Source organism: Paenibacillus sp. O199, assembly GCF_001636635.1.
GTDB lineage: Bacteria > Bacillota > Bacilli > Paenibacillales > Paenibacillaceae > Paenibacillus > Paenibacillus marchantiae.
In genome coordinates this window covers 1-57,671 of the sequence record NZ_LGRP01000013.1, presented here as the reverse complement: position 1 = coordinate 57,671, position 57,671 = coordinate 1, and the positions used below count along the sequence as shown (strand labels likewise).

General features: G+C 48.2%; 51 protein-coding genes, 1 pseudogene and 2 riboswitches (1 of these 54 running past the window's edge). Of the genes and pseudogenes, 44 read left to right on the top strand and 8 right to left on the bottom strand.

The annotated features are described in order from the left end of the window. From A6049_RS19290 to A6049_RS19195, 20 genes are all read left to right on the top strand, one after another. On the top strand, positions 1–516 hold the 3' portion of the coding sequence (locus tag A6049_RS19290) for a DUF2785 domain-containing protein (protein ID WP_095206158.1). Its footprint begins 315 nt before the window's first position; only the last 516 of its 831 coding nucleotides appear in the window; the start codon falls outside the window, past its left edge; it ends in the stop codon at positions 514–516. A gap of 39 nt (positions 517–555) precedes the next feature. Further along, on the top strand, positions 556–1,266 hold the full coding sequence (pxpB, locus tag A6049_RS19285; RefSeq protein WP_063566227.1) for a 5-oxoprolinase subunit PxpB: 711 nt from the start codon (positions 556–558) through the stop codon (positions 1,264–1,266). Further along, positions 1,263–2,297, top strand: coding sequence for a 5-oxoprolinase subunit C family protein (locus tag A6049_RS19280; RefSeq protein ID WP_063566226.1), 1,035 nt, complete (start codon positions 1,263–1,265; stop codon positions 2,295–2,297). The genes pxpB and A6049_RS19280 overlap by 4 nt, the downstream gene beginning before the upstream one ends. Then, the gene (locus tag A6049_RS19275) at positions 2,294–3,061 is read left to right on the top strand and encodes a LamB/YcsF family protein (RefSeq protein ID WP_063566225.1); all 768 of its coding nucleotides are present in this window, start codon (positions 2,294–2,296) and stop codon (positions 3,059–3,061) included. The genes A6049_RS19280 and A6049_RS19275 overlap by 4 nt, the downstream gene beginning before the upstream one ends. 64 nt (positions 3,062–3,125) lie before the next feature. Then, on the top strand, positions 3,126–3,584 hold the full coding sequence (locus tag A6049_RS19270; protein ID WP_063566224.1) for an NUDIX domain-containing protein: 459 nt from the start codon (positions 3,126–3,128) through the stop codon (positions 3,582–3,584). Positions 3,585–4,094: 510 nt separating this feature from the next. Continuing rightward, the gene (locus A6049_RS19265; RefSeq protein WP_063566223.1) at positions 4,095–4,511 is read left to right on the top strand and encodes a pyridoxamine 5'-phosphate oxidase family protein; all 417 of its coding nucleotides are present in this window, start codon (positions 4,095–4,097) and stop codon (positions 4,509–4,511) included. Positions 4,512–4,989: 478 nt separating this feature from the next. Further along, positions 4,990–7,248 (top strand): bifunctional 2',3'-cyclic-nucleotide 2'-phosphodiesterase/3'-nucleotidase, encoded by a 2,259-nt coding sequence (locus tag A6049_RS19260; RefSeq protein WP_063566222.1) that lies wholly within the window; start codon positions 4,990–4,992, stop codon positions 7,246–7,248. 213 nt (positions 7,249–7,461) lie between these two features. Further along, the gene (locus A6049_RS19255; protein ID WP_063566221.1) at positions 7,462–8,505 is read left to right on the top strand and encodes an EAL domain-containing protein; all 1,044 of its coding nucleotides are present in this window, start codon (positions 7,462–7,464) and stop codon (positions 8,503–8,505) included. Positions 8,506–8,721: 216 nt separating this feature from the next. Then, the gene (locus tag A6049_RS19250) at positions 8,722–10,818 is read left to right on the top strand and encodes a methyl-accepting chemotaxis protein (RefSeq protein WP_095206157.1); all 2,097 of its coding nucleotides are present in this window, start codon (positions 8,722–8,724) and stop codon (positions 10,816–10,818) included. Between the two features lie 189 nt (positions 10,819–11,007). Beyond that, a complete protein-coding gene (locus tag A6049_RS19245; RefSeq protein ID WP_063566220.1) occupies positions 11,008–12,300 on the top strand; it encodes an arsenic transporter in 1,293 nt (430 codons plus the stop codon). Between the two features lie 548 nt (positions 12,301–12,848). Beyond that, complete coding sequence (locus A6049_RS19240) at positions 12,849–13,772, top strand: phosphate ABC transporter substrate-binding protein (protein WP_063566219.1); 924 nt, start codon at positions 12,849–12,851, stop codon at positions 13,770–13,772. Between the two features lie 142 nt (positions 13,773–13,914). Beyond that, positions 13,915–14,823, top strand: coding sequence for a phosphate ABC transporter permease subunit PstC (gene pstC / locus A6049_RS19235; protein WP_090810399.1), 909 nt, complete (start codon positions 13,915–13,917; stop codon positions 14,821–14,823). 2 nt (positions 14,824–14,825) lie between these two features. Then, positions 14,826–15,713 carry a phosphate ABC transporter permease PstA gene (gene pstA / locus A6049_RS19230; RefSeq protein WP_063566305.1) on the top strand — a complete coding sequence of 296 codons (888 nt, stop codon included), beginning with the start codon at positions 14,826–14,828 and terminating at the stop codon, positions 15,711–15,713. A gap of 12 nt (positions 15,714–15,725) precedes the next feature. After that, entirely contained in the window at positions 15,726–16,481 is a 756-nt protein-coding gene (gene pstB / locus A6049_RS19225; protein WP_063566217.1) for a phosphate ABC transporter ATP-binding protein PstB, read from the top strand. 188 nt (positions 16,482–16,669) lie between these two features. Beyond that, the gene (locus A6049_RS19220; RefSeq protein WP_063566216.1) at positions 16,670–17,806 is read left to right on the top strand and encodes a phosphotransferase enzyme family protein; all 1,137 of its coding nucleotides are present in this window, start codon (positions 16,670–16,672) and stop codon (positions 17,804–17,806) included. Positions 17,807–17,835: 29 nt separating this feature from the next. Continuing rightward, positions 17,836–19,113, top strand: coding sequence for an MFS transporter (locus A6049_RS19215; RefSeq protein ID WP_063566215.1), 1,278 nt, complete (start codon positions 17,836–17,838; stop codon positions 19,111–19,113). A gap of 339 nt (positions 19,114–19,452) precedes the next feature. Then, a riboswitch (glycine riboswitch) is annotated at positions 19,453–19,576 on the top strand. 4 nt (positions 19,577–19,580) lie between these two features. After that, a riboswitch (glycine riboswitch) is annotated at positions 19,581–19,722 on the top strand. Between the two features lie 111 nt (positions 19,723–19,833). Beyond that, positions 19,834–20,523: an L-serine ammonia-lyase, iron-sulfur-dependent subunit beta gene (sdaAB, locus tag A6049_RS19210; RefSeq protein ID WP_063566214.1), complete on the top strand. Its 690-nt coding sequence runs from the start codon at positions 19,834–19,836 to the stop codon at positions 20,521–20,523. Then, entirely contained in the window at positions 20,513–21,457 is a 945-nt protein-coding gene (gene sdaAA, locus A6049_RS19205; protein ID WP_063566213.1) for an L-serine ammonia-lyase, iron-sulfur-dependent, subunit alpha, read from the top strand. The genes sdaAB and sdaAA overlap by 11 nt, the downstream gene beginning before the upstream one ends. A 256-nt stretch (positions 21,458–21,713) precedes the next feature. Next, a complete protein-coding gene (locus tag A6049_RS19200) occupies positions 21,714–22,931 on the top strand; it encodes a YhgE/Pip domain-containing protein (RefSeq protein WP_063566212.1) in 1,218 nt (405 codons plus the stop codon). Positions 22,932–23,039: 108 nt separating this feature from the next. Further along, on the top strand, positions 23,040–23,552 hold the full coding sequence (locus tag A6049_RS19195; RefSeq protein WP_063566211.1) for a PadR family transcriptional regulator: 513 nt from the start codon (positions 23,040–23,042) through the stop codon (positions 23,550–23,552). Between the two features lie 147 nt (positions 23,553–23,699). Here A6049_RS19195 and A6049_RS19190 read toward each other — a convergent pair whose 3' ends face one another. Beyond that, positions 23,700–25,454, bottom strand: coding sequence for an alpha-glycosidase (locus tag A6049_RS19190; protein ID WP_063566210.1), 1,755 nt, complete (start codon positions 25,452–25,454; stop codon positions 23,700–23,702). 279 nt (positions 25,455–25,733) lie between these two features. Here A6049_RS19190 and A6049_RS19185 point away from each other — a divergent pair, with 279 nt between their 5' ends. The 6 genes from A6049_RS19185 (at position 25,734) to A6049_RS19160 (ending at position 33,395) form a co-directional block, all read left to right on the top strand. After that, on the top strand, positions 25,734–26,417 hold the full coding sequence (locus A6049_RS19185; RefSeq protein WP_063566209.1) for a response regulator transcription factor: 684 nt from the start codon (positions 25,734–25,736) through the stop codon (positions 26,415–26,417). Next, positions 26,414–27,979: a HAMP domain-containing sensor histidine kinase gene (locus A6049_RS19180; protein ID WP_205412030.1), complete on the top strand. Its 1,566-nt coding sequence runs from the start codon at positions 26,414–26,416 to the stop codon at positions 27,977–27,979. Before A6049_RS19185 ends, A6049_RS19180 begins: the two co-directional genes overlap by 4 nt. 61 nt (positions 27,980–28,040) lie before the next feature. After that, positions 28,041–28,955 carry an ABC transporter ATP-binding protein gene (locus tag A6049_RS19175; protein WP_063566207.1) on the top strand — a complete coding sequence of 305 codons (915 nt, stop codon included), beginning with the start codon at positions 28,041–28,043 and terminating at the stop codon, positions 28,953–28,955. Next, the gene (locus A6049_RS19170; RefSeq protein ID WP_063566206.1) at positions 28,952–29,668 is read left to right on the top strand and encodes an ABC transporter permease; all 717 of its coding nucleotides are present in this window, start codon (positions 28,952–28,954) and stop codon (positions 29,666–29,668) included. Before A6049_RS19175 ends, A6049_RS19170 begins: the two co-directional genes overlap by 4 nt. 1 nt (position 29,669) lies before the next feature. Further along, positions 29,670–30,404, top strand: a complete 735-nt coding sequence (locus A6049_RS19165; RefSeq protein WP_063566205.1) for an ABC transporter permease — start codon at positions 29,670–29,672, stop codon at positions 30,402–30,404. A 276-nt stretch (positions 30,405–30,680) separates the two neighbouring features. Next, the gene (locus A6049_RS19160) at positions 30,681–33,395 is read left to right on the top strand and encodes a PAS domain S-box protein (protein ID WP_063566204.1); all 2,715 of its coding nucleotides are present in this window, start codon (positions 30,681–30,683) and stop codon (positions 33,393–33,395) included. 132 nt (positions 33,396–33,527) lie between these two features. Here the strand turns inward: A6049_RS19160 and A6049_RS19155 are convergent, their stop codons facing one another. Beyond that, positions 33,528–34,481, bottom strand: coding sequence for an L-lactate dehydrogenase (locus tag A6049_RS19155; protein WP_063566203.1), 954 nt, complete (start codon positions 34,479–34,481; stop codon positions 33,528–33,530). 501 nt (positions 34,482–34,982) lie between these two features. On the opposite strand from A6049_RS19155, the gene A6049_RS19150 reads away from it, so the two are divergent. From A6049_RS19150 to A6049_RS19135, 4 genes are all read left to right on the top strand, one after another. Next, complete coding sequence (locus A6049_RS19150) at positions 34,983–35,636, top strand: MerR family transcriptional regulator (RefSeq protein ID WP_079695818.1); 654 nt, start codon at positions 34,983–34,985, stop codon at positions 35,634–35,636. A gap of 113 nt (positions 35,637–35,749) precedes the next feature. Beyond that, on the top strand, positions 35,750–36,592 hold the full coding sequence (locus A6049_RS19145; protein ID WP_063566202.1) for a serine/threonine protein kinase: 843 nt from the start codon (positions 35,750–35,752) through the stop codon (positions 36,590–36,592). Between the two features lie 503 nt (positions 36,593–37,095). Beyond that, positions 37,096–37,842 (top strand): type I methionyl aminopeptidase, encoded by a 747-nt coding sequence (map, locus tag A6049_RS19140; RefSeq protein WP_063566201.1) that lies wholly within the window; start codon positions 37,096–37,098, stop codon positions 37,840–37,842. Positions 37,843–38,016: 174 nt separating this feature from the next. Beyond that, on the top strand, positions 38,017–39,030 hold the full coding sequence (locus A6049_RS19135; protein WP_063566200.1) for an NADP-dependent oxidoreductase: 1,014 nt from the start codon (positions 38,017–38,019) through the stop codon (positions 39,028–39,030). A gap of 102 nt (positions 39,031–39,132) precedes the next feature. Here the strand turns inward: A6049_RS19135 and A6049_RS19130 are convergent, their stop codons facing one another. Next, a complete protein-coding gene (locus A6049_RS19130; RefSeq protein WP_170867906.1) occupies positions 39,133–39,618 on the bottom strand; it encodes a CcdC family protein in 486 nt (161 codons plus the stop codon). A gap of 462 nt (positions 39,619–40,080) precedes the next feature. Here A6049_RS19130 and A6049_RS19125 point away from each other — a divergent pair, with 462 nt between their 5' ends. Further along, complete coding sequence (locus A6049_RS19125) at positions 40,081–41,211, top strand: hypothetical protein (protein WP_063566199.1); 1,131 nt, start codon at positions 40,081–40,083, stop codon at positions 41,209–41,211. A gap of 97 nt (positions 41,212–41,308) precedes the next feature. On the opposite strand, the gene A6049_RS19120 is transcribed toward A6049_RS19125, so the two are convergent. From A6049_RS19120 to A6049_RS19115, 3 genes and pseudogenes are all read right to left on the bottom strand, one after another. Beyond that, the gene (locus A6049_RS19120; protein WP_240321495.1) at positions 41,309–41,698 is read right to left on the bottom strand and encodes a TetR-like C-terminal domain-containing protein; all 390 of its coding nucleotides are present in this window, start codon (positions 41,696–41,698) and stop codon (positions 41,309–41,311) included. Positions 41,699–41,749: 51 nt separating this feature from the next. Then, positions 41,750–41,878, bottom strand: a pseudogene (locus A6049_RS34160) (TetR family transcriptional regulator); the annotation flags it as partial. Beyond that, on the bottom strand, positions 41,875–42,600 hold the full coding sequence (locus A6049_RS19115; protein ID WP_176854719.1) for an MBL fold metallo-hydrolase: 726 nt from the start codon (positions 42,598–42,600) through the stop codon (positions 41,875–41,877). The gene A6049_RS19115 and the pseudogene A6049_RS34160, both read right to left, overlap by 4 nt. A 435-nt stretch (positions 42,601–43,035) precedes the next feature. Between A6049_RS19115 and A6049_RS19110 the strand changes: the two genes are divergently transcribed. Both A6049_RS19110 and A6049_RS19105 read left to right on the top strand, forming a co-directional pair. Beyond that, complete coding sequence (locus tag A6049_RS19110) at positions 43,036–43,500, top strand: Rrf2 family transcriptional regulator (RefSeq protein WP_063566196.1); 465 nt, start codon at positions 43,036–43,038, stop codon at positions 43,498–43,500. A 249-nt stretch (positions 43,501–43,749) separates the two neighbouring features. Beyond that, positions 43,750–44,376, top strand: a complete 627-nt coding sequence (locus tag A6049_RS19105) for a nitroreductase family protein (RefSeq protein WP_063566195.1) — start codon at positions 43,750–43,752, stop codon at positions 44,374–44,376. A gap of 115 nt (positions 44,377–44,491) precedes the next feature. Here A6049_RS19105 and A6049_RS19100 read toward each other — a convergent pair whose 3' ends face one another. After that, positions 44,492–45,175 carry an S-layer homology domain-containing protein gene (locus A6049_RS19100; RefSeq protein WP_063566194.1) on the bottom strand — a complete coding sequence of 228 codons (684 nt, stop codon included), beginning with the start codon at positions 45,173–45,175 and terminating at the stop codon, positions 44,492–44,494. Between the two features lie 325 nt (positions 45,176–45,500). Between A6049_RS19100 and A6049_RS19095 the strand changes: the two genes are divergently transcribed. The 6 genes from A6049_RS19095 to A6049_RS19070 all read left to right on the top strand — a co-directional run bounded on the left by A6049_RS19095 (position 45,501) and on the right by A6049_RS19070 (position 52,540). Next, the gene (locus tag A6049_RS19095) at positions 45,501–46,556 is read left to right on the top strand and encodes a lactonase family protein (protein WP_063566193.1); all 1,056 of its coding nucleotides are present in this window, start codon (positions 45,501–45,503) and stop codon (positions 46,554–46,556) included. Positions 46,557–46,804: 248 nt separating this feature from the next. Further along, complete coding sequence (locus A6049_RS19090) at positions 46,805–48,679, top strand: rhamnogalacturonan lyase (protein WP_095206155.1); 1,875 nt, start codon at positions 46,805–46,807, stop codon at positions 48,677–48,679. Between the two features lie 480 nt (positions 48,680–49,159). Then, on the top strand, positions 49,160–50,239 hold the full coding sequence (locus A6049_RS19085; RefSeq protein ID WP_063566192.1) for a sulfate ABC transporter substrate-binding protein: 1,080 nt from the start codon (positions 49,160–49,162) through the stop codon (positions 50,237–50,239). An 82-nt stretch (positions 50,240–50,321) separates the two neighbouring features. Next, the gene (gene cysT / locus A6049_RS19080; protein ID WP_063566191.1) at positions 50,322–51,158 is read left to right on the top strand and encodes a sulfate ABC transporter permease subunit CysT; all 837 of its coding nucleotides are present in this window, start codon (positions 50,322–50,324) and stop codon (positions 51,156–51,158) included. Between the two features lie 40 nt (positions 51,159–51,198). Further along, positions 51,199–52,074, top strand: coding sequence for a sulfate ABC transporter permease subunit CysW (gene cysW / locus A6049_RS19075; RefSeq protein ID WP_063566190.1), 876 nt, complete (start codon positions 51,199–51,201; stop codon positions 52,072–52,074). Positions 52,075–52,300: 226 nt separating this feature from the next. Then, positions 52,301–52,540: a YezD family protein gene (locus A6049_RS19070; protein WP_062322628.1), complete on the top strand. Its 240-nt coding sequence runs from the start codon at positions 52,301–52,303 to the stop codon at positions 52,538–52,540. A gap of 146 nt (positions 52,541–52,686) precedes the next feature. Here A6049_RS19070 and A6049_RS19065 read toward each other — a convergent pair whose 3' ends face one another. Next, positions 52,687–53,607 carry a hypothetical protein gene (locus A6049_RS19065; RefSeq protein WP_063566189.1) on the bottom strand — a complete coding sequence of 307 codons (921 nt, stop codon included), beginning with the start codon at positions 53,605–53,607 and terminating at the stop codon, positions 52,687–52,689. Between the two features lie 217 nt (positions 53,608–53,824). Between A6049_RS19065 and A6049_RS19060 the strand changes: the two genes are divergently transcribed. From A6049_RS19060 to A6049_RS19040, 5 genes are all read left to right on the top strand, one after another. After that, positions 53,825–54,238 (top strand): GNAT family N-acetyltransferase, encoded by a 414-nt coding sequence (locus A6049_RS19060; protein ID WP_063566188.1) that lies wholly within the window; start codon positions 53,825–53,827, stop codon positions 54,236–54,238. A 222-nt stretch (positions 54,239–54,460) separates the two neighbouring features. Continuing rightward, positions 54,461–54,838, top strand: a complete 378-nt coding sequence (locus A6049_RS19055) for a ribbon-helix-helix domain-containing protein (protein WP_063566187.1) — start codon at positions 54,461–54,463, stop codon at positions 54,836–54,838. Then, positions 54,819–56,099 carry an MFS transporter gene (locus tag A6049_RS19050; protein ID WP_063566186.1) on the top strand — a complete coding sequence of 427 codons (1,281 nt, stop codon included), beginning with the start codon at positions 54,819–54,821 and terminating at the stop codon, positions 56,097–56,099. Before A6049_RS19055 ends, A6049_RS19050 begins: the two co-directional genes overlap by 20 nt. 324 nt (positions 56,100–56,423) lie before the next feature. After that, positions 56,424–57,056, top strand: a complete 633-nt coding sequence (locus tag A6049_RS19045; protein ID WP_063566185.1) for an NAD(P)-dependent oxidoreductase — start codon at positions 56,424–56,426, stop codon at positions 57,054–57,056. A gap of 65 nt (positions 57,057–57,121) precedes the next feature. Beyond that, positions 57,122–57,671: NAD(P)H-hydrate epimerase (locus tag A6049_RS19040; protein WP_275078648.1), on the top strand; the 550-nt coding region annotated here is incomplete at its 3' end.

The window sequence follows — 57,671 nt, the reverse complement described above, 5'->3', positions numbered from 1 at the left end:
CTGAGTGTAGATCGTCAGAGGCCTTTTCTGAAAAAGGAAGATATCGAGGTTATTCATCATCGGTTGACCACGTATCTGGAGCATGAAAAAGATGTTCGTGGCTATGCCGATGAAAAGGGCTGGGCGCACGCTCCGGCACACGCGGCAGATGCGGTTGAAGATCTTGCACAGTCACCTTATATGGAGCGGGCAGCCTTGCTGGAGCTTTTGCATGCGCTCACTGTGAAAATTACCGAATCAAGTGTAGTCTACATCCATGATGAGGATCAGCGGATTGCTCATGCAGTGGTCACCATCCTTCGTCGCAATTTGCTGGAGCAAAACGATATTTCGTCTTGGTTCGATTCACTGAATCCAAGCGATAAGACGGAGGGGAAATCTCTTCTGGAGATCAGCCAGTTGAGCTTGAATGTGCGCGTCTTTCTACAGACGCTCTATCTTGCCATACGGACAGAAGAAGCAGAGCCCTTTCCGGCTGTCCGTTCACTTATTTTGCAGGCTTTGGAGAAAAAATGATCAAGGGATTATAAACTTGTGCACAAGGAGGGTGATAGCATGACTGGACTGTCGTATTCATGGACTGAGGATGTGCTGTCTCCTCTGGGCGAAACAGGGGTTATGATTCGTTGTGGGGATACCATATCCGAAGCGGTGCACCGGAGGGTGATGTCGGTATGTGCTTTGCTGGAAAAGAGCCAACTGCCGGGCATCTTGGAGTGGCTACCTTCGTTTGCATCGGTCACACTGTTCTATGATCCGTTGATTTCCCCGTACCACGAGATATGTGGAATGCTGCTTCATGAGTTGAGCAAGATGGAAGAGGCAACGTTGGATGAACCCACAACGATTATTATTCCCGTATGTTATGGTGGTGAACTGGGTCCCGATCTGGAATATGTCGCTACTGAACATGGGCTTACGCCAGATGAGGTCATAGCTATTCACACATCCGGCGATTACCTGGTTCACATGATTGGATTCGCACCGGGTTTTCCTTATCTGGGCGGGTTATCGGATAAGATCGCTACGCCCAGACGACCTACACCTCGGCTTCGAGTTGAGGCGGGAACGGTGGGCATTGGTGGCAAACAAACGGGAGTTTATCCGGTGACGACTCCCGGCGGATGGCAATGTATCGGCCGCACACCGCTGGCGCTATTTCGTCCGACGGAAAATCCACCAAGCCTGTTGGCAGCAGGGGATCGAGTTCGTTTTGCATCGATATCACTTCAGGAGTATCTGGAACAAAAGGAGGGCGAACGATGAGTATTGAAGTCATTCGCCCAGGTTTGTTATCCACCGTTCAGGACGAAGGAAGAATGGGATTTCGCCGGTATGGAATTCATCCGGGTGGGGTTATGGATACCTTTGCAGCCAGAGCAGCCAATGCACTGGTTGGGAATTCCCGTGATGCAGCTGTGCTGGAGATGACGATGACAGGACCGGAGCTTCGTTTTCATGACAATCTGCTGATCTCTTTATGTGGTGCCGATCTTACGGCAACGGTGGATGGCCTGCCTGTTCCGCTATGGCGTCCGGTCGCGTTGCTTGCTGGAAGTGTGCTGAGATTTGGGCGATGCCGTTCCGGTTTGCGATCTTATCTGGCGATTGCTGGTGGAATTGCAGTACCTGAGATCATGGGCAGTAGAAGCACGGATCTTAAGACAGGGTTTGGTGGGTTTGAAGGCCGTGCCCTGAAAGGGGGAGACAGGTTGTTTGCGGGAGAAGCCTCTCGGGAAGCGCAAGCGGCGTTGCATGGATGGAGTGTAGAAGCCGAGAAGAGCAACCGGCGGATGCATGCATCTGCCTGGTACTTGTCCAGCAGGGAATGGCCCGCTTACCATGCTGAACCTGTTATTCGTGTCATGCCAGGCAAAGACAGGGCAGCGTTTAATGAAGATAGCCTTGAACGATTCCATAAAGAACGATATGTGATCTCTCCTCAATCGGATCGGATGGGGTATCGATTGGAGGGTGCAAAGCTGAAGCTGGAACTCGGTCAACCAATGGATCGGCTGTCTGAAGCCGTCACCTATGGTACAGTTCAGGTGCCAGCAGATGGTCAGCCCATCATATTGATGGCCGATCATCAGACCATTGGGGGCTATCCTGTGATTGCACAGGTGGCCCGGGTAGATTTGCCGATACTGGCACAGGCTAGGCCGGGGACACGGGTTGCTTTTGAACGGATTACATATGAAGAAGCACAGCAACTATTTATAGAGCAGGAGTTGGAGTGGCGGCTAACCGATCAGTTGATTCGTAGGAGATTGGCAGAAATGGGGGACCATCAATGAACACGGTGGATATCAACTGTGACCTTGGCGAAAGTTACGGGGTGTACCGGATGGAGTCGGATGAGTCGATTCTGCCGCTAATCACTTCAGCCAACATCGCTTGTGGGTTTCATGCGGGTGACCCGGCAACGATGCGACAAACGGTGCAGCAAGCATTGGAGCATCAAGTCGCTATAGGCGCCCATCCCGGTCTGCCTGATTTGCAGGGTTTTGGCAGAAGACGTATGGACATTACACCAAGGGAAGCCTATGACATGGTTGTGTATCAAATGGGTGCGCTGGATGCTTTTGTCCGTTCATACGGGGGGCGTATGCATCATGTGAAACCTCATGGAGCCTTGTATAATATGGCTGCTGAAGATGATCGGCTTGCTGAGGGGATCGCTGAGGCAATCTATAAAGTACAACCGGAACTGTATCTCTATGGCCTGGCCGGCAGTGCAATGATAGAAGCAGCGGATCGAATTGGACTGCGCAGCGTCAGTGAAGTTTTTGCAGATCGAACCTACGGCCCGTATGGGAAGCTAACCCCACGCAGTCAGCCAGGAGCTGTCATTCAGCAGACGGAACAAGCTCTTGCTCAAGTGCTGCGTATGGTGAAAGAGGGCATTGTTGTGTCGACGGAAGGTTCACCTGTAACCATAAAGGCAGAGACGATTTGCATCCACGGTGACGGAGCTTATGCACTAGCATTTGCTCAAGAGATATGCACGTTGCTTGAATCTGAAGGAGTTAACCTGTCTGCACCTGGAGTTACTAGATGAGTGCTAACAGTAACCGAGGGCCAGAGGTCGATCTATAAGAGTTTGTAAGGAGTGAAATTAGAGCATGAAACCGATACGTAATTCGGCAAAGGCCGTTATTGTACAGGATGGACGTTTGCTGGTGATCCGGCTGGAGGATCAATATGGTGACGCTTATGTTTTCCCCGGCGGAGGACAGGAGAAAGGCGAAGAACTTAAGGATGCCGTTGCCCGTGAATGTCTGGAGGAGATTGGACAGGCGGTGGACGTGGGAGAATTGCTGCATATCCGGGAGTATATCGGAAAAAACCATGAATTTGCCGAGTGGGATGCCGATGTCCACCAGGTTGAATTTTATTTTGAATGCAGATTGATTGATCCGAAAGCAACAATCTTCGAAGGCTCTAATCCAGACGACCATCAGGTAGCCGTAGAATGGATTTCGCTTGAAGAGCTGTCCAAGGTTCGCCTATATCCGAAAACAATTGGTGAGTTGCTCCAGAATAAGAATTCATCACGCATTTATCTTGGAGATTTGAATTAAAACTGTCACGTTTACGAACGAGTTCATGGATTCACCATAGATGAGGTGGGTACACTATAAGTACAGGCTTATATACAACAATGTGATATAAGCGAAGAGATCAGAGATAGGCAATCAAGTATGCTTATCTTTGAGATTTTAGCTTATCTACCCTAATGTTGAAGAACAATGGAAGTAGTGAAGGGGACGGAATCGATTCTGAAGAAGCGAAGCGTTCGCTTGCATCCTAGATTTTCACTTATATATCCGTTGAATTAAACATTTACACGATAACGGAGAGGACAGAAGAAACCTGGAAAAGCAAAGCGTTCGCCTTTATCACCGGATTTTCCCTTGAGAAAAGGGAATCAAAAAAATCTGGGGATAACAGCGATTGGAAGGTTGTTCTGTCTTCGTAGTGTCAGTGTAAATCGTCTGCGAGACAACAGCGATCGAAAGAACGATCCGTACCCGTAACGGCCGCCTACAACGTTCTTCAAATATTCCCCCAAATCGAAAGGAGCATGTCCCATGAACCAGACTGAATTGGAACAAAACATTGTAAAAGCATTGGAAAACAACCCTTTTTGCAGTTTCTCCACGGTGGAGAACGGTAAACCGAAATCCCGCTATATGGCGCTTTTCAACGATGGAATGAACATTCATCTGGCGACAAACCGCCGTACGCACAAGGTAGAGGAGCTGGAGAATAATCCGAACGTCAGCCTTTTGCTAGGTTATGAAGCGGGCGGCTCCAAGGAAGTGGTTGAGATTGAAGGAACATGCGAAGTGACGAAAAATGAAGGTTTACGCGAACAGGTATGGAATGATGAACTAAAAGCTTGGTTTGACGGCCCGAACGATCCCAATTATGTCATTCTGGACATTACCCCAAAACGGATTGAATACATCGGCAAAGATCATGAGCATCAGGTGTGGGAGCAATAATTTTAGATATTGAAAATCACCTTTTCTAAGTGGAAGGCCGTGCCGACTATTTGGAAAAGACATAGCAAACCGTGAACGCCAGAAGGCTTCACGGTTTTTTGATATGGGTCGATTCAGCTAATATGGATATAGATGTAAGCCACATGTAATATACGTTTTTAACAGCGTGAGTAAACTATTTTCATCCAAAAACATGCAAAATATGTCGAAATCACGCATGTTATTGTAAACTGGGGTAAGTATGTGCGGATAACGTAAAAAATAATGCTTTTCAATGGCTGAACATTGCGTTATGATTTGGAATGTAAACGGTACGCACAGATATGAATAGATGTTCATGTGAGATAAACTAACCTGGAATTCTGAACCATACGATCAGAAAATCAGTACGCACAACCCATGAGATCTTTCGCATTTCTGCGCTTATTCGTTTGCTCACTAATACATGATTCAATGTACATAACCGGGAGGGGTTATTTTGAGAAAGAGTAAAAAAGTATTATCAAGCCTGACTGCCGCTTTGGTTGCATTAAACGTGCTTGCGGTATTTCCGGTACCTGTATCGGCTGCGGACGCTACCAAGGTTAAATTGCGGATCATGGAAACAACGGACATTCACGACAACCTGATTAACTATGACTACTATTCCGACAAAGAGACAGACCAGTATGGTCTGGCGAAGACAGCTACGCTGATCAAAAAAGCCCGTGACGAAGCGAAGAACAGCTTGCTGTTCGACAACGGTGACCTGATCCAGGGTAACCCACTCGGGGATTATGTAGCGAAGATTGATCCACTCAAAAAGGGTGAGACTCACCCTGTATATAAAGCGATGAACCTGCTCGATTATGATGCAGGAAACATCGGTAACCATGAGTTTAACTATGGTTTGGATTTCCTTGACATGACGCTGGAAGGTGCGAACTTCCCTTACATCAATGCCAACGTATATGTAGATGACGGTGACGACGATGAGACGAATGACAAGAACTATTTTACCCCGTATAAAATTTTAGACAAAAAAGTTACCGATGAGAGTGGCAAAGAGCACACCATCAAGGTGGGTGTCATCGGATTTGTACCACCACAAGTCATGCAGTGGGACAGCGCTAATCTGGAAGGCAAAGTCATTGCCAAAGACATTATCGCTACTGCGAAAAAATTCATTCCTAAAATGAAGGCTGAAGGTGCCGACATTATTGTAGCTATTCCTCACTCCGGTTTTGAAGATATTCCGCAAACGGATCTGATGGAAAACTCAGTATTGTATCTGAGCCAGGTTGAAGGCATTAATGCCATTCTGTTCGGACATGCCCATAAAGTATTCCCAAGCGCTGATTTTGCCGGTAAAAAAGGTGTAGACCTTGAAAAAGGTACAATCAATGGCGTTCCTGCTGTAGAGCCAGGCTTCTGGGGTGACCACCTTGGAATTATCGATCTGGATCTGGAACTGGTAGACGGCAAATGGAAAGTGGCAGACTCCAAAGTGGAGGCACGCCCAATCTATGACACAGCCAACAAAAAGGCTCTGGTAGATGCTGATCAAGAGATCGTTGATGCTGTTCATGACGAACATGAAGGTACGCTTGAGTATGTGCGTGGTCCAGTCGGCGAAACGACAGCTCCAATCAACAGCTTCTTTGCACTGGTTCAGGATGATCCATCCATTCAGATCGTAACCAATGCACAGAAATGGTATGTTGAAAAACATATGCAAGGAACAGAATACGAAGATATTCCTGTATTGTCTGCAGGCGCTCCGTTCAAAGCAGGCGGACGTTCAGGCGCATCGTATTACACGAATATCCCTAAAGGCACCATTGCGATTAAAAACGTAGCTGACTTGTACGTGTATCCAAATACGGTACATGCCGTATTGGTGAATGGCGCTGAGCTGAAAGAATGGTTGGAATGGTCTGCTGGCCAATTTAACCAGATCGATCCGGCAAAAGGTGGACAGCAACAATTGGTCAATATGGACTTCCCAACGTATAACTTCGACGTTATCGATGGTGTTACGTACCAAATTGATGTAACACAACCAGCGAAATACGATGGCAAAGCAACGATTGTAAATGCATCTGCCAACCGGATTAAAGACCTGAGCTTCAATGGTAAACCGGTTGATCCAGCACAAAAATTCATCGTGGCAACGAATAACTATCGTGCTTCTTCGTCCAAACTGGCTAACCCAGACGGTAAACGTATCGTCTTGGCTGCACCGGATGAGAACCGTCAAGTGATCATTGATTACATCCGTGAGAACAAAACGATTAACCCGGCAGCAGATGGCAACTGGTCGCTTGCGCCAATTAAGCCTTCTGCAGGTGTAACAGCAGCTGCACTTAACGATCTTGAAGTGGTGTTCGCGTCTTCCCCAGATGCCAAAGCATTGGTTGAAGCGAACCCGGCGATGTCCTTCATTGGGACAAACAAAGACGGTTTTGCTGAGTATGGCTTGAAATTGACAGGAGAAGCAACAACGACTCCAGAAACAGGTGTGGAACCTGCTCCAACGCCTACGAAGCCAGACCCAACTCCAACTAAACCTACAACCAAGCCACAACCTGAGAAACCAGCAGGCGGCAAAGTGGTTCATGTGGTGAAAAAAGGAGATAACCTCTACCGCATCGGCTTGAAATATGGTGTGGACTGGCGCAAGCTGGTTTCCGTAAATAAAATTACAAATGTGCACAATCTTAAAGTTGGACAGAAAATTGTAATTCCCGCTTCTTAAGATTAATTAGCGGTAAATGAAGACCGACAGTCATCAGACTGTCGGTCTTTTTCATGCTATGCTGATTCGTTAACTCATCAGTAACCGTCATAGTTGAAGTCATCAAAACAGTAGAGATAAATTTCAAGACCCATGCTATAATATTTACAAACTTTGGGTATATACCAGTAAACATTAATGAGATAGAATCACAAACTGGCAAGGGGGTTCTACATGAATTGCAGTGGCTGCAGTCCAATTCATCCTATAGAGGATCAAGGTACCCTGTATATGCGTCCCATCTCCCCCGCTTTGCTGGAAGCACTGCAAAAGCAGGGAAGACATATCGAACATTCGGATGAACTCATCTGGATGCATTTTTTGAATCTTGAATCTGTACAACGTTGTATTGAGGATATTCTCAAGATTGAAGCGACCCTGCCAGATATGTTAACGGTTCAGGTCACTCCACTGTATGGCCAGGCCGATGCTGATAGCTGGATTAGTCTATCCATGCAGGAAGCTCGCCTCAAACATGCTGATCTGGTTTCTGTTATTCTGGAACATCAATTCAGCAGTCATATGCAGCCAATCGTAGATGCATCGGAGCAGATTATCGGATTTGAATTTTTACTTCGTCCTGCTGAACAGGGTAGACCCTTCAGTGCATATGAATTATTTGAAGTTGCAAGGGATACCGGATTGCATTCTTTTCTGGATCGGACAGCCCGTGTTGCTGCCATCGAGACGAGTGCCGTTCTTTTACCGCATGGTGTCAAACGTTTTGTAAATTTCCTGCCTTCCTCCATCTATAACCCCGAATACTGCCTGACGCACACATTTGAGACGATTGAACGCCTTTCGCTAGACCCTAAGGATTTTGTGTTTGAAGTGGTGGAAACGGAACAGATTCAGCATATGTCCATCTTGCAGCATATTTTTGAGGTGTATCGTTCTCATGGAATGTCGGTTGCCTTGGATGACGTGGGGGCCGGATTCTCGACGATCGAAGTAATGAATCGGCTGAAGCCGGATTTTGTCAAAATAGATCGGAGCCTCATTGATCATTGTGATCATGATTTGAACAAACAGCAGCAAATTATCAATATTGTTGAGATGTCGCGTCGATTTGAGGGGCGGGTACTTGCCGAAGGCATTGAACGAATCGAGGAATTTGATTTCTGTCGATCTGTGGGTATTGATTTGGCACAAGGGTATTATTTTGGTAAACCAACCGCATATCCGCCACAAGGTCCCTACGGAAAAACATCTGCATAAACAATAAAATACGGATGTACCAACAAGTCACTTCGCATGATCGGAGTGGCTTGTTTGTCATGCTATGTAAATTTATAAATACGCTCATCCAACCGATATATAGGATAGGCCTTTAGATTAGATGGGCGTCTATGTGACACCTTATTTAATTAGGTTGGAGAGGTCTTACATAAAAAAGAAAAAGGGTAGATTTATATTTGGAGGGGGAGAAGCAAAATGGGGAACATTCGGGGGAATGAGCAAGTTAAGGCAGCAACCAAGCCAGCCAAGCCAAAAGATAATAAACCGAAAAAGAAAAACAAAAAGAAAAAAGGCTTCGTCTGGAGCATAAGGAACAAATTATTGGTATCCTTCCTGGCGGTTCTGCTCTTGCCGAGTCTAACCATTGGGATCGTTACGCTGATTATCGCTGATCATACGGTGGAAGACCAACTGATGGACAGTGCCAAACAAAGTGTAGACACAACGAATTCAATCATTGGGACACATGTGGATGCGAAGGTTCATGATATCAATTATTTTGCTAGTTTGATTGTAACTGACATGATTAAAGGACAAAATGAAAGCCCTGAGCTTGAGCTGAAATTGAAACAGTATCTTGGACTGCATCCGGATGCTTTAAATATCTTTGTGGGGACCAAAGAGGGAGTCATGGTCCGTGGCAAGGAATCTGCGGGAAGTTCACAAGGGTCACCTTATGATCCCCGGGAACGAGAATGGTACAAACTTGCAATGGAGAAGCCAGGTACTCCAGTAGTTTCACCTGTATCCAAGAACACGGATGGCATTGCAGTTGTTTTTGTCTCCAAAACGCTTGATGATCAATCGGGTGTTATTGGTTTGTCCATGGATCTAACAGAGCTTCAAAAACAGGCATCCATTAAGGTTGGCAAGGAAGGGTATGTCGTCATCTTGGATGCAGACAAAAATTATGTCGTATCCCCAGTCGTGGAAGCTGGTACACAAGAACAAACAACAACGCTGGATCCAATGTTCGAGAGCAAGGAAGGCGAGTTCAGCTATATCTATAATGATGATCCCAAAACCATGATTTTCTCTACGAATGAGAAAACTGGATGGAAAATTGGCGGTACAATGTTCAAAAGTGAAGTATCCAATGCAAGTAAAGACATTCGAATGGCTACACTCATCGTTATCCTGGCTGCCACATTACTTACTCTGATCTTCATTATCTGGTTTACACGTTCGATGCTGCGTCCGATTAAACGTCTGCAGGAATCCGCCAGATCCGTAAGTAAAGGCGACCTGACGGTAAAATTGGACACAGGACGCAAAGATGAGGTAGGCGATCTGGCGAAGTACTTTGAACGGATGGTCGACAATCTGCGCATGATGATTCTGGGTGTGCAGGAAACGGCAGAGCAGGTATCTGCCTCCTCACAGGAATTGTCCGCTAGTGCGGATCAAACAACCAAAGCTATTGAGCATTCAACGATGGCAATTCAGGAACTTGCCGAGGGTGCCGAGCAGCAAGTGAAGAGTGTAACGGATGGATCGGGACAAATGAGCCAAATGGCGGAAGATGTTCGCATGATGTCTGAGCGAGTACAATCCATTACAACGAATATGCGGCATACATCTGGAGCGGCTTATTCAGGTAATGAGGCTGCAGGTCAGGCAGTAGAGCAGATGAATAGCATTCAAGAAACGGTGGAACAGCTGGCGACGGTGGTTCAGTCACTGAATGCACGCTCCGTTGAGATCGGCAGTATGGTAGATGTGATTGCCACAATTTCGAAACAGACCAATCTGCTGGCTCTGAATGCTTCCATTGAAGCGGCAAGAGCGGGAGATGCTGGCCGTGGCTTCGCAGTTGTAGCGGGAGAGGTACGGAAGCTCGCAGAGGAATCGGGAAGCTCGGCTGCGCAGATTGGTCAACTCGTTCATAATATCCGTCAGGATATGGATGCTGCCCTGAACGCTATGAATGCAGCTCAGACTCGGGTTGGAGACGGAATTCAGGCCGTGAATACGTCCGGACAATCCTTTGCACAGATTCGGGAGGCTGTAGAGGATGCTGTTCATACGCTGGATGACTTGTCCGAAACAACGAAGCAATTGGAGAGTGGTGCTTCCCACGTTGCCAAAGCAATGAACGATATTTCGATTGTGACCCAAGAATCTGCTGCGAATACGGAATCCGTCTCGGCATCTTCACAGGAACAGCTGGCATCTGTGGAGGAGATCGCTTCGTCTTCAGCACATCTGAACAGTATGGCGGAGCAACTACAAGGATTGTTGGGTATGTTCAAAATGGTGGAGGACACGCCGAAGGATGGGGACAAGTCCTGACCATTAGGCGATATCTTTTATCTCAGTTTCTATAGAAATTAGAAGGAAATAAAGATAGACATTTCTCCTGCAGCCCTGTATAACTATAGCGTCTGGTTTATCCGCAATAATTGCAGTGTAATCATATCTGGCAGGCCATTCTCATATCATGCTCCAAAACATGATGAATACAGCGGCGCAGGAGGCTTTATGACATATGTAGCAATTCTGATTTTTGTCCTGACCATCACATTGGTTATCTGGCAACCACGCGGATTAGGTATTGGTTGGTCCGCCATGGGTGGGGCTCTGCTAGCATTGATGTGTGGTGTCGTCAGTCTGAACGATGCATCTGATGTGGCATCCATTGTATGGAATGCAACGCTCGCTTTTGTCGGCATTATCATGATTTCATTAATACTCGATGAGACAGGTTTCTTCGAATGGGCCGCTCTTCATATGGCAAGGTTGGCAGGAGGAAATGGACGTAGGCTCTTTATCTATTCCATTTTGCTCGGCGCGGCGGTGTCGGCGCTCTTCGCCAATGATGGTGCAGCGCTAATCCTCACCCCGATTGTGCTCGCGATGGTACGTGCATTGAAGTTCGATGAGCGCATGGTACTTGCCTTTGTTATGGCTAGTGGATTTATCGCGGATACAACGTCGTTGCCGCTGGTCGTCAGCAACCTGGTGAATATCGTATCTGCGGATTATTTCGGTATTACATTTGTGGAATATGCGGTGCGGATGATTGTGCCTAATCTCTTTTCCATCGTGGCGAGTACCGGGATGCTGTTCTTGTTTTATCGCAAAAGCATCCCGCTTCGCTACGATATTTCTGCAGCACGTGATCCACGGGAAGCTATTCGTGATCCGCGGATGTTCCGCATCGCTTGGTTCATGCTGGTGCTGCTGCTCGTGGCCTATGCCTCCAGTGAGTTTTTGCCGATTCCCGTATCGGTTATTGTCGGTGCCGTAGCTCTTTTGTTCGCTATATTGGCAAGAAAGAGCGAAGCTGTGGACCTGAAACGCGTGATTAAAGAAGCACCATGGTCCATTGTCGTGTTCTCGGTGGGCATGTATATCGTGGTGTATGGGTTGCGTAATGCCGGTTTAACCGATCACTTGAGCCGTTGGCTAGATGCCATCGCAGACCATGGTCTGTTAGCTGCCTCAGTGGGGATGGGCATGATCGCAGCGATATTGTCATCCGTAATGAACAATCTGCCCACCGTGTTAATTAACGCATTGGCGATTCAGGGTGCACACACCGAAGGTATTGTGCGTGAGGCGCTGATCTATGCCAATGTGATCGGTTCCGACTTGGGTCCCAAAATGACGCCAATCGGTTCACTTGCCACACTACTGTGGCTGCATGTGCTGTCCCGCAAAGGTGTAAAGATTACATGGGGATATTATTTCAAGGCAGGCATAATCTTAACCATTCCCACACTATTAATCACCTTGGCCGGATTGGCATTATGGCTATGGATTCTGGGTTAGTAAAATCGTATTTTACTTTAGCAATCATCATATGATCCAACTTATTGTAAAAAGCTGCTCTCACACGCTGGTGCTACCTACCAGCTATGAAGCAGTTTTTTTTGTTTCTTCTATAGAAGAAACAAAATCTCTTTTTACATTATGCATGTACACAATGGCCAGCCTTCTACAGTGCTGGCCTTCTTTTTTGCCATCCCCCAGTCTGAGGATTAAAATGCCTGAGACACAACCAGCGCTGACACAGCGCAGGGAACGGAACGATTGTGTAAAAGCGAAGCTTTCGCCTTTATCCCCGGATGTATTCCTTGAGAAAAGTAAATCATATAAATCCGGGGATAACAGCGATTGAAACAACGTCCGTTCCCGGAGCGGCCACTTCAGCGCAATTTGTCACAGATGTATTTCAATCCACAGTAAACATTTTTAACATTGCGTTTACAAAACATTGATTTTGAGATGACATAACGCAACTACAATGAATAAAGAGTTGATGGTGAACAAAAATAAAAGCAAATCGCCGTCACTAATTTGGGGGAGGAAAACAAAACATGTTTAAAAAGTTGCCGTTCATTTTGATGACCTTAACGTTCGTACTGGTACTCGCAGCATGCGGATCGAAAAATGACGCTGGTACAGAGGGAAGCAATAATTCCACAGGAGAAACTGCTACTGAACTTAGTGGTAACATTCTCGCTGTTGGATCAACAGCACTGCAACCTCTGGTAGAGCAAGCTGGACAAAAATTTATGGCAGTTGATGAATATAAGAACGTGATGGTACAAGTGCAAGGCGGCGGTAGTGGTACTGGTTTGACACAAGTATCCGAAGGACAAGCTACAATCGGTAACTCTGACGTATTTGCAGAAGAGAAAATCGATGACGCAGCAAAAGTAAGCGAACTGAAAGATCACCAAGTGGCTGTTGTAGCCATCGCTCCAGTAAGCAACAAAGATGCAGGTGTACAAGATTTGACGAAGCAACAACTGATCGACATTTTCTCTGGTAAAATCACAAACTGGAAAGATGTTGGCGGTAAAGATCAAGCCATCGTTATCGTAAACCGTCCTAGCAGCTCCGGTACTCGTGCAACATTCGAGAACTTTGCACTGGGAACAAAAGTGGAAGATATCCAAGGTTCTATTCAGGAAGATTCCTCTGGTACAGTTAAAAAGCTCGTAGCTGAAACGCCGGGCGCAATTGGTTACTTGGCTCTGTCCTACCTGGATGACAGCCTGCAAGTTTTGAAATACGAAGGTGTAGAAGCAACGGTTGAAAACGTAGAAGCAGGAACTTATCCGGTATGGGCTTACGAGCACATGTACACCAAAGGTGACCCGGATGCAGCAACAAAAGCATTCCTCGACTACATCCTGAGTGACGAAATTCAACAAAACGACGTGACGGAGCTTGGTTACATCCCGGTATCCGGCATGAAAGTAAAACGTGACGCAGCAGGCACTGTGACTCAATAATCTTTGAACTTGCGCATACAGCGAGAGAGGCGGACCCAGGTCCTGCCTCTTTGCGCGGTTTGCTCTGGATTAATCCCATATTTTGCATGAATTCTACTATAGAAGGATGGTTGTTATGGAACAGACCGAAGGGGGAACGGTAATGAACAACAAGTTGAAACCGCGCCGGCCCTTGAGAGAGAAGCATTATTGGGAAGAGTGGACGGGACGGATCTATACGTCGATTTGTGTCGTTTTCCTGATCGTTGTCATGTTTTCCATCGTTTATTTTGTAGCGTCCAAAGGCTTGTCGACCTTTTTCCAGGATGGCGTGAGTATGCGCGAATTTTTAACCGGAAAAACGTGGAATCCAACGGGAGAACCTGCTGCCTATGGAGCGTTGCCGTTCATTACCGGTTCATTCATAACAACATTGCTTGCAGCTCTGATTGCAAGTCCACTTAGCTTGTGTGCAGCGCTCTTCATGACCGAGATTGTACCAGGTAAAGGTAAAAAGATATTGCAACCTGCGATTGAGCTGCTGTCCGGTATTCCTTCCGTTGTGTACGGGTTTATCGGTCTCAGTGTTATCGTTCCTTTATTGCGCAGCATGTTTGGCGGAGCCGGCGTCGGGATTGCAGCCGGATGTTTGGTTCTGTCTGTTATGATTTTGCCTACCGTAACAAGTATTATGGCAGATGCACTGTCAGCACTGCCGAAAGGTCTGCGTGAATCGTCCTACGCACTGGGGGCAACACGCTGGCAAACGATCTACCGTGTCATTATCCCGACGGTTCTTCCAGCTTTGCTGACAGGGATTGTACTTGGTATGGCACGCGCATTTGGTGAAGCTCTTGCCGTACAGATGGTCATCGGGAATGCACCACATGTACCGACATCACTGCTCGAATCGGCTTCAACGTTAACGAGTGTAATCACCCTGAGTATGGGTAACACCACGATGGGATCTGTTCATAATAATGCACTGTGGAGTATGGCGCTTGTCCTGCTGGTGATGACCTTTGTCTTCGTCATTCTGGTTCGCCTGCTTGAAAGGAGGAACCGGGTATGAAAATGAAGGCTAAAACGGTAGATAAAGTTGCCACATCCGTTATCGTTGTTCTGGCGCTGTTCATTGTTGTTCTCTTGCTCGGTTTGCTTGGCTTCATTCTGGTACGTGGGATTGGGCAGATTAACTGGCACTTCCTGACCAGTGCACCACAGCTGCTAAAAGGTGGAGGCGGGATTGGACCGCAATTATTCAACTCGATATTCCTGCTTGTTCTGACCTTGATTATTACGATTCCGCTCGGATGGGGCGGCGGTATTTATATGGCTGAGTACGCCAAGCCTGGCCGGATCACAAGTTTTATTCGACTCGTTGTCGAAGTGTTATCCTCGTTCCCATCTATCGTTATTGGTTTGTTCGGACTCTTGTTAATTGTTAATACATTTGGTCTTGGATTCTCCTTATTATCGGGTGCGATGGCCTTGGCTATATTCAATCTTCCACTCATGGTGCGGACAACGGAGCAAGCGTTCCGGGCCGTTCCGAAAGAGCAGAAGGAAGCGGGTCTTGCACTCGGATTGTCCAAATGGAAAATTATTACCTCCATCCTGCTGCCTGTGGCATTGCCAAGCTTAATCACGGGTACGATCCTGGCATCGGGCCGGATCTTCGGTGAAGCAGCAGCCCTGATGTTCACAGCGGGTATGAGTAGTCCACCGCTGGACTTCACGGACTGGAATCCAACGAGTCCAAGATCGCCAATCAATCCATTGCGTCCGGCAGAGACGCTGGCCGTGCACATCTGGAAAGTAAACAGTGAAGGCATTGGCCCGGATTCCAAAGAAGTAGCAGCTGGCGCTTCAGCCGTGCTTGTACTTCTCGTACTGGCGTTCAATCTGAGTGCACGCTGGATCGGTCGGGTGGTTTACCGCCGCATGACAGCTTCGAAATAAGGAGGAACCAACATGGCCATACCTTTTGGTACGGAACAGTTAAGCATATATTATGGGCATTTTCAGGCAGTTAAGCAGATCAGCCTGACTTTTCCCGAAGCCAGTGTAACGGCACTCATTGGACCATCCGGCTGTGGTAAATCCACGTTCCTGCGGTCGCTCAACCGAATGAACGACGAGATTGCCGGTTCCCGCACCGAGGGACATATCTGGATGGATGGCAATGATCTGAATGAGCCGGGCACAGATGTAATCAAACTCCGTCAGAAGATCGGCATGGTGTGGCAGAAGCCGAACCCTTTCCACAAGTCTATCTACAACAATATCGCGTTTGGCCCCCGCTACCGCGGTATTAAGAACAAGAAGGCATTGGATGAAATTGTGGAAAAAAGCTTGCGTCGCGCTGCGCTCTGGGACGAAGTGAAGGACAGACTGAATGAATCTGCCCTGGCCCTTTCGGGTGGGCAACAGCAGCGGCTCTGTATCGCCCGCGCGTTGTCGGTTGATCCGCAGATTTTGCTGCTCGATGAGCCGGCATCTGCGCTTGACCCGGTATCAACGGGTAAGGTGGAGGAGTTGATCTCGGAGCTCAAGAAGGAGCTGCGGATCGTGATTGTTACCCATAATATGCAGCAGGCGGCACGCATCTCGGATTATACAGCTTATTTTTATCTGGGAAGCATGATTGAGCACGGGGATACGGAACATATTTTCACCAACCCGGACAATCGTCTGACTCAAGAATATATTATGGGACGTTTCGGTTAACTGTTAAATTGGATGGAGTATGAGATCGAGATAGATTTATAGAGATAGAAGGAAGCATAACACTCGGGCGAGGTCGTTCGAGGGTTATGCTTTTTTACATCATTCTACATATGGAATAGTTTGCCAAAATAAAAACAATCATGCTACGATATTTGTGAGCACCACCTTTAATTTGATAAGAGAAGGAGATGTGGATCATAACTACCCATAAGATTGCCCATGACACCATGGCAACTGAAATTATCTCGCATTATTCCATAGAAAAGCCTGCAATTTCCTTTATCCGACATAATGAAAATCTAACGTATCAGGTGGTTGATGAATCAACCGGAGAGAAGTACCTATTGCGTATACATAAAGCCGCTTTTGCAAGCATGACGGGCATCCAGCATACACGACCTGCACTTGAAGCAGAGATGAATCTACTTTATGAATTACGGGCTACCAGACCATTGCGGGTGCAGACTCCTGTACGCAATACATCGGATGAGTGGGTCACCGTCTGGTTGGACGAAGCAGGAGAAGAGATCTGTTGTACTGTTCTGGAATGGATTGAGGGCAGGGATATTAAGCAGGGAGAACGTCTGACAACAGCGCAGATTCATGATTTGGGTGTACAGTTACAGATATTGCATCAATATGGACGACGACCAAAGGAAACTCCCAAGCCACTTGAGGGTTCACAGGTGTCTGAAAGCGGACAGCAGATGAATGACCGTGATCAGCATGCTGATAAGGCGATCATCGCAGAGATGTATACCGATAGCGACAGCCCTACCTTGGAGCATACAGAAGTAAGACCAGCCTATGGCTCGATCAAAGAGAATCTGGTCATGCTGGAGCAATTGGAGGAAGGCGTTAGACGTGGCATCTTTACTCCTGAAGATTTTGATCTGATTCGCAAGACGTTTGAGAACATTAACAGTCAACTCGAAGCGTATCCGCACAATGCCGAGACATGGGGAGTGATTCACGGGGACATCACCCGCGGCAATCTGCTAGTGACGGATCTGGGCATTTCGATGATTGATTTTTGTTTATACGGTTATGGCTACTATCTCTTTGATGCCGGAGGTGCGGCTACGATTTTCAATCGGGAGGAACGGGATGTCTTCCTATCGGGATATACGGAGCAGACAGGACCACTGACGAAGCGTGATATTCGGTTAATGGAAGGATTCATGCTGATCTTTACGTTCGGCTATTTTGCATTTCAGATGGAGAATGAGTCCAGGTACGAATGGATGAAAGAGCGAATGCCTCTTATATGCAGCAAATTTTGCAAACCATATGTACAGAACGAGAGTATTTTCTATGAGTTATAATTTGTGATTTCTAGTGGGTGGGTAGCGCTATGAAGAACATTCGTGCAAAGAGAGTTGCATCGAAGGGGCAGTCTGGTGGCTGGAAGCATGCCGGATTGCTGCTTAGCGGAGTGGGCATATCCAATCTAGGTGATTTCATATATATTGTGGCGATTAACCTGATGGTATTGAATATGACACAGTCTCCAGCGGCAGTCGCAGGGTTGTGGATTATCTCGCCGATTGCTTCGGTGTGCACTAAGTTTTGGTCAGGCAGCCTGATTGATCGTTATGATCAGCGACAGCTGATGATTGGTGCTGATATGCTACGGGCATTGTTGGTGGCGGCGCTCCCACTGATGTCCAGCCTATGGATGATGTACGCAGTGATGTTTCTGATCAGCATGTCTTCATCTATATTTGTCCCTTCCTCTCAGGTATACATTACCCGATTGGTACCTGCTGAACGGCGTAAGCGCTTCAATTCCCTACAAGCCCTGATCAGCTCAGGGGCATTCATTACCGGCCCAGCAGTTGCAGGAGTGATGCTAATTTATTTATCTCCGGCGGCAGCCATTTATGCCAATGCGGTTTCCTTTGCTGCTTCTGCGTTGATTCTAATGTTTCTTCCCAAACTGGGCATTGGAGAACAGAATATAGGGACGGGAAGCAGACTGACACCTCGGATGATTGCCCAGGATTGGAGAGCTGTACTGAGCTTCAGCCGAAAGTCGGGCTACGTGGTCGGTATATATGCCCTGTTCCAGATTATTCTGGTGGTCGGCATGTCGCTGGATGCCCAGGAAGTGGTATTTATCCGTCAGGTGATGAACCTGCCTGAATCACAGTACGGAGCATTAATGAGTATCACCGGAATCGGTTATTTGGCAGGTTCCATGCTGGTTTGGATGTTCGCCAAACATTTGCCGATCCGTCACATGATGGGTGGCGGTGTACTTCTGGTCGCGCTGGGTTATTTTCTGTTCTCCCGTTCATTCTCGTTTGAGCTGGCGGCGGTTGCCTTTATTCTGCTCGGTCTGTGCTCCGCACTGGCGAATACGGGCCTGGTTACCTTTTATCAAAATAATATCCCTATCGATCTGATGGGGCGAATGAGCAGTGTACTTGGACTAGTGTTAAGTATGTTACAGGTGGCTTCCATTTTGATTGCAGGCGTAGTGGCCGAGCAGTTGTCACTTCGTATGGTATATACAGTTGTATCCGGGGTTATGCTGCTGGCTGCGTTGGGATTGTGGGTGACGAGTATGCTTCCTTCCCGAAGCAGGTATTACGATGAACCATCGAAGCCCAAGGCGATGGTGGGGTGACAGGCAGAAATACGGCAATTCTAGTACAGAATAAAGGTTGCCTGAATACCCGAACCGTTCTGTGGAACATAACATAAATAGTATTAAACACTGATAGTCACTAATAGAAAATAAAAAAAATGTATACGCTTTCGAGATGAAACGCATTAACACATTCATGTGATGAAAGTTTACAGTTTATTCGGTTATCTTGTGTATAAAATGGTAAAAAGCAAATATTCGCAAAGAAATCGTTAAGTTTGTTGACACTGATCTTCCGGTCGATTAATCTTAATGAGAAAGTATTAAAAACTTCAATTATCGTTCTGGTACAAGATCAGAATGGTTCCATACAGCGAATGATAGCGAGCGGGAGAGACCTGGGCATGTCGAGTAAAATGGCAGCTGTCGGGCACCGAAGGAGCAAGCTGCTACGCACCCGGCGCAGCGGTTAATCTCTCAGGTAAATGTACCATCGTTGGACGCAACTCTGGAGAGTGCGCGATATGCGCCACCCAAGGGGTATATGGTCAAGCAGCACGGTGTGCAGGGTGACATCACCTGTGAATACAGGAATGCATCGATCCGCCGCGCTGCTTATCATGAAACTCTCAGGTATCGAGGACAGAGAGAGGGCCTAGGGCCTTCTTCTGTCCTTTTCTCATGTCATCATTCAGTAATAAAGGAACATTATGGGTGTGTGTCTGGATGAAAATGACGATTATAAATGGAGGGTTTGCGATGCGTTTTAAAGACGTTTTTTCAATTATTGGTCCGTCCATGACAGGTCCATCAAGTTCACATACGGCTGGAGCGGCAAGATTGGGGCGAATTGCCCGTCAGTGGCTGGGATGCACGCCTGAACGTGCTCGATTAACACTGTATGGCTCGTTCGCCGATACGTATCAGGGGCATGGTACAGATCTTGCGTTGATCGGTGGCCTGCTTGATTATGTGACTGATGATCCACGTATACCGGATGCAGAACAATATGCAGAGGAAGCGGGTATGGAGGTAGAGTTTTTCACAAGCGGCCTGCCTGCTCCTCACCCGAATACGGTCAAAATTGAACTGTGGCATGGAGCCCGCCAATGCTCACTAATCGGTGCTTCCATCGGCGGTGGTAGTGTATCAGTGCATGCATTGAATGATTTTCGTGTACAGATCAGCGGAGAGTTCCCCACACTTGTACTGCGCCATTCGGACAAAGCAGGGGTGCTCGCTTCCGTAACCTCGACCATCAGTTCGTCCGGGGTGAACATCGGGTACATGCAAGTGGATCGGAAAGCCCGGGATGGTGAAGCATTAACAGCGATGGAGATGGATGGTGTGCCGAATCCTGAGATGCTGAACCGTCTGCGGTCACTGGATCATATGCTGGACATTCGCGTGATTGATTTAAAGAGAGGGGTCGAGCCTGATGCGGTTTAAACATCTACATGAACTGAATACCATCTGTACAGCAGAATCCAAAACCATTGCCGAGCTGATGATCGAAGAGCAGGTTCAGGAGACGAATATCCCGGAAGCGGATGTTGTACAGCAGATGTCGGATTACTATCAGGTGATGAAGGAAGCTGTACACAAAGGGCTGACAGAAGATACGACATCACGCAGCGGTTTGACTGGCGGAGACGGCAAAAAAATGGCTGAGTACATTCGTAAAGGTGAGACTTGTTCTGGAGATGCTTCTGCACTGGCCATGGCGTATGCCCTTTGTGTATCGGAAGTGAATGCCTCCATGGGCCGGATCGTAGCGACACCGACAGCCGGTTCTTGCGGCATCATTCCGGGTGTGTTTATCAGCTCCCAAGAGCGTTTTGGCTGGAGTGACGAGCATCTGGTGAACGGTCTGTTCTGTGCGGGAGCGATTGGTTATGTGATTGCCAACAATTCATTTATCTCCGGTGCCGAGGGTGGCTGTCAGGCTGAAGTGGGTTCTGCAATCGGTATGGCCGCTGGAGCCATGGTGGAGCTGCGTGGAGGGACGCCTGAGCAAGTGGTTCATGCGGTTGGCCTCGCGTTAAAAAATACACTAGGCCTTATCTGCGATCCCGTCGCAGGCCTCGTGGAAATTCCGTGCATTGTGCGTAACGGACTGGGTGCCGTAACTGCGTTGGCTGCGGCCGACATGGCGCTGGCCGGGGTACGAAGTGCCATCCCGTCTGACGAAGTCATTGATGTCATGCTGGAAGTGGGCAGTGCGATGCCGAGCAGGCACCGTGAAACGGCCCAAGGTGGGCTTGCCCAAACACCGACAGGACGGAAAATGATGGAGAAGCTTGCTAAACCAAAGGCGAAGCGTGCGGAGCCTGAGATTGAAGCTGAGTCTCCTGCTGAAAATGAACCAGAAGCCAAGGCATAACATGCATGAACGTACATGAACTGAATTTAATTCGTGGAGCTTGATCATTAACGGTAATGATCTGCTCCCATTATGATAAAAAAGCCGATACGAATTCTTCCTGGTGAAGAAGCGTATCGGCTTTTTTGTTGTTCCAACAAAGAAAAATAAAAAGGTATTGACGTTTATATATCGTTTAGATATATTATTTATTGTCATATATCAACACGATATATAAAATCGAGAATAAGTTATACAAATTAAGGAGATGGATAACATGAAAAGTGTTTTTCAAACGAGTCTTCTGTTTTTGAAAAATGGAGCTACAGTAGTCGGGTTAATTACAGCCGTACTGTTCCAGGTTTTTTTTAATACCATTTGGCTTAGTGGATATGATCAGGTAAATGCACGGATGAATCAGCTTGCTGTGACCATCGTAAATGAAGATGGGGCTGCGGCTGAGCCTGTGGCAAAGTCTCTTGCAGAGGGGCTTCATTTCGCGATTAAACCTTCGGCAACTATGGAAGAAGCCAGACAGATGTTAACGGACCGGGATGTATACATGATTATCGAGATTCCATCCGGTTTCATGCAGCAGGCGGGAGACTTGTCAGGCCCGGTGGCAGTGAAGTATGTAATGAATGAATCCAATGTGGCTACCGTAAAAAGTGTGATGCAGACCGTATCCGCACAAGTTACAGCGACGTTGAACCGTGAAGTACAGCAAAACAGCATTCGGGGAGTGCTGAATCAATCAGGTATGGCTGACGATCAGGCGAATGCGATGGCAGCGGGGTTATCTTCCCGTGTGGAGGCAGAAGTGGAACGGCTGAATCCAGTTCATAACTTTGCTTTTTCCATGGTACCAATGTTGATTGTGACGGCTACCTTTACAGGTGCAATGCTTCTTGGCATGAATCTGCAAAAGGTTTCTGGTGAACTCAGTAGCAGGGCAGGAAAATGGGAACGCTTTTGGGCGCGCAATATCATCAATGTTGGTGCTGCATTTATCGTATCGCTCGTTGGAGCAGGGATGATGCATGTTATGGGTGTATCATCAGCAGATGGATGGTGGATGTTATGGCTATTTCAGTTGTTGATTACTCTATCTTTTCTATTCGTGGCGCAATTGAGCTTGCTGCTGCTTGGAAATGCTGGAGCATGGTTAAACAGTGCCTTGTTGCCTCTGCTGATGTTGTCATCAGGCGCAACCATTCCCCGCGATGTCATGCCTGACTTCTATCAACAGATCGGTCATTATCTGCCGGCAACCTACGCGGTGGAGGGTATGATGAATCTGGTACTTGGCGGAGATGGGATTAGTCATGATGTTCTGCTTCTGGTAGTGATTGGAGCGGCGACGTTGGTTTTGGGAGCGGTGTGCACATGGATCAAACGCTCAGGTCCTGCACAATCCAGCATACCGTTGGAGTCCAAGACTGCTGCGACACCTGTCGCTCTGACTGGAAACCTGCCTTCACCTGATCGTGGATAACGATATACTCCTTTTGCCGGATAAGCCAATCCGTGAATGTCTGATGATGTTGAACGTATAAGGGAGGATGTGATACGTTAAGAGCAATTGGAAAGGAGCGGTACACCGATGAACACGCAGCATGTCATCCTCGGAATACTGCACAATCAGCCATGTTCCGGATATGAGATCAAGCAGTACTTTGAACAATATTTTTCATTTTTCTTCGATGCCAGCTTTGGCACCATTTATCCCACACTTGCGAAGATGGAAAAGTCAGGGTTGTTAACCAAGGAATCCGTTAGACAAGAAGGGAAACCTGACAAAAATGTGTATACCTTAACACCGGAAGGGTCTGCGGAGTTTAATACCTATTTGATGAGTCCACTGGAAGCAGAGGTGTTCCGTTCTGATTTTCTGATGCGTCTGTATTTCGGAGAGCTGGCGGATGAAGATACTGTCGCAGGGTGGGTCCGGTCGGAGCTGAATCGTAAAGAGTTGCTGTATGCCGAGCTGCAGCGCCAGATGAAGCAATTTGGCGAACAGATCTCACCTGCACAGCGTTTGTGTATGCAAGTGGGGCTTGTGCAATATGAGGCTACCATCCGATTGCTCAAGGAACAGCTGACCGCGCCTCAGTAGCTTTCTATAGTATCCGTGTCACTAAATCAATTGACGATCCATCCATAACGCAGAAAGCGCTCTAAAGATCAGTAACAGGTCTGTGAGCGCTTATCCGGCGTTGCTTGCAATGCGTTGGAATTGCAAGGATACAACAATATGAAAAAGCTACGCGATATCTGTACTTAGTACAGCATATCCATATGCTGGCAGCTCAACGGCCAGAATTCCCTCTTCCTTGGCTGTACGATAATTCTCGCCAAATAACTCCGTCCATTCCCCGGCACCCGCTTCGAGCTCCACGATAGCTGTTTCTTCCGAACGATTGAAAAGGATCAGAATGCGCTCCTCCTCATCCTGTCGTTCCATCACAAGCTGGCTTCCGCCTTCACGGGCCTGCAGGAATCGAATGCTGCCTTCTGCACGCAGGGCAGGATGGGCATGGCGAAGTGCGATTAGCTTCTGATAAAAGGTGAACAGCTCGCGATCCTGCTTCGTCTCATCCCACTCCATACATTTCCGACAGCCGGGATCATGATCGCCGTCCAGCCCAATCTCATCCCCGTAATAGATGCACGGGGCACCCATATAGCTGAATTGGAACAACGCGGCCAGTTTCATCTTCCGCTGGTCACCCTCACATAAGGTGAGCAGCCGTGGTGTATCGTGGCTATCAAGCAGATTGAACGCCACTTCGCTGGCTTGCAGCGCATAGCGGGAAAGTTGTCGACCGATCGAGTTCGCGAACTGTTCGGCGTGCATGGCATCTTTTACAAAAAAACGATTTACGGCTTCCGTAAATGGATAGTTCATCGAGGCATCGAACTGATCACCTTGCAGCCAGGAGGAGGACTCATTCCATACCTCACCCAGGATATAGGCATCCGGATTCGCAGCCTTCACTACACGGCGGAAGTCGCGCCAGAACGCATTATCCACTTCATCCGCGACATCCAGCCGCCAGCCGTCGGTGCCCACTTCCTTGATCCAGTATTCGGCGACCTCCAGCAAATACGCCTTCACCTCGGGATTTTCCGTGTTAAGCTTCGGCATGTGGGCTTCGAATCCGAATGTTTCATACGTAGGAATGCCATCCTTCACGTCCAGCGGGAATTCATGCACATGGAACCAGTCCTTATATTTGGACTTCTCCCCGTTCTTCTGCACATCCACAAACGGCGCAAAAGTCTTCCCAGAATGATTGAACACCGCATCCAATAGCACCCGGATTCCGCGTGCATGGCACAGCTCAACAAGCCGTTTGGCTGTATCTGCATCACCAAAATGCCGATCTACTCGCAAATAATCTTCGGTATCGTATTTGTGATTGGTCGTTGCCTCGAAGATTGGTGTGAAATAAATGGCGTTAATGCCCAACTCTTCAAGGTAATCCAGATGGTCGATGACGCCCTGGAGATCACCGCCGAAGAAGTTAAACGGGGTCGGCTCACCACCCCAGGGTTCCACTTTTTCTGGATCAAGGTCGGGGTTGCCATTTGCGAATCGTTCAGGGAAGATCTGATAGAAGATCGCATCCTTCACCCATGCAGGCGGTGTAAATACAGCTCCGGGATGGATGTACGGAAACTGGAACATGTGACCAGGATCGTCGGGTTCATGCGTTTGGAAATCCGTTTCGGTCATCCAGATCTGTTCTGTGCCGCTTTTCAGCAGGAAGGAATACTTCAGTCGATGATACGGAGGCTTTACTTGCCCCTCATAATAATCGAACATGGAATCGGATGTATATTTGGTTAAAGGAACCAGCTCTTTGGTGCGATCCCAGGCGTATTTGTCCCCAGTCAGGGCATGTACCTCGGTGAGATCATTCTTTTTGGCACGCAGACGCAGACGAATGGTATCCTTATCGTAGGCATAGGCCCAGTTCCGTTTTGGTTGATGATAGATGGCTTCCAGCAGCATGTTGAATCTCCTCCCGTCGTATACACACGTAGTATGTGAGCAAGTAGCTGCATTCGATGCAAATCAATCTCGGGATGAATGCCACATGCTTATGTTGTTGAATCAACCTCTCAATCTCTGCATGAATTATGCGAAGCGGATGATTAAGGTATAATTTAAAATAAAAGGATATCCATGGTCGTGTGATCATCATTCGTACATTTTATATAAACAAAATACTTCATTATGTTTCAAATATATAATTAACCCAAAGGGTACAGAAAGGAAACGAATACGCGCATGAAAACGAAACTGTTATACATTGAAGACGATACGGAAATTGCTACATGGGTTAGGGCCGACTTGGAGGAGCGTGGATATGAGGTGGTATGGCTCGGAAGTGGTGAAGGTGCGGCTGAAGCTGCCGGGGGCTGCTCGTTGGTTATTCTGGATGTCATGCTGCCGGGACTGGATGGATTTACGGTAGGACAGCGACTCAAAAAGGAACATCCTGAAGTGCCCATTGTCATGCTCTCGGCTAGAACGTCCATTGACGATAAGCTGCACGGGCTTGATTTTGCCGATGATTATGTAACCAAGCCATTCCATCCCGATGAACTTGCCGCACGGATTGAAGTCCAGCTTCGGAAGGCAGGGACAGCGATCTCGGCCGATACCGTGGTAAAACTGGACCACTTGTCCATCTACGAGAAGGATCACCGGATCGTGAATGAGGAGACAGAGGAAGAAATTATTTTATCGGGCAAACAGTTTCATATCTTCGCCTACCTGCTCAGGCATATGGGCATGATTCGAACCAAGGAACAGATCTACGAAGCCGTTTGGAACGAGCCTTATCTGGACGGGGACAAGACATTAATGGTACATATCCGGCATCTGCGCGAGAAGCTGGAGCGTGATCCGGCGAACCCAACCATCATTCAAACCGTTCGTGGTGTTGGTTATCGTGTGAAGAAGCCATGAGAAGAAAAGCGACGATGCGCGATCCATCCGATAGGAATAAGGGAGTGAAACGTAGTCTTCCAGGCAAACGGAAAATGCGTTTTGGACGGACCTTGATGTCCCGATATATTCTCCTGATCTTGGCAGCGGTTTTGTTTGTGCCGGTCGTTCTCCCCATTACATCTATTATCTATGTGGTGGTGGTGAACAATACAAATAAAGACAATACGGCACCTTATGGCGATAGCACGAAAATTAGCAACCTGTGGACCCGGGAATCCGAGAAGTTGGATGGGGCGACATCTGAAAAAATCAATCAACGTATGGAACAGCTGCACCGGAAATATCCCAAATCTTCGATGTACCGTGTGGACCAAAACGGTGAAACGGCATTTATTCTCGCTGGAGAGGACGTTGATGTATCGGAGTCCACCGTGGATGGAACAACAATGACGACATTGAAATGGACGTTGGATCATCCAAATACAGAGACCCGGATTCCTTCGATATGGAATGCAAACAGCTCCCTGGAATTTATGAAGGAAGCCTCCTATCGTGATCCGCTAACGGTTGTTTCTTTTGTGGGTGGAGATAGTGAAGACAAGGGACAAGGGTTTATGGTGATTGAGGTTCCAAGGTATCTTTTGCAAAAGCCACAGAACAACTGGCCTATGGAACTTTTGTATTTGGGTGGATTGATGATGATCATCTTCCTGTTATTTATCATCATGTCGATCCTGTTCTTTGCGCGAATTCGCAAGCGGCTCATCCGGCTCCAGACGGCGATGATCACTCCGGGTAAGGAAGGCATTCCCCTTCCTGTGGAGATTCGCAGATCGGACGAGATTGGACATCTGGAGGAATCGTTCAACGAAATGGTGCATCAGTTGACAGACAGCCGTCACCGGGAGCGGGAGGAAGAGCAGCTTCGCAAACGTCTTGTCGCGGGATTGTCGCATGATCTGCGTACACCGCTGACCGTCATCCGTGGACATATGCATTCCCTTCACAAAGAACCACTAAGCACGGCTGCGGATACTTCATTGCGTCGTATGGAAGCCAAGATGGATGATTTGAGTGGATTGATCGATAACATGTTATCGTACAACCTGCTCACCAGCGGAAAATATACATTGAAGCTGGAACAGAAGGACGTCCTGCGAATCGTCAGAGAAACGGCAGCGGCCTGGTATCCCGTGTGGGAGAAAGAGCAGTTTGAGATTGATATCGATCTGCCGGAAGAACCGTTGCTCTGGCAGGTTGATGAGCAGGGATTACGTCGTGTTCTCGATAACCTGTTTCAGAATGTCATCCGTCATGCAGCGAGTGGAAAATATATTGGCATATCGACAGAACAGATCCATGGGGAGAAGGCTCTTGTTATTCAGGATAGGGGCCCAGGATTGCAGGAAGATTCGGATACCAAGGGAACAGGTCTGGGGTTATCCATCGTGGATCTGCTGATTCGTGAGATGGGGCTGCGGAAGAGGGTAGACAGCTCTGAGAATGGATTGCGGGTGTGCCTCTATAGCGGCGGAGGAGCTGGGAAATCAAGGCCGTACCTTTTTTTAAACAAAACTTAAACTTCAACCGACTTCAGCTTTAACCTTGGAAGGTTACGATGATATCCGAGGTGATTAAACAGTGACTGATAACATTATTCAAACCGCTAACTTATGGAAAACATACCGGGACCGTGCGGCGGTCCGTGAACTTGATCTGCATATTAAAAAGGGAGACATTTATGGCTTCCTTGGTCCCAACGGCGCTGGCAAAACAACAACTATTCGTATGCTTCTTGGCTTAATCAAGCCAACCAAAGGTGTCATCCGTGTATTCGACAAGGATATCCGCAAGGATCGCATGGACATTCTGCGACGTGTCGGTTCGTTGGTTGAATATCCGTCTTACTATGGACATCTGAACGCGGTGGAGAATCTGGAAACCTTGCGCCGGATATTGGATGTACCCAAATCGAGGATTGCCGAAGTGCTCTCTATCGTGGATCTGACCCGGGATGCCAAACGTTCCGTAAAAGGTTACTCGCTTGGGATGAAACAGCGTCTGGGGATTGCATGTGCCTTGTTGGGTCAGCCGGAGCTGCTGATTTTGGACGAGCCGACGAACGGTCTTGATCCAGCGGGCATCCAGGAGATCCGGGAATTAATCAAACGCATGCCGCTGGAACACGGCATCACCGTACTGGTGTCCAGCCATTTGCTGAGTGAAGTGGAACAGATGGCGAGCCGGGTTGGCATTATCCGTGAGGGGAAAATGGTCCTTCAAGATACGATCGCCAATCTGCATAGCCAGACGGGCAGCTCCATTCGACTGACCGTTTCCGAGCCGGAAGAGGCGATGAAGCTGGCACGAGAGCAGGGACAATTCGGTCAACGTGAAGGAGCGGCGCTCACGTTCCCGTATATGGATAATAGCGCGATTGCATTGCTGGTCCGTCGATTGGTCGAGCAGGACCATGCGGTTTATCGTGTGGAAGAGCACCGTCAATCCCTAGAAGACTTGTTCATGCGGGTCATCGGTGAGGGGGCAACGGTATGACGGGCCGTGCGTTATCGTCCGACTGGCTCAAAATTCGTGGCAAAGGTATCTGGTTCCTCGTTTTCTTGGCCCCCATTGGACTGACGGCGATGCAAGCTTTGAATTTTGGGCTTCGTTTGGACTATCTGAAAGAACAGTATGGGGGTCATCTGTGGGAGAGTTTGCTGGATAATGTGGTTGTTTTTGTACCGCTTGCCTTGATGCTGGGGGCGACGATTCTCAGTTCGATGATCGCAAATGTTGAACATGAGCAGGGATCATGGAAGCAATTGCTGGCGATGCCAATCACAAGACCTGCGGTGTATTTGGCCAAATTCCTGCTCGCTTGTATGCTGCTCATCATATCCTGCTTGTTATTATCAGCGGGAATTATTGGTCTGGGACTGCTGCTTGGGTTCGACGCTGGTGAGATTCCCTGGACACATGCAATCAAGCTGGGTTTATTGCCACTGGCTGGCGCGCTTCCGGTGTTATCGCTGGAGCTATGGCTGACGATGGTAAACAAAAATCAGGCTCTTCCGGTCACTCTCGGCATTGTACTCGCGGTAATGGGGATGTTCGCACTCAGTATCTCACCGTACTTTCCGCTTGCTTGGGCACAGATGGCTTGGATCAGCCCGAAACCATTTGTGTATATCGGTTTGGGTGTAGGGACGGGGCTCCTAATCATGTTGCTGGGTATGATGCACTTTAGCCGGAAGGATGTGGCCTAAGATGAGTTTTGCAACAACCTATTTCCGAATCCTGTCCTCTGAGCGACTCAAAATGGGTAAATCACCTATCTGGCTTCTGATTCTGCTGAGTCCGTTAATCGCACTGCTTATTGGGCTGCTGTCCACACCATCAGGTCAATGGAATGTGCTTATGGGTTCAATGGTCTTTCTGCACGGTTTGTTATTGCTGCCCATCCTGACCGGCGTATTTACCTCTTTCGTCTGTCGATTCGAGCATGCGGGGGGAGGCTGGAAGCAAATGCTGGTGCTGCCGCTTACTCGTACGGGCGTATATGCAGGCAAACTGACCATCGTGATTTTGCTTCTGGCGGGCACACAATTACTGTTGCTGGGGGCCATCCTGCTGACAGGTACGATCCAGGGCATGACGGATCCCATCCCATGGGGATTGCTTACAGGTAAGCTGCTGCTGGGGCTATTCGCTTGTGTGCCGCTCGCTGCTCTCCAAATGTTCGTTTCCTTGGTATGGAGCAGCTTTGCCGCACCGCTGGCATTGAATTTTGCGTTGACCGTACCGAACATTCTGATCGTGAACTCGGCTACATTTGGCCCATATTACCCTTGGGCGCAGCCGATGATTCTAATGACACCTTTTGAAGGTGGGGGATTTGGAGCTTACAATGTTCCACTTGGGACCATGCTTGTAGTAGTCGGGGGCAGTGCAGTTCTCTTCATTTTAATTGGAGTTTTATATTTTAGAAAAAAAGAAATTTAATCGTAGAATTTATTCATTAGTTGTGTAATAAATTCCTTTTAAGCAAACATAGACCTCAGTTATTGACGGACTATGTCGCTTAAAGGGGATTTTTTTGTCGCTTTTACATGGTTTTGGTGAAGAGATTGTAAGCAAATTCGAACTGGAATCTGGTAAAATAAAAAAAGCTGTTTCTAGGAGGGCTTACATGGTTATTCGAGGGTAGGCCCATTTCGCCGAAAATTATATTTTTTGGTTGTTAGATGAAGATATAGGCTAAGAAAAGAGGGGTAAGCCTTGGATATTAATAAAACGGAAACCCTGAAGCGCATTATTTCTGAGGGAATTTCTTACCAATCCTTGTTTTTTAATCACCCAGATGCCATATATGTGATGGACATCCATGGAAATTATATTGATGCCAATCCCTCGATTGAGAGGATTTCAGGGTATACATTTGAAGAACTCCGTAGCTTAAATCGAGATAGGATTTGCCCTCCTGAGAGTGAGGAGTTACGAGGAGAATACATTAGGGAGGTACTGGCTGGCCATTCAGTCAGTAAGCCGATCACGTTTTATCATAGAGACGGTTCCCTGAAACAGGCCAAGATTACCTATGTGCCCATAACGGAGAAAGAAGAGATTGTGGGGATATACGGTATTGCCAGGGATGTAACCGAGATCGTGGAAGTGGAACGTAAATTGCATGAAACGCAGGAGAAATATCAGATGTTGGCGGACCATGCTCAGGACCTCATTACCACGAGTTCGATGGACGGCAAGCTGCTTTATGTCTCTCCTTCCGTCTATTCGTTGCTGGGATATCGTCCGGAAGAGGTAACAGGAAAGTTCCTGAAGGATTACTGTTATCCTGAGGATTACCCTGAACTTCTAGAGATGTCGTCGAGTGGGAATGGCTGCAAGATGCGAGTGCTTCATAAGAAGGGGCACTACATCTGGATGGAAACACTGGCAAAGCCGGTGGCCGGAGAAGAGGGCAAGAATACTCAGATCGTCAGCGTCAGCCGGGATATTACCCAGCATAAAAATGCAGAAAGACGTCTTAGAGAGAGTCGTCAACGTTACAAATCTCTCTTCGAACATAATCCAGCAGCGGTATACTCGCTGAATCTCGAAGGCAAATATACGGCAGTGAACCGCAATCTGGTCAAAATGCTGGATGTACCTCGGAGCAAATTGATTGGGCAGTCCTTTCTTTCGCATTTGGATAAATGTGAAGTGCATGGTGGGCAAGCATATTTCGAACTGGTGAAGCAGGGGAAACCCCAACACTATGAAACGCGGATCGTGAATTCCAGTGGCCGGAAGGTTGATGTATCTATCATTAATGTTCCCATCATTGTGGATCAGGAACTCGTGGGTGTATATGGGATCTTGTCTGATATTACGGAGCGTAAGGATTATACAGAGCAGATCCAGGAGCTTAGCAAACAGCATGCTCTGATTCTTAACTCGGTTACAGAGGGCATCTATGGACTGGACGCAGATGGCATCACCAGGTTTATGAATCCGGCTGCTGCTTCCATGTTCGGCTACGAAGCGGAAGAGTTTGTCGGCAAAAGCTCGCATCCTATCATTCATCATTCACGTGCAGACGGCAGCTATTTTCCAAAAAGTGAATGCCCTATTCATATGACGGTGATGGACGGGCAGCGTCGCACTGTGAAGGAGGATGTGTTCTGGCGCAAAGACGGAACCAGCTTTCTGGTGGAATACCAGGTTACGCCAATTATCGATGAGGGTCAGATTCGTGGCGCCGTTATAGTGTTCAATGATGTGACGGGTGATCGCGAAATTGTGCGCGCCAAGGAAACCGCTGAACTCGCGGCACAGGCCAAGTCGGAATTCCTGTCCATGGTCAGTCATGAAATTCGTACACCAATGAATGGAATCGTGGGGATGACTGAATTGCTAATCAGCACGGATTTGTCGGAGGAACAGCGAGAATACGCCGAGATCATCCGTGAGAGCGGTGATGCACTGTTAAATATCCTGAATGACATCCTTGATTTCAGCAAATTGGAATCTGGGAAAATGGCTTTGGCCTACGAACCGTTCTCGCTGCGCATCATGTTGGAACAGGTTGCGGAACTTTTCTCGTCTAAAGCGGAAGAGAAGCAGTTGAAGATCCGATATCGTCTCAATCCCGACATTCCTGAGTTTATGGTGGGCGATGCGATGCGTATTCGGCAAATTCTCGTCAATCTGGTGAGCAATGCCTTGAAGTTTACGGATCAGGGGGGCATTGATGTCACGGTAGATATTATTCGTGGCAATCGACCGGAAGCGAGTGTGCTGGACTTTGCGGTGAAGGATACGGGGATCGGTATTCCAGAAGATAAGCTGGATCAGTTGTTCCAGTCGTTCTCTCAACTGCATCCTGTCATTAACCGCAAATATGGCGGGACAGGTCTTGGATTAGTCATCTCGAAGCGACTCGTGGAGATTATGGGGGGCAGTATCAGTGTGGAGAGTGAAGAAGGAAAGGGATCAACCTTCCGGTTCGCTGTGCCTGCCACAAGTGTAGATGCGACTGCAGAGGCAGAGCAATCTGCACGTCAATTCAGCCATGATCGGACACGCCAGGGGGATAAGGTAGCAATACGTATTCTTGTTGCCGAGGATCACCCGGTAAACCGAAAGATTTTATCGGAGTATCTAGAGAAGCTTGGATACCAAGCAGATGTATGCACCAATGGCGTTGAAGCGATTGAAGCCATTTCGCAAAATGCCTATGATATTGTCCTGATGGATCTTCAGATGCCTGTTATGGATGGACTCAAAGCAACAGACCTTGTACACCGATTAATTCCGCAGGAGCGTATTCCAGCTATTATAGCGGTAACCGGAAATGCCAAACGTGAAGACAAGGAAGCTTGTTTGGAGATTGGGATGCGTGACTTCATCAGCAAACCAATCATGCTGAGTGAATTAAAGCGGGTATTGCAGCAATGGGGGCCAACAGATGAACCGCAGCTTGCACCAAGCTGAAGACTCGTACTCCCAAGGTGGATAAAAACAAACAACAAAAAAACGCCAATGACGCTTCTGTATCAGGAGGTTATTGGCGTTTTTGTGTTTCTGTTTATTTTGTTATGGTCCATCCTTAAATGGCTGAACTGGTCAAACCAGGGTAAGACGATTGATGTTACCTGACAAAACTTCGCATGAACGCTCGAATTTCTCACGTTCAGATGCATCCAAATTCAACTCGATAATCTCCTGAATCCCATCCCCGCCAATAATGGCTGGAACACCTGCGCATACGTTGTTCTGTCCGTACTCTCCATCAAGAATTGCGGAGACAGCAATGATCTTGTGTTCATCGTTGAGAATCGAACGGGTAATATGTGCGAGTGCGTTACCGATTCCGAATTGGGTGGAACCTTTACGAGTGAAAATTTCCCAACCGGCGTCTTTCGTTTTGCGGGCGATATCTTCCAGGTCCAGATGTTTGAAGCGTTCCTTGTGCTGTTCCATAATGTGCATAATCGGTTTGCCTCCGATAGTGACATGGGACCATGCCACGAACTGGGATTCCCCATGTTCCCCGAGAGCATATCCATGCACGCTGCGTGGATCGATGGAGAAGACCTCTGACAACAGCGTTTTGAGCCGGGAGGAATCAATAGACGTACCTGTACCGATGACTCGTTCACGCGGAAGACCGGACAGCTTCCATACCATATAAGTTACTATGTCAACCGGATTGGCCGCGACGACAAAAATCCCCCGGAATCCGCTATTCATGATAGGAACAACGATATCTTTGGCAATGGACTCCGCTTCCTCCAGAATATCCAGACGAGTCTGCCCTGGCTTCGGATTCGCTCCGGCAGTCAGGACTATGACGTCCATGCTGCCGCAATCTGCATAAGTGCCAGCGTATACCTTCGTGCGGTTATGTGTGAAGTCCATGCAATGGGAAAAATCCAGCGCCTGTGCAACCGCACGGTCATACGTCCGGTCAACCATCATAATTTCTCTGCATATCGATTGATTAATCATGGAATATGCACAACTTGAACCGACAAGTCCCGCCCCGATCACCGCTACTTTACCTGATTTGCCTAACACTGCTGTTCAGCCCCCATTTACATTTGATTTATCCGTTCGTAATAATACATATGTTAAGTATAGTCCTTTATTTTATGCTAATAGCTGCTTCTACGTTACATAAGATAACACATGGAAAAGCTGTGCAGCAATGATTTCCTCTGTCGCGGGAGCGTATTGGAGTGACGGAGTTAACAAAATTGACATGAATAATTCATCCTCATAAAAAGTGACGGCGTTTGCACCAACGAATTTCGACATGACAGCATTCATGCTCATTGTCGGATGAAGGGTTATTTTTACGAATGTGGCAACTGACAAAAGCTCTTATGAATCCGCAGAAACAGAAGAAAAGCGTCAAAGGGATCTGCAAAGAGACTGACGAATACATACGGACAAGCAAATGAAATATGCGTACTTGATCTATGAGACAGGTTGACCCGATCCGATGACAGTTCCAAAAGGGAACGCTGAAGCCACTACCTTATATTCAAAAAGACTTCATTCCGGGAGGGAATAATAATGATTGAAGAAGTAGGAGCAACGACGGAAACGGCCAAGAGCCTGGGCATTGGTGCCAGTACTCTTCGTAAATATGCGGCAGCGCTTGAGGAACAAGGGTATCGATTCGAGCGTTCCGCCAACAAATCCAGATTGTTCAAGTCGGACGATATCGAGTGCATCGAACGCCTGATGACAGAACTTAGGGAACATAACCTGCCACTTGCAGATGCTGTGGTGACCGTACTGACTCCAGACGTGCCTGTGATGGTAATGGAGGAGGCCTCAGTGGCAGAATGTGCGGCAACAGTGATGCCTGCAATATTTCCTGAGGAACCTGAACTAACTGGAGCATTGAGATCTTATGAAGGTCTGGGACAACTGGTGAGTGAAGTGACTTACGGTGCTGTCGGACAGCAGGATGATCAGGTCCAGCTGCTGCAGCATCGGGTGGACGAACTAGAGTTAACGCTGCAGCATCTGGCGGATACCCATCTTGCTCTCCAGGAGCAGATGGAGAAGCAGCGCCTATGGATGAATGAGAAGCTGGAAGAGGAGCGAGACCGTGAACTGGTCACCAATCTGCGCAGCTTCCAGGGAAGAAAACGCAAACCCAAAGGAACATCGCTTCGAATGTTGTTCGGGCTGCTGCCCAAAAAGCACAAAGAAGCCTGAGAACCCTGTCCATGCTCGTCGTGATTTTACACAGCTAGCTTGGTATAATGAGCCCATACAACAACAAGACTGGCTGCTGATCTGCTCTGCTTAAACGGAAAACAGGAGATCAGATGGCTGGCGTGGGAGGACCTGTGGAGCTGCGACGAAGCTGGCAAAGACTACTCGGCCTATGGACTGATCGTCCCCGGAGGAAAGGTACGAAGATCGCCGGGCGTTATACGATATATGACTTGCTTGGTATGGGAAGTTATGGACTGACATACCTGTGTACCGATGAACAGACTGGCAAGGATGTAGCGTTAAAAGAATCCAAACCCAGCAAGGGTAGACTCGCTGTACGGTTGCTGGACAGGGAGGCGGATGTGATGAATCGGATGGATCATTCGGCCATCCCTAAGTTGCTGGATGTGTTCACATACCGGGCGCGCAGTTACATTGTCACCGAGTATATCCTTGGGGAGACACTGGAACAGTGCATATTCGAGCAAGGCCGCAAATATACGGAACAGGATTGTCTGGAGCTGGTAAAGCAACTACTGGCTCCCATTGTGCATGTTCATGAGCAGGGATATATTCATGGGGATGTCCGTATTCCAAATGTCATTTTACGTGACGGGCAGGTGCATTTGATTGATTTTGGCCTGGCGCGGCGCATGGGGGAGCCGTTGTTGCCTGAGCTAAAACGCCGGATGCGTGAATTGCCCGAGCCTGAAGATGAACTGGCTGCGCCGGATCAGGATTTGCAGGATCTCGGTCATTTTCTTTTGTTCATGCTGTATTCCGCTTACGAGCCAGAGAAGGGCCGCAAACCGGCTAGTTGGCAGGAAGAACTCAAGCTTACGCCGGAAGTTCACGATATGCTGGAACGACTGCTTGGACTTCGTCCAGGCTATGAAGGTGGAGCGCTGGAATTACAGGCGGATATTGACCGTGTGCTGATAAAGTTGCGATGAAGAAATAAATAAGGGTTGTTTTGCTAACCGTGAAGACGGCTGGCAGAACAACCCTTTTAATACATATACGATGATTTAGCGCCAGTCTAGCTGGAGCTGTATTTCCTGCTTTTATAATAACCGGAGCCGTGGCGGCTATCCCGACGCTTCGCATCCGAAGATGAATAGCGTTGATAGGCACGCTTGCCTGAGGAACTGCTGTGACGTTTATATGAGCGTCTATCCGATGAGCTGTTACGCCTACGATGAGATGAAGATTTAGAATCGAGGAGTTTGCCGATAATCTTTTTGAACATGAAAGTTCATCCTTTCGTCTTCAACCGTTTTAAGCATATACGGGGCTCTGTTGGAGTGGGTTTCGGATTTTTTAAGGGGGATTATATTCATTGGACAGGGGCTAGGCATATAATAGAATGTTGAGGATTACACGGAATTTTTTATTTTGAGCATTTCGCGTTACAATAGAAGACAGGATGAGATTTTAACGGACAGGAGTAGTTGTAATGATTACGTTGAAGACCAAAGAACAAATCGAACTTATGAAGAAGGCTGGAGAAATTCTTGCCGCATGCCATAGAGAAATTGCTGGAATGATCCGTCCAGGGATCACGACACAGGAAATTGATCAGTTTGCAGAAGCTTTTATGAAGAAAAATGGCGCTACACCGGAACAAAAGGGATACAACGGATACCAATATGCGACATGTGCGTCGGTTAATGATGTGATCTGTCATGGATTTCCAGGAAAATATGTACTGCAGGATGGAGACATCGTTACGATTGATATGGTCGTGAATCTGAACGGCTGGCTGGCCGATTCCGCTTGGTCGTATGCGGTGGGTCAGGTGACTCCAGAAGCACAACATTTGTTGGACGTTACCAAAACATCTCTCTACAAAGGGATTGAACTGGCTGTGATCGGCAACCGGATCGGTGATATCTCCAATGCGATTCAGACGTATGCAGAAGGTGAAGGTCTATCGGTTGTCCGTGAATTTATCGGTCATGGGATCGGCGAGAAAATGCATGAGGAACCACAGGTGCCTCACTACGGCCCACCACACCGTGGTCCACGTCTCAAGGAAGGCATGGTTATTACCATTGAGCCGATGCTGAACATTGGTACGTACCGTAGCAAGCTGGACTCGGATGGTTGGACAGCACGTACTCAGGATGGAAGTCTGTCTGCCCAATATGAGCATACGATTGCCATTACAGCAGATGGTCCTGTCATTCTGACTGCTCAATAATTACGCTCAATGTCTCCAATGTGATGATATTTGCATATTTCAAGGCGGCCCACGTTTGTGATCCGCCTGTTTCGGTTTAAACTATTTAGAGGCGATACACATAGAGCCGGTGGTGAATGATATCAGCTGACAGAGGGTTAACCCCTGTCCACTGGCAAGAAGGAGGTCATTTTGGTGTCTGAAAATAAACAGATCGTACTTGCGTCTCGTCCCGAAGGTGCCCCATCCAGAGAAGACTTTAAATTCATTGATGCACCCCTTCCTGAACCGGAAGCAGGACAAGTCCTGGTACGTACGCTATATTTGTCTGTAGATCCATACATGCGGGGCCGCATGAAAGATACAAAATCCTATGCTCCCCCCTATGCGTTGAATGAAGTGATCAAGGGCGGAACGATTGGGCAGGTGGTGGAGTCTTCGGAACCCAATCTGCGCAAAGGGGATTTGGTATCCGGCATGTGGGGCTGGCAGCAGTATGCAGCCGTAAATACGGGAGATATTTCCTTGATTGATACAGAAGAAGCTCCAATTACGGCTTACCTGGGTGCGCTGGGCATGACCGGTTTGACCGCTTATTTTGGCATGGAAGATATCGGTAAGCCGAAGGACGGCGAAACGGTGGTCGTATCGGGAGCAGCCGGAGCGGTAGGTATGATTGCGGGCCAGATCGCCAAGATTGTAGGTGCGCGTGTAGTCGGGATTGCAGGTTCTGACGAGAAATGTGCTTACCTGAAAGAAAAACTGGGATTCGATGTGGTGTTGAACTATAAGCACGAAGAGGATATGTCTGCTGCCATTGAACGGGCTTGCCCGGCTGGCGTAGACGTTTATTTCGACAATGTTGGCGGTGAAATCTCCGATGCGGTACTAAGCCATATTAATCGGAATGCACGTATTCCACTCTGTGGACAGATTTCGTCATATAATTTGGAGAAGCCGGATATCGGCATGCGCCCGCAGACGTTACTATTAACGAATACAGCGTTGATGAAAGGTTTCCTGGTGGGTGATTATGCCAAGTCCTTTAAGGAAGGCCGTGCCAAACTAGCAAAATGGATCAAGGAAGGCCACTTACAGTTTGAAGAAAACATTGTGGAAGGTTTTGACCAGACACCGGAAGCATTTATGGGCCTCTTCTCTGGAGATAATCTGGGCAAACAGCTTGTAAAGGTTGCGGACCCTGAATAGATATAGAATCCCTTGAATATATGCCAGAACAGGAAAAGACACGTTCCGCACGGTGAAGTGCACAGAACGTGTCTTTTTAGTTGTTAGGAAGTTGCGATGATGCTAAGATTCGGCAGCAACAACTTCCTTATAGTGCTTGTACATATATACCCGCCAGCGTACGATCATACCGAAGGCCAGAAGGAAGAACAACCCACCCGTTTGAGGAATGCTCACATAACGCTGAATGACTTCGTGCAGGATTAGACGTATTGCCAGCAATCCAAGCAGAATGAACGCGAAGCTTCGTGAACGTGTGGCGAAAATTTCTTCATTAACTCTTTCAAAGCGAGTACTGCGAATGAGGGGGTACGAGAATATAAACCAGCCCACCAACAGCGCGATAATTGCCCATAGAAGCGGGACATGTGTCTGGGGTACAACAAACATGAGAAAACCCGTGCTCATTCCCAGCGGGGGAATAAGTATTTTGCGAATGGTTACCGGACGATGGCTGGCTTTCATTCGAATAAAAATGGCAAGCAGGGCCATGACGAGCATACCCAGAGTTGCACCGATCTGAAGGTAAGACGGACTGATTTGAGCCACGTAAAACTCCCTCTTTCTGGAATAATATGTTATCCGGACATCCGGAACATGATGCGAATTACCGGAATTTTCTGTTTCTATTATATCACAAACGAAGAAAGCCGATAGAATGCTTAGTGTATCATTTACCCGGATTGTATATGCAGGGTTCATTTGAAAAATTTGTATTATTGTACCCACTGTAAGGCGGTTTATTCGAATAAGGAGAATTCAGGAAATGAACGAACATTTAGGGTCATAAATAATCGGTGATTACAAGACAGATAACCAAGTGGGTCATATAGAGCTTGTCATGCGAGTGCACAAACATATGAAACAGATGAAAGAGCGTGGACGTATTATATACATTCCCGATCCGATCTATGGGTGGATGGGCTACAGGAGGAAGGACAGTAAGAACGGAAAGGAGTAATATGCCGATCATAGGAATACCTTGGAACAGAGCAAGGAGGAATACGCTTCATGAATAGAAATCACAGGCCACTCACGGTATGGACTTTGGCTTGCCTGACCGTGGTATCAGTGGTTCTGGTTATCCCCTGGATTTTGTGGCAATCACAGGCACCGACCCAGCTTAACATCATGATTGTCGACAAAAGTAAACCGGACTTGTCCTATGTGGGGCATAAGGGACTAGTCTGGATTCTGAATCAGCAGAAGATTGTCCAACAGACAGGGGAACATTATACGTATGAAGAAGACTACTACGGATATGATATACAGAACGGAATCTCCCGGATTGAACGGAAATTGCCGGATGAGGTGACCGACACGGACCTGATCTATCTGACGGCGAATCATCATATTTCATCTACAGATACGAATGAACGTATACAAGGCAAAGCTTATGAAGGTCTTACGATATATGATGCGCACAAAATTCGTGAAGCTGCAACCAAAGGCGTAACGATTGTCGCTGAGTTTAGCGCCTTGTCGAATGCTGTTTCGAACATGACAAGAGAGCAATTGTATCCGATTCTGGGCATGAAAAGCAGCGGATGGCAGGGGAGATCGGTATCGGATCTGCAGAGCTTGGATGAAGTGCCACAGAAGGTACGAATGAACTATGAGCTTAGGGAGAAAAAGGAGTGGCCCTATCATGGAGCAGGTATTGTACTGATTCATGAGGATGGACGTGTGATTGTACTGAAGCAAGGCCGTGATGTAAAGACCGGTGACATAAAGCTCTCCTTTACACAGGAAGGTGGGAAATGGAGTGGAATTACCCGGGATATCCATTACAGCGAATGGTTTGACATCATTGTGCCTGAACAACAGACTACTGTACTGGCTTGGTATAAGACGGATCTAACGGAGAGTGGTCAGCTGAAACTGATGGACGCAGGTATTCCGGCGGAATTCGCTGCTCTTATCCGGTATGAGGGCTATAATCGGACGTATTATATGGCAGGATCATTCGGAGAGCTGGAGCATTATTCGTTCTGGCGCCGTATCAAGGGATGGGATGTGGTAAAAACGAAGCTCACACCGGATCAAAAGGGTGTTCCGGATCGGTTTTACTGGAAAGTATATGTACCCGTGATGAAGAAGATTTTGCAGGAAGTCCAGACAGGGCAAGCACCCTGGCAATAGAAAAGCCGTTCCTTTGGTAGCGGAACGGTGGGATACATAAGGAGGGCTGCAGATGATCTGCAGCCCTCCTCCATTTGGCATCAGGATATATCGGGTTTTATGAATGAAGATGTTGCAACCCATTCAGGAAAGCGGCCACGGACAGTTGCAGGCTCTCATCCGGGTCAAAGTTCATACCGAAGCCACCTTTTTCACCCATGGAGGCGAAGCCGTGGCAAAGACTGCGTAAACCGCGAACGGCATGGAGCGTTTCCGCTTCACTTAGCGTATAGGGCTGCAACAGGCGGAGCAGCAGATCTAGGGCAGCTGTACTCTCCACAACGAGCTGCGGTTCCTGACGGTCCGGGGCATGGAAAAAGGCTTCGTACAGCCCTGGATGCTTGCGGACGAAGCCGATATATGCAGCAGCGACCTCCTGAATGGCTTCGTCACCCGAACGGCCGACAGAAGCCTCAGTTAATGCAAGCCTGAGCTGCTGTGCGGACATCAACGCCATTTCCTGGCGAAGCCCGGGAAGACCGTTGATGTGGTTGTAAAGCGACGGGGAGCGCACATCCAGCCGCTGGGCCAGAGCGGCCAGTGTTAGCGAATGGAATCCGTCGCTGTCGGCAAGCTGGGTGGCGGCGCTTAACAGAGCGCCGCGATCCAGCCCTTGCCGGGGGCTCAAAGTTGCCCCCCGGCAGGGCGCAGCCGCTGCTCTGCGTCTGCTGTAGCTGCGCGCATGGCCGCGGCGGGCTGACGCAGCATTCGTCCGTGCCCTACAGCGAGCACGGACGGCTCCAGCTCAGCCAGGCGCTTGGCGCTGGCAAGAGCAAGTTCACGGTTCCACGTCGCCAGCGCGGGGAACGGAAAGAGCGGGCGCAGGCGGCCGGATACGGCGAGGCCGCCGTGCAGCTGATACGCGTCGCCAGCGATGAGCACGCGGCTGCGCGTATCCATGAAGGCCATATGGCCCGGCGTATGGCCTGGGGTAGCAATGGCGACCAGGGATCCGATCCGGTCGCCGTCATCGAGCAAGCGATCCGGCCGGGTGCGGATCGCTTTGGGAACACTGCCGCGTACCGGAGTCTGTGGCTCGCCGGGAAGCAGGGAGGCGTCTCCGCCAAGCAGTGGGGCATCTCTTCTTGAGATGCAGACCTCGGCTTCAGGTAGCGCCTCCTTAAGACCATCCAGTGCACCAACATGGTCACCATGGGCGTGAGTCAGAATAATTCTGATAATCGGTTTGCCCAAGGATTGTGCAGTAGCCAAAATCCCCTTGAGACTGAATGGCATTCCGGCATCAATAAGGGTAAACCCCTCTTTTTCTTCAACAAGATATACGTTCACAGGGAAGAGGCGTGGAAGGAATGAAACTTGGACAACATCATGCTCACGTGTAATTCGCATCATTAAATCCTCCTTAAAACTAATGTTGTTAGTAATATAACTAATGTCATTAGTTTTTGCAATACCCTATGTAGATTTGCTTAAAAAATAGCATATTTTAAAATCCCAAAACACTTTACAAAAAAAGCGTTTTCAAAATAGGAATAACCGATTATAATAATCTCGTAAGCCCTTTCATATGTCTATCTTATTGGAGCCTTTCGCGAAGCGATAGGCTCACTTTTTTTGTTCTGTTCCCTCAAAACACGGAGGAACTCAACCTTTTTACTGAGCCTATGAAGGGCCTGTATATACTGGTATGACAGGGGGAATCAGGTTTTCTAACCCTTAAGTTGAGAATGTTGACAAACATAACTGTTATTCCTATAATAACAGTTATACTTGCCTTGGATTGAATTTTCAGCGGTGAACGATATGCCGGGAAGGGAGTAAGTAATGAACAGTGAATTTACCATTGCTGTGCACTGTCTGGTCTTTCTGTCCATGAAGGATGAGTGTATGGCCAATAGTGAAGACTTGTCTCAAAGTGTTGGTACGCATCCAGCCAGAGTACGCAAGGTGCTTAGTGTGCTGCGGAAGCATGGATACCTGACCACCAAGGAAGGTGCCCACGGTGGATATCTGCTCAGCCGTCCGAGTGAAGAAATCAAGCTTGGAGAACTGTACAGACTGGTAGCAGGTGGATCACTTGGTCCCAGCTGGTGTTCGGGAGAATCCGGTTCAACGTGCGTTGTTTCTTCCAATATGCAGGATGTGATGGGAAGTATCTACGATGGAGGCGAAGAAGCATTAAGCGCTTATTTTGACCGTATATCCATTGAGGATGTGAAGCATCGTATCGGTAATGGGGAAGAATGTTCTTTGTCTATGGAACCCTTGGCCATGAAGGATAGGTCGTGACAGAACTGATCGTTAACAGCTCTTCATGACCTGGCCTTGGACTGCTGCTATCAGGCATGGTGGACAAGCTATATAAGGGCGTTTGCTCCGGTTGTAAGATCCGTTGATGTTTCAGGCGATTCCGGGCATAACGTGAACACAGATGGAAGCGATCGTCTGCGCTGATGTTATTTTCGGAAGGTGAGTACTCGGTAGAGTTTGACCTTGCGAACGTAAAAAAATAAAAAAAGAATTTGGGGAGTGGAACGCATGTCCAGCATTGAAAACAATGAAACACTTCGCGTGATTAACGAACGTCACGCTGTCAAAAAGTACGAAAGTGGTTTTGTTATGCCTGAAGCAGATCTGAACGCTATCCTGACTGCCGCTTCCGAAGCACCGTCTTCATGGAACCTGCAACACTGGAAATTCCTCGTGATCGAATCCGAAGCAGACAAAGCCAAGTTGCTGCCAATCGCTTACGGCCAAAGTCAAATCACAGACAGCTCCGTTACGATCGCTGTACTCGGAGATTTGGAAGCAAACCGCAACGCCGTGATTTATGATCAGGCTGTTGAAGCAGGTGCGATCCCGGCTGAAGTTCGTGACGCATTGGTTGGACAGATCAACGGTGCTTACCAAAATCCGCAAATCGCCCGTGACGAAGCAATCCGCAATGCATCTTTTGCTTCACAGAACATTATGCTTGCTGCACGTTCCCTGGGATATGATACTTGCCCAATGGGTGGTTACAACCCGCAACAATTGATCGAAACATTCAACATCCCTGCGCGTTATTTACCAACGTTGTTGATCACTGTAGGTAAAGCTGCAGTACCAGCTCGTCCGGCAGGTCGTTTCCCGCTGTCCGAAGTTGTTGTTAAAGGTTCTTTCTAAGACTGATTTTGGATCAGTTATCGCTATAGAGAGTAATATATATAACGTAAATAGCCGCATGTCCCCTTTAGAGGGAACATGCGGCTATTTGGTATTTAAATGATGAAGAAGGGCATTATTTCTCTGGTGTTTCCGGGATTTTCGGTGCATTGAAATCTTCCAGATACTCAATTGCGTTATACATCATAACCGCAGCTTCGGCGCGGGTAATCGTTTCCTTCGGATTGAAGTTGCCTTCTGCATCGAGTGTATTAATCTTCAAGACAAGGGAACGTTGAACAGCACCTTGAAATTCTGGAGTCAGCTCTTTTTCATCCGTGATGTCTACAGGTTTGATGTTAATCATCGGCAGGCCGCCTTTGGCTTCAATGCCCTGCATCAAGAAAAGGGTATACTGTTCACGGGTCAACGCCTTGGAAGGATCGATATCGTTGGACATCTTAATGCCATTGAATTGGGCACGGACAAAAGCATCACTGTACCATACGCCATCTTTTACGTTGGAGAAGTAGTCACTTGGCAGGGGTTGTTTGATAAAACGAATCGTGTCCAAATTCAGATGGAGGCCATCTGCAATGAGCTGGATACCCTGAGCTGTGTTTAGTTCCTGTTCCGGTTTGAACAAGCTATCACTCACGCCTTTGATTAAACCATCCTGATGTAGGGATTCAATCTTGTCTGCCCCCACAATACCTTGAATATCAGTGAATTCCGCTTGAGCGGCGTGAATCGGACCAGCGCTCAGAGAAAGGGTAAGTAAAGCTCCGGCTGTTAATGTAGCCAATATATTTTTTTTCATATCAGATTCGCCTCACTTTTCCAGGGAGTATCCCTTTGTATAAAAGTTATTTGTCCCTATAGACGACCCTATTCCTCAAAAGGTTGCTGTAATTTTCCATTGTTTTTCTACAAGAAATTCTGTTGGAATATGTGCAAAGTGAATGGACTATTGTAAGGCCTTATGCTTTGTATTATGGTGAGGAAAGATAACCACTGAAGCAAAGGTCTGTGATTTGGGTAAGTACATAACAGTGGAATCAACTATTCGGGTTACAACTTCTTATAATTGCATGTAATTAGAGTGTAAGGTTAATCATTTGAATCAATAAGGAGAGAATGAGACGATGGAACCGACAGCAACGAATGAAGCTTTTTTCTATACAGGTACTTATGCATCAGCAGAACAGCCGGGGATTTTTCTATGTGCGTTAAACAAGGAAACAGGCGAGTTGCGGATTGTAAATCATATGGATGGGGTGGATAATCCATCCTATCTGGCTTTATCTCCGGATGGGAATGGTCTGTACGTGGTAAGTGAGACAGATGAGGGAGAGGTGCTGGTCTATCGCAGGGATGCCGCAACGGGTGAGCTGCACTTGATGGATCGCAAATTGACGAAGGGCGCATCGCCTTGTTATGTATCTGTCACGGAGGATGGCGAGTGGGTGCTGACTTCAAACTACAGCAGCGGCAGTGTGAACGTATTTCCGGTAGGAGATCAAGGCACGCTGGAAGAGATGAGTGCGTTGATTGAGCATACCGGAAGAGGGCAAAATGATGACCGTCAGGAAGGGCCGCACGCCCACTCGATCCAACCAGACCCCTCAGGTCAGTATGCCGTTGTCTGTGATCTGGGTCTGGATCAGATTATTGTGTATCGTCAGGAAGAAGGTCGCCTGGTAACGCATCGTGAGATGAATCAGCCTCCAGGCTCTGGACCGAGACATCTCGTCTTCCACCCAAGCTCGAAATGGGCCTATGTGATTAATGAATTGAGTAACACCGTTACGGCATTCATGTATGATCAACGCAGAGGTGAGTTCACTACGTTGCAGCATATCACCACACTGCCTGAAGGACATTCTGGTGAAGGTACGGGAGCGGATATCCGTGTGTCCCCATGTGGCCGTTTCCTGTATGCTTCCAATCGTGGGGACGACAGCATTGTGCTGTATCACATTGACCAGGAATCCGGTGAGCTGGAGGCTATAGAGTGGACTTCCACTATCGGTCAGACTCCGCGTAACTTCAACCTACTTCCCGGTGGTATTCTGCTGGTGGCCAATCAGGACAGCAACAACCTGGTTGCTTTTCAGATCAATGGTGAAGATGGACGCCTAACACACAACGGATTCAAGCTGGAGATACCCCGCCCAGTGTGTATTGCTCCGGTAGTATAAGGTGGGATGACACAACATTCTTTGTTACGTTCAAATTCCGATCGAGCTTGTGAGAAAGAAGCATCCAAGTCGAAAGATTCATCTTTCGGCTTTTTTCCTTTTTTTCATACATGAAATTACTAAGTTAGACCTATAGATGGAATTATATGTTTAATTTAAAATGAATATATTAAAGCGCTTACATGGATGCGAGATGGCGCTACCAAGGGCATCGGGCTTACCAATTCGATTGGGGAGGCAATGGCTTTATGGGAAAACGATCGTTATGGAAGCGTACATTGCGGACCGCAGGTGTGTCACTGCTGAGTTCTGCGCTACTGGTGACTTCGCTGGGTCTTGGAGACACGTCGGTCACTCATGCTGCGGGTGCCCGTCAGATGGAGTTTCTGGACCGAGGTGTAGTTGCAGTGAAGACAGGCACAGGTGTGTTCGTTAGCTGGCGGCTTCTGGGTACGGAAGGGTCGAATGTATCGTTTAATGTCTATCGGGATGGAACCAAGGTAAACGCATCGCCCATAACGAACAGCACCAACCTCCAGGATACAAGCGGGACAAGCAGTTCCAAATATACGGTTCGAGCCGTAGTCAGTGGAACCGAACAGGCTGCTTCGGCGGCAGCGAGCGTATGGGGAAATAATTATTTGTCTGTACCTCTCAGTGTACCCGCAGGAGGCACAACACCGGATGGTGTAGCCTACACGTACAGTGCCAATGATGCGAGTGCAGGCGATGTGGACGGGGACGGCGAGTATGAACTGATTGTGAAGTGGGACCCGTCCAACTCCAAGGATAATTCCCAAAGCGGCTACACGGGTGAAGTATTTATCGATGCCTACAAATTGAATGGAACGCGCTTATGGCGTATCAGTCTGGGTAAAAATATCCGTGCCGGTGCTCATTACACCCAGTTCATGGTGTACGATCTGGACGGAGATGGCAAGGCCGAAGTGGCGATGAAAACGGCTGATGGTACGAAGGATGGTACGGGAGTAGTCATCGGGGATGCCAGCAAGGATTATCGTAATTCCAGCGGATACGTTCTGTCCGGACCGGAGTTCCTTACGATCTTTAATGGACAGACCGGCAAAGCACTTTCCACGGTGAACTACGAACCAGCGCGCGGTAATGTGTCCGATTGGGGAGACAACTATGGCAACCGGGTCGATCGATTCCTTGCTGCGATTGCGTATTTGGATGGGGAGCGGCCCAGTCTGGTCATGGCGCGTGGATACTACACCCGAACCGTGCTGGTGGCGTACAACTGGCGGGATGGACAATTGACGAAACAATGGACTTTTGATTCCAATACATCAGGTAATTCCGGTTATGCTGGACAAGGTAATCATAATCTGAGTGTGGCGGACGTGGATGGCGATGGCAAAGATGAGATCGTATATGGCGCGATGGCGGTAGATGATAACGGCAAAGGACTCTATACGACAGGGCTTCATCATGGGGATGCAATGCATCTCAGTGATCTGGACCCGGATCGTGCAGGACTTGAAGTATTTCAGGTGCATGAGACAGCATCCAATGCCGGAGTGGAATTCCGTGATGTGCGTACAGGTCAGTTGATCTGGGGCATACCTACGACAAAAGATATTGGACGCGGCATGGCAGCCGATATCGATCCACGTTATAAGGGTGCTGAAGTCTGGGCAGATGGTGGTTTGTATACAGCCAAAGGGCAGAAAATTGGGACAACCCTGCCTTCCTCCACGAATTTTGGTATCTGGTGGGATGGTGACCTGCTCCGCGAATTGCTGGACAGCAACCGAATTGATAAATGGGACTACGCCAATAGCCAAACGGTTAATCTGTTGACGGCATCCGGTGTTTCTTCCAATAATGGAACGAAATCCACACCGAATCTGCAGGCTGACCTGTTCGGCGACTGGAGAGAAGAAGTGGTATGGCGGACCAATGACAGCTCTGCACTGCGTATCTACACGACAACAGCCGTTACGGACAAACGGATCTACACCCTGATGCATGATCCGGTATATCGTCTTGGCGTAGCTTGGCAAAATGTAGCCTATAACCAACCGCCACACACGGGCTTTTATTTGGGAGATAGCATGAGCACGCCTCCCGTACCGAATATCCGGTACGCTGGCAAATAAGGGGGAAAGGGCATGAACTCATGCCAACCCCAGGAATGATGTTACAGCGAATTAAACTTACCGCTGACAAGGGAACAACGGACTTTGGTCCGTTGTTCTTCTTTTTCTGCCATTTACACAGATATTCGGTAGAAATCGGAAAAAAACGTTTGACAGTCATATGTACTGCCCTTATGATACGTATATAACTCACTAAACAGGTAGGAATAATAAAAATGACGATGCTCTATTTGCGGAAGCAGTCATTTACAGTCACATAAGAGATCGTAACGTGAACAGAATAACGTTCTCACCGTATAGACGGAGGAACACCGCAGCGCATCATTTCTGGATGAAGCATACACGGCCTTTGGGCCGGCATGACTTTATGAGGGAGAAGTGCGCGGGGGTTCCTCCGTTTTCTGTTTTTTTTTCGGTGCGTTCCATGCTGTTCAGCCTGTTGAGGTAATCTTGCAGATCCATTCGGGGGGAGTGTTATCTATGAAAAAGAGAATTCATAAGGGTATTCTGGTTGGTCTGGCATTGGTGTTAACAGGGGTACTGGCGGCATGCGGATCGGATAGCGGTGGCACGAATGCGGCAGCAACATCGGGGGGAACGGAAGGTGGCAAAGAAGGGGCAAAAGCGATCGAGCTGCTGAATGTATCCTATGATCCGACACGTGAACTCTATGAGCAATATAACAAGGCATTTGCGGCGTATTGGCTGAAAGAGAAAGGTCAGGAAGTAACGGTTAAGCAGTCTCATGGCGGTTCAGGTAAACAAAGTCGTTCCGTCATTGATGGGCTGGACGCGGATGTGGTTACTCTGGCATTGGGATACGATATCGATGCTATTGAAGATAAAGGTCTGATCAATGCGGGGTGGCAGGACAAATACGAGCACAACAGCTCCCCGTATACGTCAACGATCGTGTTTTTGGTACGCAAAGGCAATCCAAAAGGCATTAAGGACTGGGATGATCTCATCAAGGGAGATACCCAGGTCATTACCCCGAATCCAAAAACGTCCGGCGGGGCACGCTGGAACTATCTGGCGGCATGGGGATATGCGCTCAAACATAACAACAATGATGAAGAGAAGGCCAAAGCATTTGTTGCAGAGCTGTTCAAACATGCACCTGTCCTTGACTCTGGAGCACGTGGAGCGACGACTACGTTTGTAGAGCGCGGTATCGGTGATGTACTGCTTGCATGGGAGAATGAGGCTTTCTTGTCAGTTAAAGAGCTGGGTCCGGACAAATTCGATATTGTGGTGCCTTCGGTCAGTATTTTGGCTGAACCACCTGTAGCGATTGTAGATAAAAATGCAGACAAAAAGGGCAGCCGCGAAGTGGCGGACGCCTATCTGAAATATTTGTACAGCGAAGAGGGGCAGACCATTGCTGCCGAGAACTATTACCGTCCAACCCTGGACAGCGTGAAGGAAAAGTTCAAGGATCAGTTCCCGCAGCTTGAGCTGTTCACATTGGACGATGTATTTGGTACATGGCGCGATACCCAGGCCAAGCACTTTAATGACGGCGGTATCTTTGACCAGATCTATGTTCCGGGCAGCTAATGCATCTGACGTCGATGATGTTGCGTGACCATGTAAGCGGCCAACCAGTCCGACCGACTGAAGGCAGAGAGGATGAACGTGCATGAGCAAGGTGATGGTGGCCCGGAGTCGCACACTGCCGGGATTCGGATTAACGATGGGTTACAGTGTGCTTTACCTGAGCCTGGTTGTACTTATTCCACTCGCAGCGCTCTTGTTTAACTCCACGGGGCTGACCTGGTCCACATTGATTGAGGTGGCGACCAATCCCCGGGTACTGGCTTCTTTCCAGGTGAGTTTTCTGACTGCAGGTGCAGCCGCCCTGATCGATCTGGTTCTCGGGTTGCTCCTGGCTTGGGTACTTGTCCGGTATGAGTTCCCTGGAAAGCGGCTGTTTGATGCCGTTATTGATCTGCCTTTTGCCTTGCCGACAGCAGTGGCGGGGGTTGCCTTAACGGCGCTGTATGCCGGGAATGGCTGGATTGGGCAGTTTGTGGAACCTCTGGGCATCAAGCTGGCCTATTCACAGGCGGGCATTACGCTCGCGCTGATGTTTATTGGGATTCCGTTTGTGGTGCGTACGGTGCAGCCGGTATTGCAGGAATTGGAGACCGAGGTGGAGGAAGCTGCGGCTACGCTCGGAGCGGGAAGATGGCGGATATTCCGAAAGATCCTGCTTCCGGATCTGATCCCGCCGCTGCTGACCGGTTTTGCGTTAGCCTTTGCCCGAGGTATTGGCGAATATGGTTCAGTGGTGTTTATCTCAGGCAATATGCCGATGAAAACGGAGATTGCGCCCCTGCTGATCATGGCGAAGCTGGAGCAGTTCGATTATGCGGGAGCTACGGCGGTAGCCTTGCTGCTGCTGCTGGTCTCTTTTGTCCTGCTCTTGATCATTAATTCACTTCAACGCTGGAGCCGCAAGGCAGGCAGAGCTTAGTAAGCAGTGAACCAACCTAAACCAAAAGGAGGTACAGAATATGGCGGGTTCCGTTCCATTAACGCCTGCTTCCCGTGTAAGAACCGGGCCGGGGCCAAACCGAGCAACGACGGAAGCACCGTGGGTTAAATGGTTGTTGATCGGGTTGGCAAGTCTGGTGCTGCTCTGGCTGCTCATCTTGCCGCTGGTGATCGTGCTGATGGAGGCGTTAAAGCAAGGCTGGGGTGTCTACATCGCCGCGCTTACCGAGCCGGACGCGATGTCGGCATTGAAACTTACGCTGCTGGTTGCCGGAATCACCGTACCGCTCAATACGATATTTGGTGTGGCGGCTGCGTGGGTCATTACTAAGTTCCAATTCAGGGGCAAAGGACTCATGATCACCCTGATCGATCTTCCTTTTTCGATTTCGCCTGTGGTAGGCGGGTTGATCTTTGTCCTCGTCTTTGGGTCGAATGGATGGTTTGGACCTTGGCTGGCCGAGCATGATATCAAAATTATTTTTGCCCTGCCCGGCATTGTCATCGCAACGTTGTTCATTACGTTTCCCTTCGTTGCCAGAGAACTGATTCCGCTAATGGAAGATCAGGGCACGAGGGAAGAAGAAGCGGCGGTTACGCTTGGGGCCTCGGGGTGGCGGATTTTCTGGAATGTGACACTTCCCAACATCAAGTGGGGACTGCTGTATGGCATTATTCTGTGTAATGCGCGGGCGATGGGCGAGTTTGGGGCCGTGTCTGTTGTATCGGGACATATTCGCGGGGAGACTAACACCTTGCCGCTGCATGTCGAGATCCTGTATAACGAATATCAATTCTCCGCTTCGTTTGCCGTCGCCTCCTTGTTGCTGATTTTGGCTCTGGCAACGTTGCTGCTCAAGAGCTGGTTGGGTCATAAAACGATTCCCGAAAAGTGATGTAACACTCCTGTATCCATGCCGATCATCTTGGTTTTGAAGAGGGTTCCGAATGAAAATGGATTTTGTTTAAACTTCATGAAAATTCGGATTGACAGCTACTGGAAGCCCTGCTAATGTATAAACCAAGTATATAGGTTGGATAAGAATGAATTATAAGTCGGGTTGGATGACAGCGCACTTGAGGAATATAGCGGGCAGTAGCCCGAGAAGAGGAGGCGGCTCTATGGCTAAGCCGTTAAAAGTGGATGAGGTATGGATGGATCGAATTGCCGGACAACTGAATGACATGGAGTTTGGCTCATTACACATCGTTGTACACGAAGGCCAGATTGTGCAGATGGAGCGCACCGAACGCAAGCGTTTTGAAAATACGCCCTCCGGCAGCGCCTCCAAATCCGGCAGCACTGCACGAAGCAGCTCACCCCGTTCATTGCGCTCATCGAATGCAAGCGCGAAGGGATAGGCTTCATGTAATCCAGGATTGAATTAGGCATAATGCAAAAAATAGTAGAAACCAAAAAAAGAGAAGCCGCCGATTTTGCGGGCTTCTCTTTTTGGTGTTGAATGAACTGAGTCTGATGATGCAGGCAAACCAAGTTAAAAGAAGGTTTATTTTTCGGAAATGGCTCCGGATGTGCGTGGTTTATAGAGGTTTAGCTCTATATCCAAGTTCTCATCCTCATGTGCTTCTGCAATGCTATTCAATTCCTTATCCGAATCGGTGTGTCCCGCATAGGGGCGATCACTGCGAGAAGGCGTTCCTGTCAGGCTGAAGCCAGAGATGAACAGGATGAGTTGCAATCCCAATGCGTAGGGAGCAGCAGCAAGTCCGATCAGATGAAGCAGCGAGCACATGGCAATTAGAGTAACAAGTGCTTTGGTTACTGTGCCCGATGAACCCTGTCTTGGGCTGGACCAGAGCAGATAACCATAGAACACCGTGATGATCAAGGAAACGAAGCGTATCCATGGCAAAGCATTGAACCATGAATGCCAGAAAGGATACAACAGACCTTGTTGACGAAACACAAAATCAGCGATTAGGTACAGTACAGCTACTACAGCGGTGGGCTCGGCAGCTGGACGAATGACATTCCAGATCGCTCTTCCCCACTGGTCAGGATGTGCGTATCGATTCAATTCATCGGACAATGCTGCGCTCTCTCGTTCCAGAGCCCTGTGCATCAATGCCAGTCGAGCGGGATCAACATCGATAATACAGCTGCGGATCTGATCCTGAAGCTGTGGAGACAGATGCACTGCGGCTCTGCAGGACAGCATGGCCGTTAATAATTCATGATGCTCATGTTCCGTTATAGCAACTTTCCGTTGTTCTTTGGCTGTGAGTTGTCCCAGTAGGGTTGTACTTATGTATAATGTATCTCGTATCGCGTGCATTCGCCTGTCCCGGCTTCGTCTGACCTCAGTGGCTGACCATACGTAGAGTCCAAGCAGCACAGCGATCATTCCGAGTAGTACCGCCACGAAGCCCGGATATGAGAATAGAGCAAGCATCCAGCGTTGAAGCACAATGGTTCCTCCTTTGCAAAAACTGTAGTGTAGCATGAAACACGGTTCACATAAGCTTTCTCTCACTATTACACAGGAATTGCGTGAATTCAAGCAGGAACAGTAGGAATTTACTGTCATAAGAAGGACCACGGCACCCATGCAAAGAAGATGTAATTTCCATGAATTTTTTAATTCTACACATAATTATAGATTTAATAAGAAAGGAGCATGATCTATGGACCAGATCCACATTGAACATACACCGCCCTCAGCAGCAGAATACCTAGCGTTACGGAAAAGCGCAGGTCTTAGTGCGATGAGCAAGGAGGGGGCGGAGATTGGGCTGCCCAATAGTCTTTTTGCCGTATGTCTGCGTGAAGAAAATGAAATTGTAGGCATGGGCCGGGTCATCGGGGACGGTGGTTGCTTCTTTCAGGTGGTGGATATCGCCGTGCGCCCGGACCAGCAGGGAAGAGGGTATGGCAAATTGATCATGAGCGAAATCATGAATTATTTGCGTGAACATGTGCCTGCTCGTGGCTTGGTTAGCCTATTGGCTGACGTTCCTGCCGATCGTCTGTACGCTCAATTCGGCTTCACCTACACCAGTCCGAAATCGGAAGGCATGTGGTGGAGACAAGGGGAATAGCGCGGAAATAAGCTGAGTTAAGCCTGTTTAAATAAAATTAGCCTTATATATGGGAAATAGCCTATCAATACCTCATTCGTGTATCCAACTAATTAAACCTTTGGTTATCCATAGGTTTTTTTGCTTTACATCCATTTATTTACAAGTATAATGTAATTTAAATACAATTTACGATTTACAAAATACGATAATCATAATAAATGCAGAATGGAGGAGACAAAATTGGATAAAGACCAGCGGACTCAATTTAATCGAATGGTGGAACGGTCCATGGAGCAAGCCAGCAGAAACCTATCGGGAACCAAGGGGGTTGTCTCCGTAAGATTAAGTCAGGAAGAGATTGATATTATTGATCAGCTTGTATTTCTTGAACTGGCCAAGAACCGATCTGATGCAACGGCGATGTTAATCAGGGAAGGGATTCGGACTCATCAATCGTTATTGAACGAGATTCAGGAGTATACGGCAGAGCTTGAGCGGGTAAAGGCCAAAATACAACAGTCCATTCGCAATTCAGGTTTGTTGACACGTCTGCAAAGTGAAACTGGAAGTGAGATCGAAGGGAAAGGAGAGAGAGTGAATGAAACAGACGAAAAATGAAATCCATAACGACAGTTACGGATCTGTTCTGCGTCTTCCATCTTTTTGTGTACTTCTTGCAGGCAGGCTGATATCCGGTGCGGGTCAAATTTTATTTTCCATGGCTACGATGTGGTATATTCTTCAACTAACCGAGTCAGCACTCGCAGCAGCACTGATTCCTATGTTGCCATACTTTATCTATGCTTTTTTGGGTATACCACTGGCTACAATCAGTGATCGGCTGCCCAAAAAGCAGCTCTTGATCTGGACAGATGTACTTAGAGCATGCGTGGCCTGTATATTGGCGCTTTTATTCATGAGTGGTCAGATGGTGCCGTGGCATATCTATGCTGCCAATTTGCTCATTGCGATTCTTGGATTTTTGTTCAATCCGGCAACCCAGACCGTCATCCCCGCAATTCTGCCCGACCCGTCGAAGCAGTTAGCACCAGCCAACGCACTTCTAAATTCATCTTCCAAAACAATTGAATTGCTTGGATATGCTGTAGGTGGCATATTGGTGGCGTTCATCTCAGTCCAGTCCATCCTTTTCATCTATGCACTTACCTTTCTGCTATCTGCTCTCTCCATTGTCTTTATTCATATTCCGGTGACCAAAGTGGTCAAACAAAAAGGGATTTCTGGCTTTATGAAGGACAGTTTGCAAGGGATTACCTTTTTGTTCTCGCGTAAAATTCTGGCCAGCTGCATCATTTTTGGTGCCATTATCAACTTTGCTGGCGCGCCTCTGCACATCTTCACTCCGATTTTTGCTGACATGGTTCTTCATGCCGGACCACAAGGCTACGGTCTTCTCCAATCTGCCTTTGCCGCTGGTAGTATTGCAGGCTCTTTGCTCAGCGGGAAATATGCCAAACGGCTTTCGCTTGCTCGATGGTTCCTAATCAGTTATCTCATCTCAGGTGCAAGTTTGCTACTCATGCCTATGTTTCCTAATCTGTATATCGCCATCGCCTGTTCATTCTTGTTAATGCTGGGGCTTGCCCTCGTAAATGTACCTCTGGTGACCTCAATTCTTCTATCCACACCGGAAGAAAAGAGGGGACGTGTCATGAACAGTATGGGGGTCTTAATGAGTGGCATCAGCAATCCGCTGGGTTTATTGCTCGGAGGCTGGCTCATTGAAACGTATAATCCATCCTGGGTGTACATGGGAATCGGCGCATTTGTTATTGTCATGGGACTGGGGAGCATGTTTGTCCGGCCTTTCCGAGAGGAACAGGGGCAACGCTCCAGACAGCAAACGGCATCCGTTTAGCCTATGAGCAGATCATCGTCCTTTTTGGAAGCGGCCCTGTATGGAGGCTGCTATGATGCTTATCTTGCATAACTGGTGGCGAGTAGGATGAAACTTCATAATATTAAAGATTTAGATCATGAAGTTTATTCAGAATGGTTCTGGGCTTACTTATTTTAATAAGGCATGTATATGGGAACGGTGAGGTGAGCTAGCTACATGGTTTACAAGTGAGCACAGACGGTTTAAGATGGCGTGAGCCGTTTAAGGTATATAACAATGGGATTAAGTATTAAAATAACGGTAAGTTGACAAGATGATATCTACTGAAAAGAGGGATTTGATATGAAAGTTGCCATTTTTGGAGCAACCGGAGCGATTGGGAAGACGATACTGTGGGAGTTAATGGACCGCGGACATAAGGTAACGGCGATAGTTCGTGATCCTTCGAAGGTTGAGATGGAGCATGAGCGTTTGCGTGTGGTAGAAGGGGATTTGCTTAACCCGGACCAGGTTGCTGATTTTACAGCAGGACAGGAAGCCGTTGTGAGTGCCTATGGACCGAAGTTTGGTGCGGAGGAAGAGATGTTGGAAGTTACACGTTCACTAATTGAGGGTGTTCGTCGTGGAAAAGCAGGACGTTTGGTTGTCGTGGGTGGAGCAGGAAGCTTGCTTACCGATTCTGGAGAAATGCTGATGGACACACCAGGATTCCCTGAGGAAGTCAAACCATTGGCGAAGGCTCATGTCGATGCGTATAACCTGATTGAAGCATCGGATATTAACTGGACCTACATGAGTCCTGCGGCTACGATCACAACAGGAAGACGGACAGGCCTGTTCCGGGTTGGCATGAATCGTGTAATCACAGATGATCTTGGTGAGAGTTCGATTTCCGTTGGCGATTTTGCAGCGGCTTTGGTGGATGAGCTGGATGATCCGCAATTTATTCAATCCCGGTTTACAGTAGGTTATTAAAAGTTTTAGGTAAGCTAGCAATCTTTCTGTAAATTTCCGAAGAGGCCACCGGGGAGGGATGAACGTTGTTTATCGTAACCGCTGAACAGATGAGAGCTGTGGATGAGCATACGATTCAGAAGCTTGGCATTCCTGCTGCCAGTCTGATGGAGAACGCAGGCAGAGCCATCGCCGAGGAAGTTATCCGGCTGTGCCGGGAAGACGATGTTGACCACCGTTCGAAGCAGTATGGTTACTGGAACAAAAACGGGAAGCGGGCGCACACCGGGCCCGGCGATCGGCCTGCTCATGGTGGCGACATCATCGCCGATCCGGCGCTCGTGATGGAGCAACCCGGTGATCAGCAGTGGTACATGCTGATCGGCAAGGGTAATAATGGCGGCGACGGGCTGGTTGCGGCGCGCCATTTGGTTGAAGCGGGGCTCGGCGTGACTTTGGTTTACGCCGATGCGCCTGATGCGTTGCGGGGCGAAGCCGCAGTGCAGCGGGATGCCGCCGCGCAGCTCGGCATCCCTGCTCTGGTCCACGGGCGCGAAGCCGTGGACTTCAGCAAGTGCACAGGCATCGTGGATGCGCTGCTGGGCACCGGCTCGAGGGGGGCGCCGCGCAGAGCAT

Coding starts and splice junctions, on each gene's coding strand:
- A6049_RS19215 (WP_063566215.1), top strand. CDS start 17,836: ATGAAGAACATTCGTGCAAAGAGAGTTGCATCGAAGGGGCAGTCTGGT.
- pstB (WP_063566217.1), top strand. CDS start 15,726: ATGGCCATACCTTTTGGTACGGAACAGTTAAGCATATATTATGGGCAT.
- pstC (WP_090810399.1), top strand. CDS start 13,915: ATGAACAACAAGTTGAAACCGCGCCGGCCCTTGAGAGAGAAGCATTAT.
- cysT (WP_063566191.1), top strand. CDS start 50,322: ATGAGCAAGGTGATGGTGGCCCGGAGTCGCACACTGCCGGGATTCGGA.
- A6049_RS19115 (WP_176854719.1), bottom strand. CDS start 42,600: ATGCGAATTACACGTGAGCATGATGTTGTCCAAGTTTCATTCCTTCCA.
- A6049_RS19170 (WP_063566206.1), top strand. CDS start 28,952: ATGACGGGCCGTGCGTTATCGTCCGACTGGCTCAAAATTCGTGGCAAA.
- A6049_RS19270 (WP_063566224.1), top strand. CDS start 3,126: ATGAAACCGATACGTAATTCGGCAAAGGCCGTTATTGTACAGGATGGA.
- A6049_RS19090 (WP_095206155.1), top strand. CDS start 46,805: ATGGGAAAACGATCGTTATGGAAGCGTACATTGCGGACCGCAGGTGTG.
- A6049_RS19250 (WP_095206157.1), top strand. CDS start 8,722: ATGGGGAACATTCGGGGGAATGAGCAAGTTAAGGCAGCAACCAAGCCA.
- A6049_RS19105 (WP_063566195.1), top strand. CDS start 43,750: ATGTCCAGCATTGAAAACAATGAAACACTTCGCGTGATTAACGAACGT.
- A6049_RS19125 (WP_063566199.1), top strand. CDS start 40,081: ATGAATAGAAATCACAGGCCACTCACGGTATGGACTTTGGCTTGCCTG.
- A6049_RS19195 (WP_063566211.1), top strand. CDS start 23,040: ATGAACACGCAGCATGTCATCCTCGGAATACTGCACAATCAGCCATGT.
- A6049_RS19280 (WP_063566226.1), top strand. CDS start 1,263: ATGAGTATTGAAGTCATTCGCCCAGGTTTGTTATCCACCGTTCAGGAC.
- A6049_RS19120 (WP_240321495.1), bottom strand. CDS start 41,698: ATGTCCGCACAGCAGCTCAGGCTTGCATTAACTGAGGCTTCTGTCGGC.
- cysW (WP_063566190.1), top strand. CDS start 51,199: ATGGCGGGTTCCGTTCCATTAACGCCTGCTTCCCGTGTAAGAACCGGG.
- A6049_RS19145 (WP_063566202.1), top strand. CDS start 35,750: ATGGCTGGCGTGGGAGGACCTGTGGAGCTGCGACGAAGCTGGCAAAGA.
- A6049_RS19240 (WP_063566219.1), top strand. CDS start 12,849: ATGTTTAAAAAGTTGCCGTTCATTTTGATGACCTTAACGTTCGTACTG.
- A6049_RS19185 (WP_063566209.1), top strand. CDS start 25,734: ATGAAAACGAAACTGTTATACATTGAAGACGATACGGAAATTGCTACA.
- A6049_RS19275 (WP_063566225.1), top strand. CDS start 2,294: ATGAACACGGTGGATATCAACTGTGACCTTGGCGAAAGTTACGGGGTG.
- map (WP_063566201.1), top strand. CDS start 37,096: ATGATTACGTTGAAGACCAAAGAACAAATCGAACTTATGAAGAAGGCT.
- sdaAA (WP_063566213.1), top strand. CDS start 20,513: ATGCGGTTTAAACATCTACATGAACTGAATACCATCTGTACAGCAGAA.
- A6049_RS19150 (WP_079695818.1), top strand. CDS start 34,983: ATGATTGAAGAAGTAGGAGCAACGACGGAAACGGCCAAGAGCCTGGGC.
- A6049_RS19070 (WP_062322628.1), top strand. CDS start 52,301: ATGGCTAAGCCGTTAAAAGTGGATGAGGTATGGATGGATCGAATTGCC.
- A6049_RS19165 (WP_063566205.1), top strand. CDS start 29,670: ATGAGTTTTGCAACAACCTATTTCCGAATCCTGTCCTCTGAGCGACTC.
- A6049_RS19050 (WP_063566186.1), top strand. CDS start 54,819: ATGAAACAGACGAAAAATGAAATCCATAACGACAGTTACGGATCTGTT.
- A6049_RS19060 (WP_063566188.1), top strand. CDS start 53,825: ATGGACCAGATCCACATTGAACATACACCGCCCTCAGCAGCAGAATAC.
- A6049_RS19190 (WP_063566210.1), bottom strand. CDS start 25,454: ATGCTGCTGGAAGCCATCTATCATCAACCAAAACGGAACTGGGCCTAT.
- pxpB (WP_063566227.1), top strand. CDS start 556: ATGACTGGACTGTCGTATTCATGGACTGAGGATGTGCTGTCTCCTCTG.
- sdaAB (WP_063566214.1), top strand. CDS start 19,834: ATGCGTTTTAAAGACGTTTTTTCAATTATTGGTCCGTCCATGACAGGT.
- A6049_RS19045 (WP_063566185.1), top strand. CDS start 56,424: ATGAAAGTTGCCATTTTTGGAGCAACCGGAGCGATTGGGAAGACGATA.
- A6049_RS19180 (WP_205412030.1), top strand. CDS start 26,414: ATGAGAAGAAAAGCGACGATGCGCGATCCATCCGATAGGAATAAGGGA.
- A6049_RS19220 (WP_063566216.1), top strand. CDS start 16,670: ATGTGGATCATAACTACCCATAAGATTGCCCATGACACCATGGCAACT.
- A6049_RS19085 (WP_063566192.1), top strand. CDS start 49,160: ATGAAAAAGAGAATTCATAAGGGTATTCTGGTTGGTCTGGCATTGGTG.
- A6049_RS19255 (WP_063566221.1), top strand. CDS start 7,462: ATGAATTGCAGTGGCTGCAGTCCAATTCATCCTATAGAGGATCAAGGT.
- A6049_RS19200 (WP_063566212.1), top strand. CDS start 21,714: ATGAAAAGTGTTTTTCAAACGAGTCTTCTGTTTTTGAAAAATGGAGCT.
- A6049_RS19110 (WP_063566196.1), top strand. CDS start 43,036: ATGAACAGTGAATTTACCATTGCTGTGCACTGTCTGGTCTTTCTGTCC.
- A6049_RS19265 (WP_063566223.1), top strand. CDS start 4,095: ATGAACCAGACTGAATTGGAACAAAACATTGTAAAAGCATTGGAAAAC.
- pstA (WP_063566305.1), top strand. CDS start 14,826: ATGAAGGCTAAAACGGTAGATAAAGTTGCCACATCCGTTATCGTTGTT.
- A6049_RS19100 (WP_063566194.1), bottom strand. CDS start 45,175: ATGAAAAAAAATATATTGGCTACATTAACAGCCGGAGCTTTACTTACC.
- A6049_RS19245 (WP_063566220.1), top strand. CDS start 11,008: ATGACATATGTAGCAATTCTGATTTTTGTCCTGACCATCACATTGGTT.
- A6049_RS19095 (WP_063566193.1), top strand. CDS start 45,501: ATGGAACCGACAGCAACGAATGAAGCTTTTTTCTATACAGGTACTTAT.